Raw genomic sequence first — 48,365 nt, 5'->3', positions numbered from 1 at the left:
TTCCGCTTGTCACGGAGCATCATGACGCGGCGCGACGTCGACAACATCGGTAAGCGGCTGCTCGTGCAGTCGCTGTGGCGCGACGGGTCGAGGCACAGGTCACCGCGCGCGATGCGGATCGGGAGCGGGCGAACGCGGGCCTGACCCAGCGTCCCGCGGCGCCAAACGCACCCCCAGTTCCCAGCCCGACCCCCAGCCCGGTTTGGCCTGACGTCGGGGCAGGGGCAGGGGCACGGGCAGGGGTTATCCCTTACCCGGGCGGAGTCCAGTACCCGTCCGGCAGAAACCTATCGTCGGCTCCCTGAGCGCGTTAACCGTCTAATAACCCTGGCGCTCAGGCGCGGCGCGTTTTTCGCGGTCGCCTGGAGCGGCTGGTTCGCCCACGACGCGCCAATACGGTGCGCATTTCTTCGAAGGAGAGCGTTTTCCCGGCGGCAACCTGACGTCGGGACCGTTCGATGAGGGCGAGAAATCCAGGATGTGTGCTCAGCGCAAGGGTCTCCCGGTCCACATTCCGAAGCGGCACAATCGCGGCGAACGGTCGGTTCCGTTTGGTCAGCAGGACGACTTCGTCGTCCAGTTCGTTTGCGTACTCGGCAAGCGAGCGTGATGCCGTCGAGAGCGCGAGGGTCTTCATATCTTGACTACCTCCCCGGCGATCCGGAGCGCGTTCCGTTCCTTCTTGCCGACTGCCAGAACATACACCACGTTGGCGGCTGCTTCGAGTTCTCGGTTGGATGGTTCTCGTTCTGGCGACCGCACCTCATGGAACGCGCGGAGTGAGCCGGTGCGCAATTCCCACGGAGCCAACGGATTCGGTCGCAACGGCTTGCGCTGACGCGTTTCGACGAGCGGTTCGTGTGTCAGTTGCGCGCGGATCGCATCGAGCAAGACCGAACGCTCCGCCGCTATCAGGAACTTCATGCGATCGCAAACGCCCTGTGCGAATCGGATCTCGTAAGGCACGGCGGCTCAGTAGCACACGACCGCGCCACAAACAGCCGCGCCTGTGGTGCTGGCCGGACACCCATGCCGTGGAGGTCCTTGCATCCTCCGAATAGCGATGTGGGAGTCCGCCATCCGCCTGAGTACGTCTACGGAGTGGAAGCCCAACGCTGCGTATCAGGCGCGGCGCCGTCGAGCCCGGCTCTCCTCCGTACTCGTACTCGTTCACGTACTCGTACACGGCCGCTTCCTCGTAGACGTCCAACCGCTCGCGGTCCAACTTCATCGCTGCGCGCCCTCAGTCCGTGTACGAGTACGTGTACCGCTTCGCTGAGTACGTGTACGGAGGGGAGCATCGTAGTTCGGGGGGGGGGGACGGTGCGCCAGTTCGGACAATTCGGCGAGAAGGAATGGGGGGCCGGCGTGCGATTCCCGCGGCGAAACCTCAAGCCGGTGTGCACACGTCCTCGACGTTGACGGCGAGGTCGGGCAGGACGCTCGATCGCACCGGCCCGGCCTTGAATGTCCGGCCGTCATCGTACGTGCCGGCGGCGAGCGTGCAGACCGTGATGCACCGCCGGTCCGGGTCGACGAGCCAGTACTCGTCGATGCCGTTGCGGGCGTAGATGGCGCGCTTCTCGGTGCGGTCGCGCCTGGCCGTTGCCGGCGAGAGGATCTCGATGACCAGCGTCGGCACGATGCGCAGAAACCGCCCGCGCTGCGGCGGCGGGCCGGCGTCGAAACGCGCTTGCGCGATGTACGAGACGTCAGGTTCGACGGTGTCGCCGGAGGGCAGGTCGTAGCCGGCGCTGGAGCCGAGGACGAGGCCGGACTTCGTCGAGTCGACGTGCGTGCCGATGATGCGAACGAGGGTGGCATCGAGGCGCCCGTGGGGCCATCCTGCCGGCGGGGTCATGACGATACGCCCGTTGAGCAACTCGTAGTGGTTGAGGTCGGACGCCGGCCGCTCGTCCAGCCAGAGGCGGAACGACTCCTGGGTGAAGGTCTCGTCGGAGCGGAAGACGGTCTGTGACACCATGGCGATGATAGCCTCCTCGCTGGCGGTTGAGAACCGCGACCGAGCGAAACGCGAGTCCATGCCTGACGGTTCATCGGGGTCTCGAGCGCACCGGTCAGTGAAACGCGCGGTCGAGGCCGCGGTACTGGATGGCCTCGGCGACCTGGGCGGTGCCGACGGTGTCGATGCCGTCGAGGTCGGCGATGGTGCGCGCCACTTTGAGGATGCGGGTGTAGGCGCGGGCGCTGAGGGCGAGTCTGGTCATGGCGTTTTCGAGCAGGGTCTCGGCGTCGGGTTGCGGGGTGCAGTAGCGGCGCAGGTCGCGCGGGTGCATCTGGGCGTTGCAGAAGATGGTGCGGCCGTGGAAGCGCGCCAGTTGCACGGCGCGGGCGCGGTCGACGCGGGCGCGGATCGCCGCCGACGATTCGCTCGGGTCGCGGGCGGTGAGCTCCCGGTAGCGTACCGCGGGGACTTCGATCTGGATGTCGATGCGGTCGAGCAGCGGCCCCGAGATGCGGGCCCGGTAGCGCTGAATCTGTACGGGGCTGCACGAGCATTCCTTCTGGGCGTCGCCGTGGTAGCCGCACGGGCAGGGGTTCATCGCCGCCACCAGCATGACGTTGGCGGGGAAGGTCATGGAACCGACGGCCCGCGAGATGGTGATGCGCATCTCTTCGAGCGGCTGGCGCAGGACTTCGAGGACGTTCTTTCTAAACTCGGGTAGCTCGTCGAGGAAGAGGACGCCGTGATGGGCGAGGCTGACTTCGCCGGGCTTCGGCAGAGCGCCGCCGCCGATCAGGCCGGCGTCGCTGATTGTATGGTGCGGTGCCCGAAACGGCCGCGCCGTCACCAGGGCGCGGTCGTCCATCAACCCCATGACGCTGTGGATACGTGTGGTCTCGAGGGCTTCGGCGAGGGTGAACGCGGGCAGGATGGTGGGCAGGCGCTTGGCCAGCATGGTCTTCCCCGAGCCCGGCGGTCCGACCATGATGACGTTGTGACCGCCGCCGGCGGCCACCTCGATGGCGCGCTTGACGTGCTCCTGCCCTTTCACGTCGGAGAAATCCAGGTCGTGGTGCCCGTTCGGAGCAAAGACGCTCCCCAGGTCGACGTGAACCGGGGCGATGTCGCGCTCGCCGCGCAGGAAGTCGACGGCGTCGGCGAGTGTGGCGACGGGGCGCACGGCGATGCCCTGGACCACCGCGGCCTCGCGGACGTTTTCCGGCGGCAGCAAGACGCCGGCGAGGCGGCGGTGCTCGGTCATGGCGGCAATGGGAAGCGCGCCGCGGACGGGCTTGACCCGCCCGTCAAGCGAAAGCTCGCCGAGAACGACGTGTTTGTGGAGGGCCGCCTGCGGGACAAGTCCCTCGGCCGCGAGGACGCCGAGCGCGATGGGCAGATCGAAGGCGCAGCCGTCCTTACGGACGTCGGCCGGGGCCAGGTTGACGGTCGCGCGCCGCTCGAGGCTTCCGTAGCCGGCGTTGCGCAGGGCGGAGCGGACGCGGTCTTTGCTCTCCTTGACGGCGGTTTCCGGGAGGCCGACGATGGCCATCCCCGGCAGACCGCCGCCGATGTCTACCTCCACCTCGACGAGCAACGCGTCGATCCCGTGCACCGCACTCGAAAGTGCCGTCGCCAGCACAGCGCTTTCCTCCCACCGGCATCCTAGCAAATGGTGTGTGTTGAATAAACAGAAAAGCCTAATGTATAGTTACTTACTAATGGACATGCGGTATTCGTTAAGGGCGGACGAGGCGGGTTGGTAATGAGTGGTGGCAGGTACGAAGCGAGTGCGGCGCGGCGCGACGAGTGGCGGGATTGGCTGGCATTGCGCATGGTGCGGGGGGTGGGGCCGGTGGTGTACCAGGGATTGCTGCGGGCGTTTCGCGAGCCGGCGGCCGTGTTCGGCGCCAGCGTGCACGCGCTCGAATGCGCCGGGGTGCGGCCCGAGGTGGCGCGGGCGATTCGGGGATTTCGCGACTGGACGGCGGTCGACGAGCAGGTAAGCCGGGTCATCCGTTGTGGGGCGCACGTGCTGACGTGGAACGACGCGGCTTATCCGTCGCTGTTGCGGCGCATCCACGATCCGCCGCCGGTGCTGTTCGTGCGTGGCGCCATCGAGGCGGCCGACGCGCCGGCCGTGGCTATTGTCGGTTCGCGGCGCGCCAGTTCGTATGCCCTGCGCGTGAGCCGCGACCTCAGCGCCGGGTTGGTTCGCTGCGGACTCACGGTGGTGAGCGGTCTGGCGCGGGGCGTCGATGCGGTGGCGCACGCCAGTGCGCTGGAGGCTGGCGGCCGCACGATTGCGGTGCTTGGTTGTGGAGTTGACGTCGTTTACCCGAGCGAACATCATGCGTTATTCCGATCGATCGGACGGCAGGGGGCTATCGTGAGCGAGCTGTGGATGGGAACGCAGCCGGAGGCGGAACATTTCCCGGCGCGCAACCGCATAATAAGCGGTGTGTCGCTCGGCATCGTGGTCGTCGAGGCGGGCGAGCGTAGCGGGTCGCTGATTACGGCCGGATTTGCCGCCGAGCAGGGGCGCGACGTGTTTGCGGTGCCGGGGCTTGTCGGGGCGCACACGCGTGGTACCCATCGTCTGCTGCGCGAGGGAGCGAAGTTGACAGAGCGGGCCGAAGATGTAGTCGAGGAGCTGATGCCCCACCTGGTGACCCCGGACGCCGTGCCGGCCCCGGCTCTGCCGCCGGAGGAAGCGGCGATTCGCGTGGCGCTGGGTGACGAGGTGGTGCAGGTGGATACTCTGATCGGGCGCTGCGGATTGGCTCCGGCCGCGGTGCTGCAGGGTTTGTTGTCGTTGGAACTAAGGGGGATCGTGGAGCAGTTGCCGGGCAAGCGGTTCGTCGTGCGGACGGGGGGAGCGGCACGGCGAACGACACGGGAATGAGGTGTATGGCAAAGAACCTGGTTATCGTCGAATCGCCGGCCAAGGCGAAGACGTTGCAGAAGTATCTGGGCAAGGAATTCGAAGTGAAGGCCTCGGTGGGGCACGTCAAGGACCTGCCGAAGAGCCGGCTGGGCGTCGACATCGACAACGGCTTCGAGCCCGAGTACGAGGTCATGCACGGCAAGAAGAAGGTGATTGCAGAGATCAAATCCGCCGCCAAAGGGAAGGACAACATCTACCTGGCGCCCGACCCGGACCGCGAAGGCGAAGCGATCGCCTGGCACATCGCGGAGGAACTCGGAACGGCGCGCGGCAAGATTCACCGGGTGCTGTTCAACGAGATCACCCGGCGATCGGTTGCCGAGGCGATCGAAAAACCGACCACACTGGACCGCCACCTCTACGATGCGCAGCAAACGCGTCGTATCCTGGACCGACTGGTCGGCTACCAGATCAGTCCGATCCTCTGGGACAAGGTGCGCCGCGGCCTTTCCGCCGGCCGTGTGCAGTCGGTCGCGGTGCGTCTGATTTGCGAGCGCGAGAAGGAGATCCGGGCCTTTACGGCCAAGGAGTACTGGTCGATAGCGGCGAAGGTCGAGGGCGAGACGCCGCCGCCGTTCAGTGCGCGGCTGCTGCGGATCGGAGAAAACAAGCTCGATCCCGAGAAGTTCCGTATCGAGAACCAGGCAGCGGCGGACGCGCTGGTGGCGCGTTTGTGGGGCGTGCCGTTCGTCGTCAGCCGCGTCGAGCGCAAGGAACGCCGGCGCTTTCCGACGCCGCCGTTCATCACGTCGCGTTTGCAGCAGGAGGCGTCGCGGAAGCTCGGGTTTCAGCCCAGTCGCACCATGCGGATCGCGCAGCGCCTTTACGAGGGCGTCGAGCTCGGTGAGCAGGGAGCCGTGGGTCTGATCACCTATATGCGAACCGACTCGACCCGGAGCGCGCCGGAAGCGTTGCAGGAGGCGCGCGGCTTTGTCGCGGCGCGCTTTGGCAAGGAATACCTGCCGGCCGAGCCCATCCAGTACACGGGCAAGAAGGGTGCGCAGGATGCCCACGAGGCGATCCGGCCGACTTCGATGGACAATCCCCCGGAGCGCGTCGTGTCATTCCTCAGCAAGGAGGAGCTCGCGCTGTATACCCTCATCTGGAATCGCTTCATCGCGAGTCAGATGGTTCCGGCGGTGTTCGACCAGACGAGCGTCGACATCGCCGCGGCGGACACGCTGTTCCGGGCCACCGGCCAGATCATGAAGTTCGACGGGTTCATCCGGGTCTACACCGAGGGGCGAGACGACGAGCGTGCGGAGGAGGACGACGACGAGGCGGAGCGCCAGTTGCCGCCGTTGCGGGAGGGCGAGGTGTTGCGCCTGCACGACCTGCTGCCGGAGCAGCACTTCACGCAACCGCCGCCGCGCTACACCCAGGCGACGCTGATCAAGGCGCTGGAGGAGAACGGCATCGGGCGGCCGTCGACGTACGCGTCGATCATGGGCACCATTCTCAACAAGGAGTACGTCGTCGAGGACAAATCGCGGCGGCTGCGGCCTACCGAGCTTGGCCTGCTGGTGACCGATCTGTTGCTCAAGGCGTTTGCGGACATTCTGAACGTAGAATTCACGGCGAAGATGGAAGAGGACCTCGACCGGGTCGAAGAGGGCGCGGAGCCGTGGCGCGAGGCGATGCAGAAGTTCTACGCGCCGTTCAAGCAGGACCTCGACACGGCGAAAGAGAAGATGCCCGACGTCAAGCGGGCGGGCCAGCCGACCGAAATCCCCTGCGAGCAGTGCGGGGCGAAGATGGTCATCAAGTGGGGGCGCAACGGCGAGTTCCTCGCCTGTCCCAACTACCCGAAGTGCAAGAACACGAAGAACTTCTCTCGCGACGACGAGGGCGGGATCAGGATCGACGAGCCTGAGGTGCTCGACGAGAAATGCGATGCGTGTGGCAAGCCTTTGCAGGTGCGCTTCGGGCGGTACGGGAAATTCCTCGGTTGTTCCGGCTATCCGGAGTGCAAGACCGTGCGGTCGCTGGTGCGTCCGAAGCCGACCGGGGTCGCCTGCCCGGACTGCAAGCAGGGCGAGATCATGGAGAAGCAGTCGCGAGGCGGCAAGACGTTCTACGGTTGCGGGCGCTACCCGGAGTGCAAGTTTGCCACCTGGGACCGGCCCGTGCCGGAGCCGTGCCCGCTGTGTGCGGCGCCGTTCGTGGTGGAAAAGACGACGAAGCGTTACGGGACTGTCCGGCGGTGTCTCTCGGAGGGGTGTGCGTATCAGGAGACTGTGGCGGAGCCGCAGGCGGAGGCGGTGTGACGGGCGCCCCGGTTATCGTCGTCGGGGGCGGTCTGGCCGGGAGCGAAGCCGCCTGGCAGGTGGCGCGCCGCGGGATACCGGTGCGGTTGTACGAGATGCGACCGGGGCGCGGTACCGAGGCGCACCGCTCCGATCGTCTTGCCGAGCTGGTGTGTTCCAATTCGTTTCGCAGTGCGTCGCTCGATGCCGCGGTCGGCCTGCTCAAGGCGGAGATGAGGCAACTCGGGTCGCTGATTATGGCGGTGGCGGAACGTACCACGGTGCCGGCGGGAGGAGCACTGGCCGTGGACCGGGAGCGCTTTGCGGCGGCGGTGACCGCGGCCATAGACGAGAATCCTTCCATCGATGTGGTGCGGGAGGAGGTCACGGAGCCGCCGGAGGGTCTCGCCATCGTCGCGACCGGGCCGCTGACGTCACCGCGGTTGTCGCACTGCCTGCAAGAGCTGTGCGGCGAGGAGCATCTGTATTTCTACGACGCGATCGCGCCGATCGTGACAGCCGACTCGATCGATCGCGACCTGGTGTTTCCGGCCTCGCGGTACGGAAAGGGGGGCGACGACTATTTGAACTGTCCGATGACGCGCGACGAGTACTATGCCTTTGTTGACGCAGTGCGCGCGGCGGAGACGGTGGCGGCGCGCGATTTCGAGCGCTGCGTCTACTTCGAGGGCTGCATGCCGATCGAGGAGATGGCTCGCCGCGGAAGGGACACCCTGGCGTTTGGGCCGATGCGGCCGGTCGGGCTGATCGACCCGCGCCGCGGTACGCAACCGTTTGCGGTCGTGCAACTGCGTCCGGACAACCACGAGCGAACGTTGTACAACCTGGTCGGTTTTCAGACCAAGATGACCTATCCGGAGCAACGCCGAGTGCTGCGGACCATACCGGGTCTCGAACGGGCCGAGTTCGTTCGTCTGGGGAGTCTGCACCGTAACACGTTTGTGAATGCGCCGCGGGTGCTGTTGCCGACGTTGCAGCTGCGTTCGCGTCCGTCGGTATTTCTGGCCGGGCAACTGGTGGGTGTCGAGGGGTACGTGGAGTCGGCGGCGGCGGGGTTGCTGGCGGGGATCAACGCGGCCCGGTTGCGTTACGGGCTGGCCCCAACCGTCCCGCCGAGGACAACGGCGATGGGATCGTTGCTCGACTACGTAACCGACAGGCGCCGGCACGATCTGCAGCCCATGAACGCCAATTACGGATTGTTCCCGCCTCTGGACGGGCGCGAGAAGGGGCGGGCCCGGCGGGCTGGCCTGGCGGCGCGTGCGCAGGAGCATTTCGCGGCGTGGTGTGCCGAGTGTGCCGGTGGCGATCCGGCGGTGCTCCGGGGGGCCGGCGGCTCCACGGCGGTGGTGTCGTTGTGAGCCGGGAGCGGGGGCTCGTCGCCGGGGTGCGCCGGAGAGGACTCCGACAGGCGCCTGTGGGCTTGCGCTAGAGTCGGTCCCGATGGAGGCGCATGACGACCTTTTGCGGCGCTTCGGCGTCGACCATGCGCGCCTGAAAAGGGCCTCCGAGGCAATAGCGGTGGTGGCGCCCGAGGTCGCCGGCGGGTTGCCGGCGCTGCTTGCCGGGGCTGCCGATCCCGGTCTGGCCCTGGCGAATTGGGAGCACTTGCTGGACGAGACGGCCGACCCGGCAGCGATTGTGGGGCTGACCCCGGCGGAGAGGGCCGCGCTCTTTGTTCTTTTCGGCGGGAGTCAGACGTTATCGGGGCACCTGCGCGCGGCGGGTAAGCGGTGGGTGGAAGTCTTTCGAGCGGCACTCGCGGCGCAATGCTGCCCGGCGGCCGACCATCATGCGGCCCTAACCGGGGCGGCGGCGCTTCCCTGGGAGGCGTTTTCGGAACAGCTCCGGCGGCACTGCCATGCTGCTTACCTGCGCATCGGGCTGGCGGACTTGCTGGGTCGCTACGCGGTCGAGACGACGATGGGCGAGCTGACCGAGTTGGCGACCGGGCTTTTTGCGGCGGCCTACGACTGGGCCCGGCGGGTGGTCTGCGAGCAGTTCGGGCGCTTGCCCGGTGGCGGGGACGGGGGTGGACAGGAATCCGGCTTTGTGGTGCTGGCACTGGGCAAGCTTGGCGGCGGGGAGCTGAACTACAGCTCCGATGTCGACGTGATGTATCTTTACGAGTCGGACGCGGTCGAGAGTGTGGGCGGGCCTCGCGGTGCGATCGGGGCACGTGAATACTTCACGCGCCTGGCGGAGTTGGTGACTCGCGGGTTGCAAGATGTAACCCCTGCGGGGTTCGCATTTCGGGTCGATTTACGCCTGCGCCCCGACGGTATCAATGGTCCGATCGCCAACACGGTGAGCAACGCGGTACTTTACTACGGGTCGTACGGCCAGACCTGGGAGCGCAGTGCCCTGATTCAGGCGCGACCGATCGCCGGGGCGACGGGTTTGGGCGAGGCGTTCCTGCGGGAGATCAGTCCGTTCGTGTACCGGCGTTATCTCGACTACGCCACCGTCGCGGACATGAAGGAGATGAAGGCGCGGGTGGAGGCGCAGCTCGGCGGTAAGGGTGGTCGAGGCAACGTCAAGCTTGGTCGTGGCGGCATCCGGGAGATCGAGTTCGTCGTCCAGGTGCTGCAACTCATCCACGGCGGACGAGACGACCGTGTGCGTCGGCGGGGATCGCTGCCGACGCTGCGTTGCCTGGTCGAGGGCGGCTATGTGCCGGAGGACGAAGGGGCTGCGCTGGTGGCGGCGTACCGGCACCTGCGCAACGTCGAGCACAAGATCCAGATAGTTCAGCAACGGCAGACGCACACGGTGCCAGCGGGGGAGCGCGACCAGGAGGCGCTGGCAAGGCGTCTGGGGTACTCCGGTAGCGACGCAGTGGAGCGTTTCTGGCGGGATCTCGAGGGCTGCGCCGCGGTTGTCCGCCGCGCCTTCGAGAAGCTCTTTTACGAACCCGAGGCGGAGCGGCGGCGCGCGGCAGACCCGGAGGTGCTGGAGCTGCTCAACGCGAGAGGGAGCCGGTCGGAGGCGGTCGAGGCGTTGCGCCGTTTCGGGTTCAAGGACCCGGAATCGGGTTACGACGACCTGGTCTTGCTGCGCGACGGGCCGCCGGGGGCGCGAGCGCGGGCGCCGCGACGGCGTGTGCTGCTCGAGGTGGCGCCGGCGTTGCTTGCCGCCATCAGGAGGACGGCGGACCCGGATCTGGCGTTGCGTAATCTGGCGACCTTTGTGTCGTCGGTGGGAGCGCGCACCAGTTTTCTTGCGCTGCTGAGAGAGAATCCGGGAACGCTGCGGATGCTCGTCGAGCTCTTCGGTGGCAGTCAGTTTCTGGCGAATGCCTTCATTCGTCACCCGGAGTTGCTCGACACGCTGGTGCGGGCCGACCTTGTGCACGTACACCGCGCGGCGGCAGACCTGGCGGCGGAGATCGCCGAGACTCTGACTGCCGCTGCGGACGAGGAGGAGCGCTTCGATGTCTTGCGCCGGTTCCGTAATCAGGAGTTCCTGCGCATCGGCATCAACAACATGCAGGGGCTGCTGGGTCCCGACGATGTGAGTGCCGAGCTGACCGCGCTGGCCGAGGTGTGTTTGCGGGCCGCCAGCCGGCTGGCGGACATGGATGTATGCGCCCGCTGCGGGCTCGCGCGCCTGTCGGGGGCCGTGACGGTGCTGGCGCTGGGCAAGCTCGGAGGCGGAGAGATCAATTACCATTCCGACCTTGACCTGATTTTCGTGTACGACGGGAAGGAGTCGGACGATCTCGGATTGTCGGCGCACGAGTGTTTCAGTCGTTTTGCGCAGAGGCTGATCACGTTGCTGCAGACGACGACGAAGGAGGGGATAGTCTATCGGATAGATACCCGGTTGCGGCCGTCCGGACGTTCGGGGCCATTGGTGTCGGCGTTGGAAGGTTTCCGCCGTTATCACGAGACCAGTGCGCAGATCTGGGAGCGGCAGGCGCTGATCAAGGCGCGCCCGGTGGCCGGCGACGAGGCCCTGGGGCAGCGGGTGGCTGAGATCGTTTCGGCGTTCGTGTACCGTGCTCCCCTGACTGCCGCCGAGGTGGCTGAGATGCGGCGTCTGCGCGGCCGGATGGAACGTGAGCTGGCCCAGGAGACCGCGGAGCGGTTCAACATCAAGACCGGACGCGGCGGTCTCGTGGATGTGGAGTTTGTGACGCAGATGCTGCAACTGCGTCATGGGGCGACGGAACCGCGGGTGCGGGTACGGGGTACGCTCGTGGCGCTGGACGCTCTGGTTTCCGCTGGCGTGTTGCCGGCGGACGACCACGCACTGCTGTCCGACGGTTACCGGTTCCTGCGGCGGGTCGATAACGCGTTGCGCCTGGCCTACGACCGGCCGGTCGAGGGGCTGGACCGCAAGCGGGGCGAGTTGGCGACTGTCGCCAGGCGGGTTGGTTTCGAAGGAAGCGGAGCGGATGCCGCCGAGGGGTTATGGCAGGAGTACGTCGTGCGCCGCGAGGCCATACGCGGGTGCTACGAGCGGTGGTTCGACGAGGTCGAACGTGGGCTGCGTTGACTGGGAAGCGGCGGTTCGGTAGGGCGCGAGTCCGCCGCGGCGGAAGTGGCGGTCGCGGGTGGGCCGTGTGCGGGCGAGAAAGGAATTGAAGTGCAAAAGACCGATTACATCTGGTTCGACGGCGCGCTGGTTCCGTGGGACGCGGCTCAGGTGCATGTCATGGCGCACACCCTGCACTACGGGTTCGGGGTGTTCGAGGGGATCCGGTGTTACGAGGGGACCGACGGACGGGGCGCGATCTTTCGCCTTGCCGAGCACGTCGACCGTTTGTTGGGGTCGGCGCACATCCTCGGGATCGCCATGCCGTTCGATCGCGACGCGCTGAGGGCTGCTTGCATCGAGACGGTGCGGGCGAATCGGTTGACCTCGTGTTACTTGCGACCGCTGGTGTTTCTAGGCGACGGCGAAATGGGGTTAGCGGCGGTTAACAATCCTGTTCGGGTGGCGATCGCGGTGTGGCCCTGGGGGGCGTACCTGGGTGAAGAGGGTCTGCGGCGCGGGGTGCGTATCAAGACGGCGTCGTTTCAGCGCATGCACGTGAACACGCACATGACCAAGGCCAAGGCGGTCGGCAATTATGTGAATTCGATCCTGGCGGCCGTCGAGGCGCGGCGCGCCGGTTATGACGAGGCGATGATGCTCGACACCGACGGCTTTGTGGCCGAGTGCAGCGGAGAGAATTTGTTCGTCGTGCGCGGGGGGCGAGTGCGGACGACGCCGGCGACGTCGATCTTGCCGGGGATAACCCGCGACGCCGTGCTGACGGCGTTGCGCGATCGCGGGGTGGCGGTGAGCGAGGAGCGCTTCACCCGCGACGATGCTTACCTGGCTGACGAGGTGTTCATGACCGGTACGGCGGCGGAGGTGACGCCGGTTCGAGAGATCGACGACCGCCAGATAGGCGCGGGCCGCCCCGGTCCGGTGACGCAGGATTTGCAGGCGTGGTATGCCGGCGTGACGCGCGGCGAGGTCCCGGCGTACCGGCACTGGCTCACCCCCGTATAGAGGACCGACGGACCCGCGCACGCGGCCGTGTATTTTGGTTGACTCGAATAGCTATGGGGTCTATTTAGCGGCGAGTTTGGTTCTGCGGCGAGAGCCGTGGTTGCGAGTGGTTGGGCTCGGATTGGCGCCGTGCCGGGGTTCGGCGGGACGTAGACAACTGAGGAGTGCGGGTTTGACGAGGAGTGCCATCCGAACGATGCGGGCTGTATTGCTTGTGCCGGCGTTCATCCTGGGTGGGGCGATGGCGGTCTACGGCGACGTCACCACCGAGCGCGCCAGCTCGATAATCATTTTTCCGCGGGTATTGTCCGACGCTGCCGGCCTGCAGACTGGCGCCCCGGTGGACACGGTTATCCAGATTTCAAGCACATCGAACTCGATGGCGTATGCGCACTGTTATTACGTGAATGCGTCGCCAGCCGATCCCCGGCAGCCGCCCGGGGTGCTGAACCCGCCCCAGTGGCAGGAAGTCGATTTCGATATCCGGCTTACCAAGCATCAGCCAACCCACTGGGTGGTGTCGCAGGGGCGGCGGGAAGATCCGTCAGACCGCGCGTGTACGCGGGCCAATCGGGACTGTGACGGGGCGGGATTCGATCCCGGAATGATCCCGCCGGTGCCCGATCCCTTCGTCGGGGAGTTGAAGTGCGTCGAGGTCAACCTGATCGGGGATCCGAGTAATGGCAATCACCTGAAGGGGGAGGCGACGCTGGTTACGCCCGAGGGGGACGCGAGCAAGTACAATGCGGTGGGCATACTCGGGCTGAATACGGGTATCAGTTCGAACGACGAGGACGCTTTCCTCTGCCTTGGCAACGCGCCGCCGGAAGTGTGTCCGAACGGGGCGGAATACAACGCCTGTCCGCAGACCCTGGTGGTCAACACGTTTGCCGAGGGCGCGACGAATCCGGCGGTTGAGGCGTTCGGTAACGGCCCGTCGCGGGTTTTTACCGAACTGTCGCTGGTGCCGTGTTCCCAGGATTTCGAGAACCAGGTGCCGGCTTCGGTGGTGGTCCAGTTCAAGATCATCAATGAGTTCGAGGAGCTGTTTTCGGCGAGTACGACGGTGACTTGCTGGAGCAGTTTCCGGCTGAGCGAAGTCGCTCGCGTATTCGAGGTGGGCTTCGTCGGCAGCCGGTTCGTGCAGATCCAAATGTGGGCGGCAACCCCCGAGTATCCAGGCTTCATCGGGGTTGCCGAGGAGTTTCATGCACAGCCGGGGCTGGCCCCGGGGACGTTGCGCGTGGGGCGGGCGGCTTTGAATCTGCTCGTCGAAGGGGAGCGTCCGAACGGCGACGTCATTCGGCTGATCGAGGTGTTCCAATGAGGCCGCGACGGCGCCTCTGGCCGAGGGGTGCACGGCTATTTGCCGGACTAATGGCAGTTGCGGCCGCGGTCGGGGCCGGTTCGGAACGGATCCAGGCCCAGGTGGCGTCCGACCGACCGGCGGCGCTACTCGTTTTCCCCAAGATCGCCGTGGACACGAGGGGGGTTACGAGTCGGGGGCGGGCGGATACGCTGGTCAGGGTGACCAACATCTCCGATGAGGCGATTACGATAAAGTGTTTTTACGTGAACGCCAATGGCCACTGCTCGAACGCGCCGGCCACGGTTTGCATGCCGGGGGCGCCGCCGGGCCCGGATAATCCTTGCGGTCCGGGGGCGATCTGTATACCGGGATGGCAGGAAGCAGATTTTCAGGTGAACATCACGGCCGGGCAGCCGGTTGCTTGGCTGGCCTCGGAGGGGGCGGTGGCGTGCGAGGAGGTCGTAGGCACGGACTTGCCCTGCTTCCCTCTTGATGCAACAGGCCAGGCGGCGCCGAGTAACAACGGCGGCAGCCGCGTGCCCCCGGTATCGGAGGACCCGTTCGTCGGTGAGTTGAAGTGCATTGCGGTGGACCGGAACGATGCCCCGGTCGAGCGCAACGAACTGAAGGGCGACGTGGAGATCGTTCGTTCGGACGCCGACTTTATCGACGTTCTTGCGTACAACGCGATTGGCATCCCCGCGTTGGCGGACGCCAACGATCGTGACAACGTCCTGGTTCTGGGCGGTGACGGTGCAGAGTACGCGGGCTGTCCGAACGTGCTCATCATGGACCACTTCTTCGACGGTGCGCTTGACCCGGTTTCGGGCCGTACGGTGACCAGCGATCTGACGCTGGTGCCCTGCACGGAGGACTTCCTGACGCAGGCGCCGGTGACGACGACCGTGCAGTATCTGGTCTACAATGAGTTCGAGCAGCGGTTCTCGACGAGTCGTCCGGTAACCTGTTTCCAGGAGATCCGTATATCCGCGATCGACACCGCCAGCCCCGACCGGTCGATCTTCAGTGCGGCGGTGGCGGGTACGTTGACCGGGCAGACTCGCCTGCGCGGCGTCGCTTCCGACAAAGTGGGCATTGGGAATACGCTTCTTGGGGTGGTGGAGGAGTTCCGTGCGGGCGCGGGAGGGGCGGCGTTCAACCTGCACCTTCACGGCACGCGGACGCAAAGTGACTACATCTATCTGCCCTAGAACGTGGAAGGAAGTCGGTGTGGAGCCGGTTCGAAAAAAGGGTCCTTTTGACTTGACAACTTTGGACCCCCTAGATATAAGGCCGCTACTTGGTCGAGGGGTTCGCCCTGGGCGAATTCGGTGCGGCGTGATTGAAAGGAGGAGGGTAATGCGTAGGCAGCGAGGGCTATTTGGGCTCATGGGGCTGGTGGCCCTGGTCGCTTTGGGCGTCACGGCCCAACCAGTGGCCGCCAAGGTTACCACCGAGCAGGGTGCGTCGATCCTGATCTTCCCGAAGGTCATCGCCAACGGGGTTCGGGACACGATCATTCAGATAACCAACACCGGGAACCCGACCGCGCGTGCCCACTGCTTTTACGTGAATGGCGCGCCGACGATTCCCGGCCTACCGGTTGGGCCTAATAACCCGCCGCTTTGGACCGAGATCGATTTCGACATCTGGCTTACCAAGCAGCAGCCGACGCACTGGGTGGTTTCGACGGGGCGTCTCGATGACGGCACGAATGCGAGCTGCCGCGCGGTGCCCTGCGATCCGAATACGTCCGGCACGGAGAATGCGGATTGCTGCGATGCGGGCTTCCCCCCCGGTCGGGTGCCTCCGGTTGTGCCGGACTTCACGGGCGAGCTGAAGTGTATCGAGGTCAACATTGATACTGGCGAGCCGCAGTCGAACAACAAGCTCACCGGTCACGCCACCTTGGTCGATCCGCTCACCGGAGACGTCTCCAAGTACAATGCCATTGGCATCAAGGGCAACGACAACAACAACGGGGACAACGTACTTTGCCTCGGCGGCGGAGTGACCTTGGAGTGCCCGCGTGGCGCTGAGTACGACGCTTGCCCGCACACGTGGCTGCTCGATCATCCGGCGGTGGGCGCGCCGAGCCCGGTGGTCGATCAACAGCCTTACTGCGAGGCGCCACCGTGCAGCGCGGTGGGTGTGAACCTGACCGTCGTGCCGTGCACCGAGAACTTTGAAACCCAGAACCCTCCGCCGGTCACGATGCAGTTCGTAATCATCAACGAATACGAGCAGGCGCTCTCTGCGTCGACGACGTTCCGGTGCTGGGAGTCCTACGAGCTCGAGAAGATCAGCAACGCCTTCTTGGCCAGCACCATCGGCGGCGTTACCTTGCAGACTCGGATGCGGACATTTGCCGCAGCCCCGAATCAGGGCGTAATCGGCGGCGGTGTCGTTGCGGTCCTCGAAGAGACGCACGTGCAGTGCCCGGCTGGTTCGGGCTGCTATACCGGAACGCCGACAATCGTGTCGCGGGCCGCGGCGAACGGACACAGTACGTTCCGCGATCAGACGGTCCACGACCTGATCACTATTCCCGCGGACCAATTGGTACCGTGACCAAGCTGCGCTGGCCAACTGGCGTCCCAGGGACTGTGGAAAGGAGACGACACATGCGACAGGTGCGATGGGCAGGCTGGACGATGGCGGTCGCGGCGGTTCTAATGATCCCCGGCGTGCAATCGGCACGGGCAGATATCGAATCGGACAAGCCGGCAGCCTTGGTTGTGTACCCCGATATCGAGGTGGATACGGGGGTGGGAACGGATACCGTTATCCGGCTCACCAACACTAACGAATCGGCGACAGTTCAAGTCCACTGCTTCTACGTGGATGCGAACTACCACTGCTCGGGCGGGTTCAACGACGGGGCAATCTGTAACGGTAACCCCGCTGTTTGCAGCGCGGGTGGTGGATTGGGTTTCTGCGTTCCCGGATGGTTGGAGGTTGACTTCCGGGCGCGACTGACGGCTCGGCAGCCGATCGAGTGGAAGGCCTCGGATGGTCTGTCCGACTATATGCTGCCCCTGCCCTACGGCGTGTGCGCACTCAGGCCGACGCGAGCTTGCACGAGCGACGACCAGTGCAAGACGTCCGTCGGTGGGCCCGGTGGTCCGTGCACCCAGAGCAATGCCGGCACCCGTATACCTCCGGTACCGGAGGATCCGTTCGTCGGCGAGTTGCGCTGCTACGTGATTGACGCCAACGGCGACCCCGTGAAGAGCACCGAGGCCAACGTGCTCAAGGGCGAGGTGGTGACGGCCGATACCGACGGTGGCGCTTCGTTTACTGTGAAGGAGTACAATGCCATCGGCGTGCAGGCCACTGGAACAGTTTCGGCCCCGAGTAACGAGCTTGTTCTTGGTGGGCCGGAGGCCGAGTACAACGGGTGCGCTAAATACCTGTTACTCAACCACTTTTTCGACGGGGCGGAGAATCCGGTTCCTGGTAGTGATCGGAATATTTACACCGAGCTGACCCTCATACCATGCACGGCTGACTATCTCCGGCAGATCCCCGGGCAGGCCGTGGTGCAATACTTGGTGTTCAACGAATACGAGCAGCGGTTCTCGACGAGCCGAGGCGTGCGGTGCTTCGACGAACGCCTGCTGAGCAACATCGACACGCCTAACAATTCGAGATCGATCTTTTGGGCCGGGGTAGCAGGCACCCTGACGGGGCAGACCCGGATGCAGTCGATCGGTAGTGGGATACTTGCCGTGGCGACAGAACTCCATGACCGGGCGCCGAATGGGCGCCAGGGGGATACTGCAACGGCGGCGTTCAACATACACCAGAACGGGAGCCGCGAGGCCGCAGACGTGATGACGCTCCCCTGAGACAGGCAGGGAGTGGAGGCCTAGCGACGAAGGGGCGCCCAATCGGGCGCCCCTTTTTTTGCCTATTGGCTATGATGGGGCGCGGACTGGATCAGCTAGGAGGCGGTGCCTTGCCCTCCACGAGGTTGAGAATCGATTGCTCCAGACAAACCCCGTCGAGGGCGTTGATTTCCTGAACGCCCGTAGGGCTGGTGACGTTAACCTCGGTCAGATAGTCGCCGATGATGTCTAGGCCGACAAGGACGAGGCCGTCGGCGCACAAACGGGGCCCCACCGCCGCGACAATCTCAAGATCGCGGGCGGTTAGGGCGCTTCTTACGCAGTTGCCGCCGACGTGAATGTTGCCGCGGTGCTCGTCCTCTCGCGGGACACGCAAGACGGCGCCGAGAGGTTGGCCGTCGAGGAGAATGACACGCTTGTCGCCCTGACGGATTTCGGGAAGGTATCGCTGCGCCATGATGAGACGACGGCCGTTCGCGGTCGCGGTCTCGATAATCGAGTTGAGATTGCGGTCGCCGGTGCGGATGAGGAAAATGCCGGCGCCACCGCACGCGTCGAGGGGCTTTAGAATGGCCTCGCCGCCGACCTCGGCGAGAAAAGTGCGCAGGCGCGCCATGTCGGAGGTTACGAGGGTTGGAGGGATCAACGAAGGGAAATTGAGCGTGTAGAGTTTCTCGTTGGCGTCCCGCAAGGCGCGAGGGTTGTTGAGAACGAGGGTGCGAGCAGGGTCGGCGAGGCTGAGGAGATGGGTGGCGAAGAGGTAGTCAAGATCCACGGGTGGGTCCTTGCGCATAAATACTACCTGGAACCAGTCCAGCGGTTCTGTTCGCTCCTCGAAGAGGCGAAAGTGCGGGATACCCCGCATGACATCGGCCCGGCGGAAGCAAGCGAAGGAGGTGGAGTCGCGCGTGAACAGGTCGAATTGGGTGCAGTAGTAGACGCCATGGCCGCGGTGGAGGCTTTCGAGCATCAGGACGAATGTGGTGTCCTTGTCGGGAAGAATGCGGTCGATGGGGTCCATGACGAATAGGAACCGCTTCCGCTGCCGTTCTGTTGTTGAGGATGGGCGCATGGCTGTGGATGCTACGGCGCATGCGGCACGGTCGCAAGGTAGCAGTGACCGTTGCGTTAGGGCGGAGTGCCTCATCCCGGTGATCTGCCGAGATCACCCCAGAGGAACTGGCAGAGGGCAAGCGCGGCTATTGCTGCGGTCTCCGCGCGCAGGATGCGGGTCCCGAGGGTTACCGGTGTGCAACCCGCCAGGATGGCCGTCTGGCGCTCCTCCGGGGTGAATCCGCCCTCAGGGCCAATGATGGTAGTGACCGCGGCAGGGGTGGACAGCTCAGCAAGCTGACTTATTGGCTGTGCCGGTCGTGTGGCGGCAGGCTCGAGAAACAGTAGCCGCAGGGGGGACGTTGCATCCGCGAAGACGGCGGCGCCTGGCAGCGGACCGGTTATGGTGGGCGACGTGGCGCGCCCGCATTGCTTGGCTGCGCTGCGAGCGATCCTTTCCCAACGTTCGCGACGGCTGGTCGAGACGGCGCCAAGGGAACGCTCGCACGTATAGACCACAATTGCGGACACCCCCAACTCGGTTGCCTTCTCGATGAGAAGATCGAGTTTGGGGGCCTTGAGTGCCGCCTGGGCAAGCGTGATGCGGCAAGGAGAGTCAACCCCTTCGGTCGCTGCACCCGCAAAGCGGACGACCGCCTCTGTCGCAGCCACGGCGACCACTACCCCGGGGCGCTGTCTTCCGCGCCCGTCGCCCAACACGACCCGACTTCCGGGCTGCAGGCGACGCACGCGCAGGTGGCGAAACTCGGCTCCCCGGAGAATGGCATCGAGTCCGTCTAACTGATGCGGCTCGACGATGAAGATCGGGACAGCCATGCCTCTTATGGGCGGCGCAGCTCCAGTGTCACCCAGTCCCCCTCCGTGATGGTCTGGGTGGCGTGAAGTCCCTCGCGCGCGAACTGCTGCTCGACGCGATCGGCGTCGGCGCTGACAAATCCGGCGCATACCATAACGCCAGTGCGTGCCAGCAAGGTCCGCAACCGCGGCGCTAATTCCGCGAGCAGGTCGGCGAAAAGATTCGCCAGGATGAGGTCGAACGGTCCGGAGACCGGGTCGAGGGAAGGGACAACTCGCAGCCGACCGCCAATTCCATTGATCTCACCGTTCTCCGTCGCGGCGGCGCGAGCGACCGGGTCCGGGTCGACAGCCCACACCTCCCGGGCTCCGAGGCGCGCGGCGCCGATGGCGAGAATCCCGGAACCGGTGCCGCAGTCGAGCACGCGTCGCAGGGGTGCACGAGCCGCCGCACGCTCGGCGAGCAGCAGGCAAGCCCGCGTTGTCGGGTGGTCCCCGGTGCCAAACGCCATGCCTGGGTCGATGACAATCTCGATGCGGCCAGACGGAGCCCGCTCTACTTCCCATGACGGACACACGTAGAGCCGTTTGCCGATGGTCTGTGGTCGGCAGTGCCGCTTCCAGGTTTCGCCCCAGGCTTCCTCGTCTACCCGACGCGTCGCGATCCCATCTAGCCTTGCTCCGAGGTCGGCGAGCAACCTGCGCAGGGCGGTGATGGGAGGCATTCCGGCGAAGTACCCCACTATCTCCGAGTTTGCCGAACCCTCGCGCACCTCGATTCCCGGGGAGCCCGCCTCGACGAGGAAATTCGAGACGGCCTCGATATGCCGATTACTTACCCTGACGCTGAGTTCGGCCCATGAACGAGCCACGGCGACCCTATCGCACGAGCGCCTTCCAGAGCGCAACCGGCGTCCGGGCACCACGCGGCCTTGATTGGCACCCTCGCCTGGCCTAAGGACACCGGCGATGCACCGGCCGTGGCTGCGGATTGCCCACCGCGGGGCTTCGGGTGAGGCCCCCGAACACACGCGACGGGCGTTTCTGCGAGCCCTCGATCATGGCGTGGACATGATCGAGCTGGACGTGCACCTCAGTCGAGACGGGGAGCTGATCGTAATTCACGACGACGTCCTGGAGCGGACCACCAATGGCCGTGGTCTGGTGCGCGAGCATGAACTTCCGGGCTTGCGGGCGCTCGATGTCGGTGCGTGGTTCGGGCCGGCATTTGCCGGCGAGTCGATTCTCACGCTCGGCGAGGTCGTGGCGCTGGTCGATGGCCGTGCCCGCCTCAACGTGGAACTGAAGTCGCCGCGAGCGGATTGGCGTGGGCAGGCGTTGCAACTTTCGGACGTCCTGCGGCGTGCGGACATCGTCGGATCGACGGTGGTGTCTTGCTTTGACCCGGAAGCGCTGGCGGTGTTGCGCGATGTGGAGCCGGCGGCGCAATTGGGGCTGCTGTGGGCCGATGCCGACGTCGAAGTCGCCTGGGACTGGGCGCGGCGCCTCGCAGCGATTTCATTCCATCCCCACTGGACACTTACCGCCGAGGCGACAGTGAATGCGGCGCACGAGCGTGGGTTGCTGGTCCTGACGTGGACGGTGAACGAAGTCGAGGTGATGGAAGACCTGCTCGCGGCCGGCGTCGACGGAATCATTACCGATTATCCCGACAGGTTCGCGGCGCTCCACCGGCCCGGTACGCCGTCACCTTGAACATCATCCTGCAAAGAACTAGTGTTCGCAGGTTAGGCGCTCTGGGCGTAAGCAGGGCGTCTCAAGAATTCAACCATCCCACGAGCGGGAGGGGGTGAACCTAATATGGCAGGGGTTCGCGTCAAGGAAAACGAACCCATCGAGAGCGCCATCCGGCGCTTCAAGAAGCAGTGCGAAAAGGCCGGCATCCTCGCCGAGCTGCGTAAACGCGAGCACTACGAGAAACCGAGCGTGCGCCGGAAGAAGAAGGCGCTCGCCGCCAAGAAGCGTTTCCTCCGGAGAGTTGCTCGGAGTGGGTACTGATGCTTGATGTTCGATGCGCAGGAGCAGGATCGATGAGGACGCGGTGCAGATGACCGCGCCCGACGTCCTGCTTCTGTGCTTCGTCGCCCTCGCGGCGTTACGCGGCTTCTGGCGTGGGTTCTTTCGCGAGGCGTTCGGGCTCCTGGGGTTGGTCGGCGGCCTTGCCACGGCGGTGTGGCTGACGCCCTGGGTCGAGGCGTCCATCGACCGATCATTTCGCCTTCCGCCGCCGATCCCTGCAGGGGTGGCATTCGTCGGCATCTTTGTGTGTGTGCACACGGCGATGAGCGCGCTCGGAGCCGTCGCGGATTGGCTCCGTGGCGTCGGCGGTCGGAGGTGGCTGCAGGGTCTCGGGGGAGCTTGCCTGGGTGCCGGTAAGGGGGCTGTTCTGGTCGCCTTCGTCGTGCTCTTCCTGCACCTGTTCCCGGTACTTCCCGGCCTCGACACACGCTTGCGGGAGTCGACGGTTGCCCAGCACCTGATGTCGGCCGCGGCGAAAGCCGTTCGCACGGGATGGGCGGTGGGTGTGGCTCCGGAGACCGGCGGGGGGGGCTGAGCGAAGCCCATGGCGGTACGTATCCCCGACTCCACGCTGGAAGCCATCCGGGATCGCGTGAGCATCGTCGAGGTCGTATCGGGGTTCGTTACGCTCAAGAAAGCCGGCCGCAACTACGTCGGCCTGTGCCCGTTTCATGGCGAACGGACTCCGTCGTTCTCGGTCAGCGACGACCGCGGCCTGTTTCACTGTTTCGGTTGTGGGGTCGGTGGGACTATCTTCACTTTTCTCATGCGCATGGAGGGCCTCACGTTTGTGGAAGCGGTAGAGGCCCTAGCGCGTCGGGCCGGAGTGCCATTGCCGACGCTGTCGGACAGTGGGGCCGAGAGTGCACGCCGGCAATACATCGAACTGAACGAATTGGCCCAGCAATACTTCCGCGGCTGCATGGCGGCGGAGGCTGGAAAGGCGGCGCGCGAGTATCTCGCACGGCGCGGCCTGACGGCCGTGACCATCGAACGTTACGGGCTCGGTTTCTGTCCGGCGGCAGGATCCGGACTGGCGCGGCGGTTGCGTGCTCAGGGTAAGTCGACGGCGCGCGCGGCCGAGGTCGGCCTCGTCGGCACACGAAACGATGGGACTGCTTACGACCGTCTGTGGGGACGCGTGACGTTCCCGATTCGTGACGGCAGCGGTCACATCATTGGCTTTGGAGCCCGCACTCTCGGAACCGAACAGCCGAAATACTTGAACTCGCCGGAATCGCCGATCTTCCACAAGGGCCGTGTGCTTTACGGTCTCTACGAGGCGCGGGATGCCGTGCGCACCGCGAACCGGCTGGTCGTCGTCGAGGGATATCTCGACGCGCTCTCCCTGGTTGAGGCGGGCATAGGTCACGTGGCGGCGACTCTGGGAACCGCTTTGACCGCCTCGCAACTGCGACTCGCACGGCGCTTCGCGCCCGAGATCGTGGCTTTCTTTGACGGCGATCGGGCGGGGGCGGAGGCGGCGATGCGGGCTTTCGGCGTCTGTGCGGAGGTCGGGGTGTGGGGACTCGGCGCCTTCCTTCCGGACGGCGAAGACCCGGACACCTACGTCCGCAGGCATGGTGCGGAGCGAACGCGCGGACTTCTCGATCAGGCCATTCCGCTGGCCGATTTCTTCCTGCAACGGGTCGATCCCGGACAGTCGGCTCCGATGCCGGCGCGGGCCGCGGCGATCCAGCGGGTCAGGGATGTGATTAGCCGGGTGGCCGACCCGGTGCAGTTCAGCTTGCTGGCCCAGCGCGCGGCGCAGCGGCTGGGTGTCGACGAGTCGGTGTTCCGACAAGGGCGGGCCGCCGGCGGCGAGCGCGGCGCCGCCTCCACGCCGACGATGCAGGCGTCTGGGGCGCAGTTCAGGCCTGAGGAATCGACCCTGATCGAGGTCATGGCGCTCGATCGCGAGGCCGCCCGGTTCGCCGCCTCCGCGGGGGCGATCGAGGCGTTGTCGAGTGGGGAACTGGCGACGGCGGGGCGCGATATCCTGGGAGCTTGGGAGCGCGGGGACTCCGCCGCGGGCATAATCGACCGGTTACCCGGTGCGCTGGCGGACAAAGTCGCGGCGGCTTTGCTGGGTGAGGGGCCCGCGGCAGCGACGGACCGCTTGCAGGTGGCCCGCGACTGCGTGGCGAGAATCGCCACGCGCGTGCAGCGTGCGACTGCGGCGGCCTTGCGCGCCGACCTCCGCGACGCCGAGTCACGCGGCGATAACGATCACTTGCAGGAGAGACTCCGACGGGCCAATGAACTGTTGCGAGGCAAGAGGTGAGGTTCGGTACCGCCATACGGCTGGGGCGCCGCTTGATTTCCGGTAAAGAGGCTGCCATCTGCATGGAAGATGGTCGTACGGGGTGCGGGACGGCAATGACCGAACGCCCGGAGCGACCGCCGGGCGACGCCGAGGAGGCAGAACGGCTGCCGCGCGGAGATGAGCGTGGGGCCGCCTCCTCGCGCCGGTGTGCAGGTAACGGGCCCATAGCTCAGTCTGGTCAGAGCCGCCGGCTCATAACCGGTAGGTCCCAGGTTCGAATCCTGGTGGGCCCATTGTTTCCGTGAGAGGGGAAGATACGCGCGTGGAGAACGCCGCCCAAACCGCAATTCAACGCTTGACCGCTCTACAGGACCTGGACCGAGTCGTTCGAGAAAAGACCGAACAGGTACAGGCTTTGAAAAAGGAGATGGAGGCAGCCGAAAATCGACTGGCACAGCAGCGACAGCTTGCCGAGACCAAGCGTAACGAACGTGAGGCCCTGGACAAGCAACGTCGCGAAATCGAGAGCGTGATCGAGGCCGACGAAGCCCGCATGAAAGACCGTCGCATGCGGCTCAATCGCGTCCGCAACGAGCGCGAGTTGCAGGCTCTGCGCTACGAGATCGAACAGGGCAAGGAAGTCAACCGGACTCGCGAGGAGGAGTTGCTGGCGCTGCTCGAAGCCGGCGAGGTGGCCGCCGCGACCGCGGACGAAGCCACCCGGGTGCTTGCCGAGATCGAGTCGGGAGCGCAGACTCAGACTGCGGAGTATCGGCAACGCATCCGCGAGCTCGAGGCGGCGATCGCCGGTTCGATGGCGGAGCGCGAGCGCATGGTTGCCGGTTTGGAGACGCGCCTGCTGCGACGCTACGAACAGATCTTCGCGCGCCGCGGCGGTATGGCCGTCGTCGAAGTCCGCAATGGCATTTGTCAGGGCTGCTTCATGAACCTGCCGCCGCAGTTCTTCAACGAACTGCAGCGTGCCAACGATGTGCGCACCTGTCCAAACTGCCACCGCATCCTCTGTTGGCGCCCCGAGTAGATCGGTGACGGCAACTCGGCTAGTGTGGAATAGTCGGAGGGGATCGCACGGTCGCTCGCGCCATCGATCAGCGCGAGAGGAAAGTCCGGACTCCGTAGGGCAATGGTGGCCGTTAACGACGGCCCCGGGTGACCGGGGGAAAGTGCCACAGAAAAGAGACGGCCTCGCGCGCAAGTGCGGGGAGTCGGTGAAACGGTGCCCCGAGCACCAGCAGCGATTCGGTGACGACGTTGCTCGGCAAACCCCACCAGGAGCAAGACTGAAGAGAGGGTTGCGCGGCCCGCGCCCCCTCGGGTAAGTCGCACGAGGCGGACGGCAACGTTCGTCCCAGAGGAATGACCGTGGGTTCCGTGCCCTGCACGGGACGACAGAATCCGGCTTACAGATCCCCTCCGGCACTGCCCTTTCCGCAGTCGCAAGATTTTGTGGAAAATTGTTGTTGACACACCCCGGGGTAGAGGCATATACGTCCTGCCGGTGGGGAAAGGTGGGGTGGAGTGGTGGAGTAGCCCAAGTGGTGGGGTATGTTTCGCGGAACCTTCGAGCACGCGATCGACGACAAGAGTCGCGTAAGTGTGCCCGCAAGGTTCCGCGAAATACTCCAGGCCACCGGCGACGAACGGGTGGTCATTACTAACTTCCTTTCGCAGTCTACCCGCTGCCTCGATGTCTATCCGATTGCTGCGTGGGTACAGCTCGAAGAGCGGCTCCGAGCCCAGCCGCAGTTCAATCCCCGGGTCGTCAACTTTCTGAACTACTACGTTTCCGCCGCACAGGACTGTGTGCTGGACAAGCAGGGGCGCATCCTGTTGCCGGGCAATTTGCGGGAATATGCCGGGCTGAAGCGGGACGTCATGTTCACTTCCGCGCTCGACAAGTTTCGAATCTGGGACAAGGACGCCTGGGGCCGGGTGTTCGGCGAGGCCGAACGGCAACTGATGGACCATCCGGAAGACCTCGGCGCCCTAGGGATATGAGGATGTGGCAATGCTGCCCCTCTCGTTGATTCGTCCGGCTGCAGTAGAGCACCGGCGGTCGGCGGGGGTCCCGCTGGTCCGTCCGCGGTGGCCGCGGCCAGCCAACACGACGGCCCTGAGTGTTGTCGACTCGCGCTCGACCGTGTTCTGGGCGGCCGCCGCGACCATCGTGGGTATCGCGATTGCGCTCGGGCATGTCTGGCTGCGTCTTCAGGTCGTGGAGGTAGGTTATCGCTTGTCGACCACCCGTCAGGTGATCCAGCGTTTGGAAGGGGAAGGGCAGGAGCTATTGCTGGCGGCGTCACGGCTCGACGCCCCGAATCGACTCGACGGGCTGGCACGTACCAGGCTGGGTATGGTCGCGCCCGAAAAAGGTCAGGAGTTGGCCCTCCCATGACCCACGGTCTACGCCTGCGTATTGCGAGCGTGGCGGGAATCTTTTTCGTGCTGTTCGCGGTGGTGCTGGGGCGCGTCTTTATGTTGAGTATGTTCGAAGGCGAATCGCTGCGCGACCGTGCGCATCGCCAGCATCGTCAGCGAGTCAGTGCGCCGGCGGACCGCGGGCCGATCGTCGATCGCCACGGCCTGGTGCTGGCGGTGACGTCAGAGTCCGCGGACGTGTACGTCCGGCCACGACAGCTTGCCGCCGATGCCGCCCTCGTGGGCACGCTGGCACGCACGCTCGACCTTCCCGCCGCCGATGTGGCTCGCAAGCTGCATGCGCCGTCGCCGTTCGTATGGTTGCGCCGGGATGCGACCCTCGACCAGGCCACGGCCGTCGAGGCACTTGGCGTACGCGGCGTCGGGTCGGAGCCCAGTCGGCGCCGCACCTATCCGCGCGGTCCCTTGGCCGCCCAGGTCGTCGGCTTCGCCGGGCGGGGTTCCAAGGGCCTCGAAGGCGTCGAACTCCTTTACGATCAGGTGCTGCGGGGACCGCTCGACGCGGTCGTTGCCCGCCGAGACGGGGGTGGACGGTTGATGCTCGTGGATCCGGCCGCGCCCCAGCCGTCCCGTGGCGGCGCTCGGGTCGAGTTAACGATTGACGCTTCCCTGCAACAGGTGGCCGAGACGGAACTCGAGGCGGCCGTGAAGGCCCGCCGCGCGGCGGCCGGGGTGGCAGTCGTGATGGACCCTGCGACCGGCGAAATTCTCGCCCTCGCCAGTATGCCACGCTTCGACCCAAACCATCTGACGCAGGGCTCGGCCGACCGTTGGCGTAACCGTGTTACTGCCGACGCCTTCGAGCCGGGATCGACGTTCAAGGGGGTGCTGGCGGCAGCAGCGCTCGAAGCCGGTGTGGTGAAGCCGACCGAGAGGGTATTCTGCGAGAACGGTTCGTATGCGGTGGGCAACCGCGTCGTACACGATCACGACCCGTACGGCTGGCTGACATTCTCCGACGTCATCAAGTATTCCAGCAACATCGGCTCGGCCCGGATCGGAGAACGCCTGGGCGCCGACCGCTTCGAAGCGGCGCTGCGCGCTTTCGGATTCGGGCGGCAGACCGGGGTGGATCTGCCGGGCGAGGTCACGGGCATTGTGCGCCCGCGCGACAAGTGGGGGCGAATTAACCTCGTGACCATGAGTTTCGGGCAGGGCATCGCCGTCACGCCCATCCAATTGCTGCGGGCGTATGCCGCTATCGCCAACGGTGGCAAGCTGATGCGTCCGTATGTGGTTCGCCGAGTGGTGGGTGCGGACGGGAGCGTCCTACTCGAAAACGCGCCGGAGATCGTCGGTCGACCCATCTCGCCCAGGACCGCTGCGGCGGTTACGGACATGCTCCGCGGAGTCGTCGATGCCGGCACGGGGACCCAGGCCAAAGTCGAAGGGATCCCGGTGGCCGGAAAAACCGGTACGGCGCAGAAGGTCGACACGGAGACCGGGCGCTATCATCCCCGTGCCCGCATGTCATCGTTCGTTGGTTTCTTGCCGGCGGACAATCCTCGCTTTGCGATTCTCGTCGTCATCGACAGTCCGCAGACTGCGGTATACGGCGGTGTCGTTGCGGCACCCGTGTTCCGCGGGATTGGCGAGTACGCGGTGGACCGGTTGGGATTGCGCATGGTGACGGCGCCGGAGACGGTGCCGGCCGCCGGACCGCGCCCCACCGAGGAAGCCGGGACGCAGTTGGTGAGTTGGGATCCGGGGGCCGAATCGCGTGGGATGCCCAGTTTCCTGGGCTTGAGCATGCGAGACGCCCTGGTGCGGGCGGCGCGGGCGGGCTGGGCTGTGGAGGTGAGTGGCTCGGGGTATGTGGTGGCCCAGGACCCGCCCGCGGGTGCCAGCGCGGGTCCGGGCAAGCGTCTGCACCTGCAGTTTGGCACCGACGCGGGTTAACGCTATGAAAGGAGCGCTGGCGCACTGCGTCGCTCCCTCCCCGATGCCCTGGACAATCGCAGATGTCGTGGCCGCCACGGGGGCGCGAATGGCCACCGCGCTGCCCTGCCCCGAACCGTGCTTTGCTGCGGTGTCGACCGATTCGCGCCACGTGTCGCCTGGGCAGTTGTTCTTTGCGTTGCGCGGTCCTCAGCACGACGGGCACGACTTCGTAAATCAGGCGTTTGTGGCCGGGGCCGCTGCCGCGGTCGTCGAGCGAATGCCCCCTGCCGCCCCGCCGGGTCGGCTGCTGGTCGTTTCCGACTCGTTGCGTGCCCTCGGCGACCTCGCGGCATGGACGCGCCGGCAGTACCCATTGCGTGTCGTCGCGATTACGGGCAGCAACGGCAAGACCACGACCAAGGAGCTGGTGGCCGCGGTGTGCGAAACCGCGGCCGGTGGCGCCGGTGCGGTCCTGAAGACCGAAGGGAATCTCAATAACCTCATAGGCTTGCCGTTGACGTTGTTGCGGCTGCGCGGCTCTGAGACGGTGGCCGTGCTGGAGCTGGGGATGAACCAACCGGGCGAGATCGCACGCCTGACCGAGATCGCCACTCCGACCTGTGCGCTGATCACCAACATCGGACCGGTTCATCTCGAAGGGGTTGGCGGCACCATTGCGGGCGTCGCGGCAGCCAAGGGGGAGTTGTTCGCAGGCCTGGCGCCGGACGCGATCATGGTTGTGAACCGCGACGACGAGCACGTGCGTCGCCTGGCCGTACCGTTTCCGAATCGCAAGGTGACTTACGGCGTGGATGGCGATCTGCGCGCGCACCATGTACGTGACGTGGGGACCGATGGTGTGGCGTTTACTCTCGCACTCGGCAACCGCGAGGCCGAGGTGCGGCTGCGGCTTATGGGAGCCCACAACGTCCAGAATGCCCTTGCCGCAGCCGCGGTGGGTCACGCGTTGGGTATCGACCTCGACGTGATCGCCGCGGGCCTTGCCCGCGCCGAGGGGGTGGGCATGCGGTTGCAGGTCATTCGGCTGCCGAACGGCGTGACGATCCTCAACGATGCGTACAACGCCAACCCGTCCAGCGTGGAGGCCGCCCTGCAGGCGATCCGGCACCTGCCCGGGCGACCCGTGGTGGTGGTGGGAGAGATGCGGGAGCTGGGCGACGAGACCCGGCGCGCTCACCGGCAGGTTGGTGAGCGCGCCGGCGCTCTCGGTGTGTGGCAACTGATCGCCGTCGGGGACTGTGCCGCGGACGTCGTTGCCGGTGCGCGGTCCGCCGGCATGCCCGCGGACCGCGTCCACCGCTGCCCCACGCACGCGGCGGCCGCCGCCGTCGTACGGGCGCATTGGCGGAAAGGCGACAACGTCCTTGTTAAAGGGTCGCGCGGTGCGCGAATGGAGGAGGTCGTGCGGTTGCTGCAAGCCGCCCGGGACGAGCCCTGATGCTGTATCACCTCCTCTATCCCCTTCACGTCAGTCACTCGGCCTTCAATGTCTTTCGCTACATCACTTTCCGAACACTGATCGCAGCGCTTGCCGCGCTCCTGATCTCTTTCCTTCTCGGCCCCTGGGTGATTCGTCACCTCACGGCGCGGCAGATCGGGCAGACCATTCGCCCTGACGGACCGGAGCGGCATCTCTCGAAAGCGGGTACGCCGACGATGGGAGGTACCCTCATCCTGTTTTCGTCGCTCCTGGCGACGCTGTTGTTTGCCGACCTGGCCAACTTCTACGTCTGGCTCATCGTCGGCGTGACGGTCGGTTTTGCCGCCATCGGATTCGTAGACGACTACAGCAAGCTTCGCCGGGGCAACGCCCGTGGTCTCAGCGGACGCGAGAAACTTGCCGCGCAGTTCGCCCTGGCAGGGCTGGCCGCGGGGGTGCTCTTTACGCGCCCGGACTTCACCCCCACGGTCTACGTGCCCCTCTTCAAGGATGTGTCGATCTACCTGGGTTGGGGATACGTGCCCTTCGCGGCCCTTGTCGTGGTCGGGGCGTCCAACGCCGTCAACCTCACCGACGGACTCGACGGACTGGCCATCGGCCCGGTCATGACGACGGCCTTTACCTACGGTGTGTTCTCGTACGTTACCGGCAATGTCAGACTCGCCGACTACCTGCAGCTCCCCTACGTGCCCGGCGTCGGTGAACTCTCCATATTCTGCGGCGCGCTTCTCTGCGCCGGTCTCGGGTTCCTCTGGTTCAACGCTTACCCGGCCGAGATGTTCATGGGCGACGTCGGGTCGCTGCCCCTCGGGGCAGCGCTGGGGCTGGTGGCGCTCGCCACCAAACAGGAGATCGTGCTGGTCGTCGTCGGCGGCGTGTTCGTCGTCGAAGCGCTTTCGGTGATCTTTCAGGTTGTGTCCTTCAAGCTTCGCCGTAAACGCGTCTTCCGTATGGCGCCGATTCATCACCACTTCGAACTCAAAGGGTGGCCCGAACCGCAGATCATCGTCCGCTTCTGGATCGTTTCGATAATCTGCGCCATTGCCGCTCTCAGTACCTTGAAGCTGCGATGACATCGGGGTTCGCGCCGAACCGTTGCCTCGTTCTCGGAGCCGGGAAGACCGGCCGGAGCGTCGCGGCGTTTCTCGCCGGTCGCGGCACGAGGATCCGGCTGGCGGAGCGTGCGGCAGCGGCGCTTGAAGGTTCGCCCGGCATACCCGGCGTCGAAACGCGCGTAGGTGACGACAGGGCCGATCTTCTCGACGGCGTCGACCTTGTCGTGCCCAGTCCCGGTGTGGCCGCGCAACACCCAACGCTGCGGCGCGCCGTGGCGCGCGGTATACCGGTAGTGAGCGAGATAGAGCTTGCGGCACACTTTCTATCCTGCCCCTTGCTTGCCGTTACGGGCACCAACGGCAAGAGCACCACGACCACCCTCCTCGGTGCGATGGTCCGTGAGGCAGGCCGGCGCGTTTTTGTGGGCGGTAACCTCGGCACGCCCCTGATAGATGCGTGTGCGGACGGTGTCGCCTGGGACGCGGTTGTCGTCGAGGTGTCGAGTTTCCAACTCGAATGGGTGCGGAGCTTTCGCCCGACCGTGGCCGTCATGCTCAACCTCACTCCGGATCATCTCGATCGCTATCGCGGCATGACCCCTTACGGCGCGGCCAAGGCGCGCCTGCTCGCGGCGCAGCAGCCCGGCGACGTGGCGGTTCTTAACCGCGACGACCCGTGGGTGTGGGAACAGCGCCGGCGTACACGGGCGGCGGTAGTGTCTTTCGGCCGCGAGCCGGTCGAGTTCGGTACCTTCGTCGCCGGCGATGCCCTGACCTTCTGGGGGCCGGCACCGGGGGCGCATCGCTTCGCCCTCGGGCGGGTGCACCTGAAGGGCGCGCACAACCGCGAAAACATGATGGCGGCGGTAACCGCCGCGGCCATCTGGGGAGTGCCTCCCGATGCGATCCAGCGGGCCCTCGATGCAACCCGCGGACTGCCGCATCGGCTCGAGCTGGTCCGCGAACTAAGAGGGGTGAGGTTCTTCGACGACTCCAAGGGCACCAACGTCGGTGCGATGGAGAAGTCGCTGGAGAGCTTCGATTGCGGCGTCGTGTTGCTCGCCGGCGGGTACGACAAGGGCGGCGACTTCCGGGGCCTGGGCCCATTGCTCGCCGGTCGTGTCAAGCACGTCGTGCTCTTCGGGGCTGCCGGCCCGACCATCGATGACCAGCTTCCCCCGGGCACAGATCGCACCGTGACGCCGAACCTGGCCGCGGCGGTCGAGAAGGCCGCCGCCCTCGCGACCGCCGGCGACACCGTCCTTCTATCTCCCGGCTGTGCGAGTTTCGACGAATTTTCCGACTATACGGCCCGCGGACGGCGCTTCCGCGAGATCGTGGAGGCCCTGTGAAGCCCCGACAGTCCCTGCAGAGCCTGCGCCAGCGTGTGGTCATGCCGCGCCTGCACCGGCCCGACTGGTGGTTGCTGCTGGCGACCGCAACGCTGGCCGGACTTGGCGTGGTGATGGTGTTCAACGCCAGCTACTTCTTCGCGCAGTATCGCTACGAAGATCCGCTGCTGTTCTTCCGGAAACATGTCATGGCGCTGATCTGGGGCACCGTGGCGCTGGTGGGGGTGTCGCGGGTGCGACTGCAATGGTTCGAGCGCCTCGCCTTGCCGTTTGCGGCGGGTGTCGCCGTGGCACTGGTCTTAACCCTGATCCCCGGCCTTGGCGTGGTGCGCGGCGGCGCCCGTCGCTGGCTCGCGCTGGGGCCCCTGGGTTTTCAGCCGTCGGAGCTCGCCAAGATCGCCGTCGTGCTGTTCCTGGCGCGCACCCTGTCGATGCGCCGCGAGTCGCTCCAGGGGCTGGTTGCCGGGTTGCTGCCGCCGCTGCTTTCGGTTGGCGCATGCGTGTTGCTCATCGTGGCCCAGCCGGACTTCGGCACCGCCGCCATCATTATCATGGTTCTCGGGCTGATGCTGTTTGGCGCCGGAGCCCGCGCCACGCATCTGGTCGGCCTGGTCCTGCTGGCGGTGCCGCCGGTGATCTACGCCGTCGTGTACGCTCCCTACCGGCTGCGCCGCGTCCTCGCCTTTCTCGATCCCTGGAAGTACAGCCAGGACATCGCCTTTCAGTTGGTGCAGTCTCTGATCGCCTTCGGTTCCGGCGGGCTCACCGGTGTCGGACTCGGGGAGAGCCAACAGAAGATGTTCTTTCTGCCCGAGGCCCACACCGACTTCATCTTCGCGCTCGTCGGCGAAGAACTCGGTGTCCTCGGAGCGATCGGCGTCCTCGGCCTGTTTGCCCTCCTCGGAGTGCGCGGCTTTCGTATCGCCCTCCGACATCCGGACCCGTTCGGCAGCCTGCTCGCCTTTGGCCTTACGCTGGTGATCTTGCTGGAGGCGATCGTCAACGTCGGGGTGGTGGTCGGCTTGCTGCCCACGAAAGGCCTCGCCCTGCCGTTTCTGAGTTACGGCGGTACGGCCCTGGTTTGCACCATGATCGAGATCGGCATCCTGACCGCGCTTTCGCGCATGACCGGGTAGGAATGCGTATGATCGTCGCTGGCGGGGGGACCGGCGGTCACCTCTTCCCGGGGCTGGCCGTCGCTGAAGAGGTGGCCGCGCGCGGCGCCGAGGTGCTCTTTGTCGGCAGCGCGTTCGGCATCGAGGCGACCGCTGTGCCGCAGACTCGCTTCCGCTTCGAGCCGATCGTAGTGCGCGGTGCACGCGGACGCGGGCTGCGCGGGCTGATCGAGTTTGCCGGTCAGTTTCCCGCTGCCGTGCGCCGCGCCCGCCATCTCGTGCGCGAGACGAGACCAGACGTTGTTCTCGGGCTGGGAGGCTACGGATCGGTGCCCGTTGTGGTCGCGGCCTGGTCTCTCGGCGTACCGAGCGTGTTGATGGAACAGAACGTTCACCCCGGCCTCGCCAATCGCTGCCTCGCTCACGTGGCGCGGCGGGTATGCACGACTTTCCGAGAAAGTGCCGCATTCTTTCCGGCCGGGAAGGCGGTGCAAACCGGCAACCCGGTACGCCGACTCGTGGCCGCCGAGGTTCCCCGCTCCGAGGCGTTCACGATCTTCGTGTTCGGTGGAAGCCAGGGCGCCCACACTATCAATGTGGCGGCAGTTGACGCGGCGGGCATTCTGAGGGAAAAGCTTTGTAAACTCCGAATTGTTCATCAAACCGGGGCAGCGGACGAAAGTTGGGTGCGGCGGCGGTATCAGGAGATGGGAGTGGCTGCGGAGGTGCTCCCGTTTGTGCACGACATGGGTACGGCGTACGGCCAGGCCGATGTGGTCGTTTGTCGTGCCGGTGCGACGACTCTGGCCGAACTCGCCAGCGTCGGCCGCCCTGCCATTCTCGTCCCGTACCCCTATGCGGCCGACGATCATCAGCGCCGCAACGCGGAGGTCCTTGCGCAGGGTGGCGCCGCGGAGGTCGTCCTCGACCGCGATCTGAACGGGGCTTTGTTGGCCGAACGGATACTTGCACTGGCGGCCGATACGCCGCGCCTGCGGTCGATGGCGGTCGCCGCCCGGCGTTTTGCGAGACCGGACGCGGCGGCGCAGGTGGCCGACATCTGCCGGCAGGTTGCCGGGGCGCGGAGGTGACGGCGTGAGCGAATCGTTCCGGAAACCGCGCAAGGTGCATTTCGTCGGCGTTGGGGGTGTCGGCATGAGCGGCATCGCCGAACTCTGCCTGCACATGGGGCACGACGTTAGCGGCTCCGACATGACCGAGAACGAGGCGACGCGGAGGCTGGTGCGCCTCGGCGCAAGAGTGGCGCTCGGTCATAACGCCGACCTGGTCGGGCCGGAAACCGACGTCGTCGTTATCTCCTCCGCCGTCAAGTACTCGAATCCGGAAGTGGTCCGTGCCCGTGAGCTGAAGACGCCGGTTATTCCGCGGGCCGAGATGCTGGCCGAACTCATGCGCACGAAGTGGGGCGTCGCCGTCGCCGGGACGCACGGCAAGACGACCACCACGTCGCTGGTAGCGGCGGTCCTGGCGCGCGCCGGGCTCGATCCGACCGTCGTTATCGGCGGCAAAGTGCACGCCCTCGGCAGCAACGCCCAGTTGGGCAACGGCGATCTCATGGTTGCCGAAGCCGACGAAAGCGACGGCACCTTCCTGCTGCTGTCGCCGACGATCGCGGTCGTCACTAACATCGATCCCGAGCACCTCGACTTCTACGGCGACATGGAGCGGGTCAAGTCGGCTTACCTCGGCTTCGTCAACCGGGTGCCGTTCTTCGGATGCGCGGTTCTTTGTATCGACGACGCCACGGTGCGCGGCCTGCTGCCGCACGTGCGCAAGCGGGTCATCACCTACGGTACGAGCGCCGATGCCGATTATGTCGCACGCGACATCGCCGTCACCGGCATGGAAACCCGCTTTCTGGTTGAACGCGGAGGATCGATCTGGGCCGAGGCGACCGTCCGGATGCCGGGACGGCACCATGCCCTCAATGCACTGGCGGCTCTGGCCGTAGCCGCCGAGCTCGACGTCGACGTCGAGACGGCCTGCCGCGCTCTGGGCGAATTCGGCGGGATCCACCGCCGCTTCGAAATTTGCGGCGAACCCGCCGGCGTCATGGTCGTCAGCGACTACGGCCACCATCCCACCGAGATCCGCGCCACTATCGCCGCCGCGCGGGAGGGCTTCGGCCGACGCATCGTGGTGCTCTTTCAGCCCCACCGCTTCTCGCGCACCCGCGACCTGTTCGCCGAGTTCCTCGAGGCGTTCGACGACGCCGACCAGGTGTTCCTGACCGATATCTATCCTGCCGGCGAAGAACCCATCGAAGGCCTCGGCGGCGAAGTGCTCTACGGCGCCCTGCGGCGGCGCGGACATGTCGACGTGGCCTACGTGTCGGCGTGGCGCGATCTCCCCGAGGTTGTACAGGGCAGCGTCCGCCCCGGTGACCTCGTGCTTGTACTGGGTGCCGGATCGATTCACGAAGTCGGTGACATGCTGGTCAGACGCCTTTCGGGCACGGAGGCGGTTAGCGTCCAATGATCCCAGCGGTTTCGGGCCAACCGGGCGCGTCGCATCTGGAGGGTATGCTCCCCGGACGGGTGCGCTTGCACGAGCCGCTGAGCCGCCACACCTCGTTTCGGATCGGCGGACCGGCTGATATCTGGATCGACGTCGTCGGCGCTGCCGACATCGGTACCGTACAAGCCGTCGCGGGGGCGGAAGGACTCCCTCTCACCGTCGTCGGCGGCGGCACCAACATCCTCGTGAGCGATCTTGGCGTGCGCGGCATCGTGATCCACCCCGGCCGATCCCTGGTGTCGACGGAATGGTCGGAATGCCGCGGCGGTATCCGCGTGCGCGCGGGGGCCGCCCTGGCCCTCAAGCGGCTGGTCACCGAAGCGATCGAACGTGGCCTGGCCGGGCTCGAATTCGCCGAGGGGATCCCCGGCTCGGTTGGCGGGGGTCTGCTCATGAACGCCGGGGCTTTCGGTGGAGAGTTGTCGCAGGCGATTACGGGCGTCGAAGGCGTGGATGGAGACGGCAAGGTCGTTCGCCTGTCGCGTGAGGTGCTGCTATTTCAGTATCGCCGCCTCGACCTGCCCGCCGGGTTCGTGATCACGCACGTCGAGTTCCTCCTCACGCCCGGGGAACGCGAGGCGATCGAGGCGAGGCGCGCCGACGCCAAGCGACGCCGCGAGAAGCATCAGCCGCTCGGCTATCCGAATGCGGGGTCCATCTTCAAGAACCCGCCGGGGCTATTTGCCGGCCTCCTGCTCGAGTCCGTGGGCATGAAGGGCGAACGATGCGGTGGCGCCATGGTGGCCGTGGAGCACGCCAACTTCATCGTCAACGTCGGCCACGCGAGCGCCGCCGACGTTCGTGCGCTCATGGCCGAGGGGGCGCGACGGGTGTGGGAGCGACACGGCGTGCGTCTGGAACCGGAAATCCGGCTCGTGGGTGAGTGGAGGGAGGTCTGATGCGGCGGGGCATTGTCCGCAAACGACCGGTGGTCACCCGCCCCCGCCGGTGGCGGTCGTGGCGAGCCCTGGCGGTCAGTGTGGTCAGCGCCGTCCTGGGTCTGGGTCTCGCAGGGGCCGCCTGGCACGGCGCGCCTCTCCTCCTGCGGGCCGCCAAAGAGCATCAGTATTTCAGGGTGTCTGCCGTCGACCTCAGCGGCAACGTCCGGCTCACCCGTGCCGACATCTTGCAAGCGGCGGGCATCTCCGAGGGAATGAGCATCTGGGACGCCCTGCCTCACGCGACGCGGTTGCGGATCGAGCAGAATGCCTGGATCGAACGCGCCAGCGTACGCCGCAGCTTTCCGAATCGAATCAGCGTTCGCGTTCGGGAACGCCGGCCTTTGGCGATCGCCCGGCTCGACGGATTGTACTACGTGGATCGGCACGGCCGCGTGCTGGGACCGCTGCGCGACGACGACAGCCGCGACTTCGTCATCATCACCGGGCTGGCCGGAGACAACGCCGATGGCTTCACGGCTGTCGGACTGCACCGAGCCGCCAGGTTGCTGCGCATGTGCGAACGGGTGTCGTGCTTCGAGTCCCTGTCGGAGGTCCGCGTCGAGCGGCGGCGTGGCATTACCGTGTATCCCGTTCGGCCCCCGGTCGCGGTCACGCTCGGATGGGGTGGCTGGCGCCACAAACTCGTTCGCTCGGCGCGCGTGTTCGCCCTCTGGGGCGGGCAGGCCGAGCGGCTGGAGAACGTCGACGTGTCGTTTCGAGATCAGGTGGTCGTGCGGCTGCGAGCCGAGGAACGGCCGGCTCCCGCAAGGCCCGCAAGGCGCGGCGTCCGGATATGAACGGTAACGAGAAGCAATGGCCGAGTGCGCGGAGATGATGGCGGTGTTCTCGTGCGGTTCGGGGTGTGAGGCGGGGCGGCGACATGGCTAAGAAGCCTGAGCTACTGGTCGGACTCGATATCGGTACCTCGAAGGTTGCGGCCGTCGTGGCCGAAATCGATCACGAAACGCTCAGCGTTGTCGGGCTGGGCTCGGCGCCCTGTAACGAAGGGCTGCGGCGCGGCGTGGTCGTTAACATCGACGCAACCGTTCAGGCGATCGAACAGGCGGTTAAGGAGGCCGAGGTCACCGCCGGCTGCGAAATCCACAGCGTCTTTGCCGACGTCACCGGCACGCACGTCAAGGGCTTCAATTCCCATGGCGTCGTGGCCGTGAGGAATCGCGAGGTCGATCACGCCGACGTGGACCGCGTCCTCGACGCCGCCACCGCGGTTGCACTGCCGGCCGACCGCGATATCCTCCACGTGCTGCCGCAAGACTTCGTTCTCGACGGACAGGATGGCATCCACTCGCCGCTCGGGATGTCGGGCGTGCGCCTCGAAGCGCGAGTGCATCTGGTGAGCACGGCAACCGCGTCGGCGCAAAACGTCGTCAAATGCTGCGAGCGCACCGGTCTCCACGTCTCCGACCTCGTGCTGGAACCGCTGGCGACCGCGGAGGCGGTGCTGACCCCGGAGGAGAAGGAGCTCGGCGTGGCGCTGGTGGACCTCGGCGCCGGCACGACCGACGTCCTCGTGTTTCACGAGGGCGCGCTGCGACACACCGCGGTGCTGCCGCTCGGTGGTCATCACGTGACCAGCGACATCGCCGCCGGCTTGCGCACCCCGTTCCGCGATGCCGAGGTCCTCAAGCAGCGCAGTGGCTGTGCGCTGGCCCGCCTGGTCGGCCGGGAACAGCACGTAGAGGTGGCCAGCGTCGGCGGTCGCACCCCGCGAATGCTGTCGCGACACATGCTTGGCCAGATCGTCGAAGCGCGTGCCGCCGAGATAATAAATCTCGCCCAGGAGCAGATCGTTCACTGCGGCTATGGCGAATCTCTCGGTTCCGGCGTTGTTCTTGCCGGCGGCGGCGCGCTGCTCGAGGGCATTACCGCCCTTGCCGAAGGGGTATTTCAGACCCAGGTGCGGATCGGCTATCCGCTGGGGATCAACGGCGTCGCGGAGGGCGGACCGGATGTGAACAGCCCCGTGTACGCCGCGGCGGTCGGGCTGGTGCAATATGGCGCTCGGCCCCGCGACTATGTTGCGGTGCGCGCCGACGACACGCACCTCCTCGGTCGGGTCCGGCAGCGGGTGAGGGGATGGGTGGAGGCGTTTTTCTGATGACGCAGCGGCCTTTGCCGGCTAAAGGTGGCGGTGTCGGCGCAGAGGGCTTCGAGGATCACGATTACACTCGCGGGTCGGAAGCGGTCCGCCGGAGGAGGAAGGATGATAGAGCTGGTTGGGAAGAGTGATGTGCTGGGAGCTCGTATCAAGGTCATCGGCGTGGGTGGGGCCGGCGGCAACGCGATCAACACGATGATCACATCGGGGTTGACCGGCGTCGACTTCATGGCCGCGAACACCGACATGCAGGCGTTGTCCGCCAACCTGGCGCCCACCAAACTGCAACTCGGCGGCACGCTGACCAAGGGACTCGGGGCCGGGGCGAATCCCGACGTCGGCCGGCAGGCGGCCCTCGACGACAGCGAGATCCTGCGCGAGCAGCTCGCCGGCGCCGACATGGTGTTCGTCACCGCCGGCATGGGCGGCGGCACCGGGACCGGCGGCGCACCGGTGGTTGCACGCATCGCCAAGGAACTGGGCGCCCTTACCGTGGCGGTGGTCACCAAGCCGTTCCAGTTCGAAGGCAAGAAGCGCATGCGCCAGGCGGAAGAAGGCATGCGCGAGGTCAAAGATGCCGTCGACACCCTGATTGCCATCCCGAATCAGCGCCTGCTTGCCGTTGCCGGCCGCAGCTCCTCGCTGCTCGATACCTTCAAGAAGGCCGACGACATCCTCATGCAGGCCGTGCGCGGTATCTCCGACCTGATTACGGTCCACGGCCTGATCAACCTCGACTTCGCCGACGTGCGCACGATCATGGCCGAGATGGGCATGGCTATGATGGGCACCGGCATCGCCAGCGGCGAAAACCGTGCCGTCGAGGCCGCGCAAAAGGCGATCTCCAGCCCACTGCTGGAGGATGTCTCGATTCACGGCGCCAAGGGCGTGCTCATGAACATCACCGGCAGCCACGACCTGTCGATGCACGAGGTGAGCGAGGCCGCCTCGCTAATTCAGGAAGAGGCGCACGAAGACGCCAACATCATCTTCGGCGCGGTCATCGACGAGCGCATGGGCGACGACGTTCGGATCACGGTTATCGCTACGGGCTTCGGCGAGCCTGTGCGCGAAGCACGACGCCCGAGCCTCGGCATCGCCGTCGGCGACCGCCCCCGCGAACTCAGCCGTCCGAGCATCGGTGTTCCGCGGGAGGTTCCTTCGCCAGCCGCCGGCATCCGCGCACTGTGGGCCAAGAACGCCCCGCGCGAACGCGTCAATGGCAACGGCCGCCCGACCGTCCACATGGGTACGATTGTTGACGACCTGGAAGGACCGACCTGGCAGCGGCCTTCCGCCGAGGCCGCACCCGGCAATGGACACGGCAACGGCAATGGCGCGGCCAGAGATGCTCGGGAAGCGGGATATACGATGTCGTCCGACGATCCCGACGACCTCTACGAGATTCCCGCCTTCCTGCGGACCAAGAGCGCGGGCTGATCGCCGGCCCGCGAACCCCTGGTCGGGTGCCGGGCGGGGCTGCACTCCTCCGCCCACGCGAGTGACCGCCCGGCACCCGCCCTCCGACGCCCCGCGGCGCAGTGCGGCATGCCTGCGCCGTACGGGCAGGTAGCGTGCGCGCCCCTTTTCTGTGGATCGGACAATCTCCATCGATTTCGGGCACAAAGACAGCTCCCTTCTGCCCCATCGACGGAACAAACGCGTTGCTGGGTGATGCTATCGATGCTATCAGAATGCCGTGGCGCAGTTGATCGTCCGGAGCATCGAGGAGAAGGTCGTGATAGAGCTCAAACAACGAGCCGCACGTCGCGGCGTCTCCATGGAGGAGGAGCACCGCAGGATCCTTCGCGAGGCGCTCAGCTACCGGGCCCGAGGGGCGCGACACTCGTTCAAAGAGCATCTGGCCATGATGCCGGACGTGGGTGATGATAAGCTTTTCGAGCGTCAGCCAGCGCGGCTGCGCCGCGTGCGGCTTTAATGGCGTTTCTCCTAGACACAAACATTCTATCCGAGCTGCGCAAGGGTGAACGGGGCAACTCGTTGGTTCGCCAGTGGTTCTCCGCTCTCGACGCGGATGATCTGTACGTGAGCGTGCTCGTTGTCGGTGAGATCCGCCGGGGGATCGAGCTCTTGCGCGCGAGAGATGCGCAAGGGGCGATCGCATTGGACCGCTGGCTTAACGAGCTCGAGCGCCGCTATGCGGATCACATCCTGCCGGTAACGTTGGAAATCTGCCGTATCTGGGGCGGGATGAGCCTTGCGCGCCCACTCGCACCCATCGACGGCCTGATGGCGGCGACGGCCGTATACCACGGGATGATTCTGGTCACTCGCAACGTTAAGGACGTGGGACGGTCTGGCGCTGCAGTGTTCAATCCGTGTACGTCCGCGTGATCTCGCCATTGCGCGCGGGAACGGCGTGCCGTTGCCGCTTACCCCGGGTGGCGCTACAGTCCGAGCCTTCGGAGCACAGCGAGCTTGTCAGCCTGGCAGGTCGAGGAACGCGCCCGCGTGCGGCGGGCCGGCGAACGCGTCCTGTTTCCCAAGAAACAGCACGGCGACCTGCGCGTGTGCCTCGTCTACCCGAATCGCTACCCCGTCGCGATGGGAAATCTCGGCTTCCACGCCGTATACGAAATCTTCGACAGCCATCCCGCCGTCGTCTGCGAACGCGCCTTCCTGCCCGATGACGACGAGGCAGCCGTCATCGGCCGCGGCGAGCTTCGCAGCCTCGAATCCCATACCCGCGTGCAGGACTTCGATATCGTCGCCTTCTCGGTGTCTTTCGAGACCGACTACTGGCACGTCGTGCGGCAATTGGACCTGATCGGGATTCCACTGCGAGCGGCGGAACGCGGCGACCATGCCCCGCTCGTCATTGCCGGCGGTCCGGCAACGTTTCTCAACCCTGAACCCCTGGCCGATTTCGTCGACCTGTTCCTCCTCGGCGAGGCCGAGGAGATGCTTCCGGAGTTCATCGAGGTACTCGTCGAAGTCTGCGGCCCGCGCCCGCCGCGCCGCGCCCCGTGGCGGACCCTCCTCGGAGCTTGCGCCGCGCGCGTTGCCGGGGCCTACGTTCCCGCCCTGTACGAACCGGCGTTCGATGGCCCGGTGCAGTGCGGGCTGCTCTACCGTGGCGCCGGCGCGGCCCGGGTCGAACGACGACTCGTTCGGGATCTGAACCGCTTCCCCACGACAACCCGCGTGCTGAGCGACGAAGCCGTCTTCGGCGACATGATGCTGGTCGAAGCCAGCCGCGGGTGCCAATGGGGTTGCCGCTTCTGCGCCGCCGGATACATGTACCGTCCGATCCGCACCCGCGGCGTCGAACGGTTGGCCGAAACGATCCGCGCCGGTCTCCAGGCCCGCGACACGATCGGCCTGATCGGCGCCGAGATGGCGAGCGTTCCCGGACTCGACTGCCTCGCCGAACTGGCCGCCGATGCGGGTGGCCGGGTGTCGCCGTCGTCGCTCAAGGCCGACTGCGTAACCCCGCGCCTCGCCGCGGCCCTCGGGCGCGGCCGCAACCGCAGCGTTACGGTGGCTCCCGAGGCTGGGTCGGAACGGATGCGCCGCGTCATTAACAAGAACCTCAGCGAGCCCGATATACTGCGCGCCGCCGATTTGCTCGTTGGCGAGGGCGTTCAGGACCTCAAACTGTACTTCATGATCGGCCTGCCCGCGGAGGAGCCCGAGGACGTGACGGCAATCGCCGAGCTCACGGGCAGGATTCGCAGTCGTCTGTGCGACACCGAACGCGCCCGGCGGCGCGTTGCCCGCATCACGGCGTCGGTCAATCCGTTCGTACCCAAACCCTGGACGCCCCTGCAATGGGATGCCATGGAGACGATTCCGCGGTTGAAGCGCAAGTTCGTCGTGCTGCGGGAGAACATGCGGACCATCCCGAATGTGCAACTCGATACCGAGTCGCCGCGCGAAGGGTATTTCCAGGCCATAATGTCTCGCGGCGATCGCCGCATCGGCCGCGTGCTGGAAGCTGTCCACGCCGCCGGCGGCGATTGGTGGCAGGTCATTCGTGCCTGGCAGCGTGACGGTCTCTCCGGCCTGCCGCATCCCGACGAGTACGTGCATCGCCGGTACGATGAGGACGAGCTGCTGCCCTGGGATTTCATCGATCACCGCATCGACCGGAGATACCTGAGGGCTGAACGCCGCAAAGCCATGCTCGCCAAACAGACACCGCCGTGCGACACGTCGACGTGTAAAGCGTGTGCCGCGTGCTGACGGTAAGGTCATGATCGTCGGCATCGGGGTGGACATCGTGGAGGTGCGGCGCATCCGCGCGGCGCTCGACAACCCGCAAACCGGCGAACGATTCCGTGACCGCGTCTTCACGCCCGGCGAGATCGCTTATTGCGCCCGCCGACGTACCGGTGTGGAGAGTTACGCGGCCCGTTTCGCGGCGAAAGAAGCGGTCGTGAAGGTCCTCGGCAAGCTGGTCGACTGGCGGGAGATAGAAGTCGTTCGCGGCGACGGTCCGCCCGCGATCTGCCTGCACGGCGGCGCCGCCAGACGCGCCGCCGAACTCGGCATCCAAGAGTTCCATCTGTCGGTCAGCCACACCGCCGAGCACGCCATCGCCTACGTCGTCGCCACCTGTTAGACCTGACGCTTGGGCAGCAGGATCAGCACGGCGACCGCCCATGCCCCGCAACCGAAGCCGAGTAGCGTCCACAGGCCGCGCGGGTAGCCGTTGTTACTCGCGAACAGACCGCACATGATCGCATCGATAACGTGCACCAGCAGCACCGTCCGCAGCACTGTGCTCGGGTCGATGTCCGCCGGCATGAACAGCCCGACGAGAGACATCCACGCTATCACGGTGTGCCAGGCCAGGGTCGGACCCTCTTGCAGGTTCGGGCGTGCCGTGCCGGGCACGCGGTTGACGTTGCCGGTGCCTTTCTATACTCCGGACGCATGCCGGGCAAAGCCTCACACCCCCAGAAGGATAATATGCTGCAATGGCTGTTCGAACGCGGCGAGGAAGCGGTTGCGCAAGTCGCCGAAGAGCTGCTCGGACGTAAGGATGTGGCGCGCGGAGCGTCGCATGCCGCCGCCGGCGCGGCGAAGGCCAAAGGCCGCCTCGACAAGAACATCGAGACCCTCCTGCACCTGCTGAACGTGCCGTCGCGCACCGATTACGACAAGTTGCTCGTGAAGGTGGAGCACCTGCAGGGCAGCGTGGTCAACCTGAGCCTCAAGCTCGATCGCCTGCTTGCGGCACTCGATGCGGCGAAGAAATCCGCGCCGGCCAGACCGCGCCGCTGACCGCGCTCCCCGGGCACTCGCTCACCAGCCTTCGTCCGGGTTGGGAACGTCGCCGCGCAGGAGTGCGACGTCGGCCTCGTCTCGCAACCGCTTGCTCCGCCGGAGGCCCGGATCCGCGGCGGCACGTTCCTTCATCGCTATCAGATCGTCCTTGCGGACGATCGCGACCGAGACGCCGAGCGTAACAGGATCGAGGGCGAATCCTAATCGCGAAGTTAGGAGAGCCCCGGGTCTCAAGTCGGAGGTCCGAATTCGTTCTTGCCGCAACCTCGCAACCGCTCCGCAAAGCGACGCAAACCCTCCAACGTCGCCGGGGCGTCCGTTAGCGCGGGTATCGCGGCAAGCAAGGGCGCGCCGGTTTCTGTCTGCAGCCGATCGAGCGCGGCCGCGTGCGCCTCGGACAATTTGCGCAGATCGGCGTACGTGCGCAGAAGCTTGCAGCGGAGCGCTTCCGTGCATGACGCGAGACGCGCGTCCGCCGCGCTCAGGGCCGGAAACCCCAGCACGCGGTTAGCGATCACCCCCGCGACCGGGAAACCGGCGTCGACCAGCTCGCGGTGGAATGCGGTCGTGGTTCGGATCGTGTGCGGATCGGGGGTTGTCACCAGTACGAACGCCGTCGCCGGCGCGCGCAACAGCGCATCGACCTCGCGCGCGCGGCGACTGAAACCCTCGACCATCGTCTCGAAACCACCGACGAAGTCCGCCAGATCCCGCAGCAGGTCGAGACCGGTCCAGCGCTGCAGTGCCTTCAGCAGGGCCGACAGAGTCAGTCGACCCGCCGCGGAGTCGGTGATGGCCAGCACGCTCGCCGGCGATTTCAGGAAGCTGACCGCGCGCGAGGCGAGCAGGTTAACCAGTCGATCGGGCGCCGCAAGCAGGTCGCGGGCGTGCGCACTTGGAGGTGTGTCGACGACAATGGTCCGATACCGCCGGCCGTGCGCCAGCTCGTGCAGCTTCTCCATGGCCATGTACTCCGCCGAGCCGGCGAGGCCGTTGGAGAGTTCCTGGTAAAGGCGGTTGCCGAGGATGCGTGCAGCGGTTGCCTGGTCGGGGGCGAACCGCTCTATGAGCGCGTCGAAGGTGCGCTTCGTGTCGAGGGCCAGGGCGTCGAAGTGGGCGTCGCCGGCGTCGACCCGGTGCGGGTCCACCGAGAGCGCATCGAGGCCGAGGGCGTCCTTCAGGCGGCGCGACGGATCGAAGGTGATCACGGCCGTGCGTCTTCCATCGAGCGCCCCGGACAGGGCCAGTGCGGCGGCCGTGGTCGTCTTGCCGACGCCTCCCGGCCCGAGGCAGACGACCAGATGACGTCGCAGCAATTCGCGAATCGTCGGCGCCCTTCCCGTGGCCTGGCGCCGAGCGACGCCGGACCTCGGTGCCCCCGTCGTCATACCAACACCACGCGACCGAGCGTGCGGCCGATCGGGGTCAGGTCGTCGGTAATAACGTTGAGGCTGAAGAGCTCGCGGACGACGATCGGCATCGCCCCCAGCGCGCGTCGCAGCACGCCGATGTGTCGGTCGGCCTCGCGGCGGCGCTCGATGGCAAACTGCGCCGCCTCGGTGACCGGTCGCGCAATCCCGGCCCGTGCGATCCGCGTTGCCTCCGCCGCCGAGAAGCGGCGCGGGAAGACGCGGTTTACCACCGGACGAGCGACTCGCAACCCGAGGTCGGTCGTCAGGGCGGCGTGGGTCTCGATGGTTTCCCGCACCGACATTTCCTCGGGAATGCTCACCAACACCACCTGCGTGCGCATGCGGTCAGCGAGAAGATTGCGAAGCCGCCGCGCGGTGTGTCCAATGGGTCCGCCCCCGACCATGGCGGCGAGGCTGTCCGGCGCGCGCAGCAAGGTCAGCGCGTGCCCGGTCGCCGGCCCGTCGAGCAGGACGAGGTCATAGCGGGGGGCGCGGCGTCCCTCCGGTTCCAGCCACGACAGCACCTGTTCGAGCAACAGATACTCCGTGAGCGCCGGAGCCGCCGTGGTCAGGGCGTTGAAGGTGTGACTGGCAAACAGCCGTTTCGACAGGAACCCGAAGCGCAGCAGACCGGTGAAGTAATCTTCTACCAGACGGCGCTGGTTGACCTCGACCGCATCGATGCCGCCGGCAACGGCGAAGGGGACGGTCTCGAGACGCCGGTGTCCGAAGAGGTGAGCGAGACTGCCGTCGTGGGCGGTTTCCACCACCAGCGTGCGAGCCCCCTTCGCGGCGGCGTGTGTGGCGAGGGCGGCGGCGATCGTGGTCTTGCCCACGCCTCCCTTGCCGGTGACGACGATGAGACGCGCACCGCGCATGGCCGCGGATGTTAGCGCGGATCGGCGTGGAACACAGGCCCGGCGGCGCAGGTTGTCAGGGTGCCGCGCCTGATGCCGTTGGCCCCGGGGATGCGCACCTCGGCCGTTGCATTTCTCGGCCCGGCGCGGCAAGCGTGCGCACGCAAGGAGGGTGCTGCGCATGGCGAAACACGTGCTGGCTATCGACCAGGGGACCACCGGCTCGACGGTTCTGATCTACGACGCCGCGGGCAAATTGCGCGGCCGCGGCTATTCCGAGTTCAAGCAGTACTACCCGCGCCCCGGCTGGGTCGAGCACGATCCCGAAGAGATCTGGACCGTAACCCAGCGTGTCGCCCGCGCGGCGCTGCGCAACGCCCGCCTCAGTCCCCGCGACATCGCGGCTATCGGCATAACCAACCAGCGCGAAACGACCGTGCTGTGGGACCGCATCACCGGGAAGCCCGCCTGTCATGCCGTGGTCTGGCAGGACCGGCGCACGGCCGACACGTGCGCACGCCTCAAGGCCGACGGCGTCGAGCCGCTGGTGCGCGCCAGGACCGGGCTCGTCCTCGATCCGTACTTCTCGGGCACCAAGGTGCAATGGCTGCTCGATCATGTCCGCGGTCTGCGCGCCAGAGCCGGTCGCCTCGCCTTCGGCACGGTCGATAGCTGGTTGGTCTGGAAGCTCACCGGCGGCGCCGTCCACGCCACCGACTTCACCAACGCTTCGCGCACGCTGTTGTTCGACATTCATGCGCGGCGCTGGGACGAGGAGTTGCTGCGGCTGTTTCAGGTGCCCGCCGAGATGCTGCCCATGGTGGTGCCGTCGGCCGGAGTGGTCGGTACCACGACGCGCACGGCCTTCGGTGCCGAGGTGCCGATCGCCGGCATCGCCGGCGATCAGCAGGCCGCACTCTTCGGTCAGGCGTGCTTCCACCCCGGAGCCGTGAAGAACACCTACGGAACCGGTTGCTTCCTGCTCATGTTCACCGGCGACCGCGCGGTAACCTCCGAACGTGGCCTGCTCACGACGCTGGCCTGTGGCGCCGACGGACGTCCGGCCTACGCGGTTGAAGGCGCGGTCTTCGTTGCCGGGGCCGCCGTGAAGTGGCTGCGCGACGGGCTCGGGGTGATCCGCCGTGCCGCCGAATCGGAACGGCTGGCCCGCAGCGTGGATTCGACGCTCGGTGTCTATCTGGTCCCTGCCTTCGTCGGTCTGGGCGCACCTTATTGGGACGCCGCGGCGCGTGGCGCGATTGTCGGCCTGACGCAGGGAGTATCGGCCGCCCACATAACCCGTGCGACGCTCGAGTCGCTGGCCTATCAGACGCGCGACGTCGTCGACACGATGGTCGCCGAGTCGGGCGAGCCGCTCGCCGGGCTGCGAGTCGACGGCGGGGCCGCGGCCAACGACTTCCTCATGCAGTTCCAGGCCGACATCCTCGGGGCGACCGTGGATCGGCCGCAGCAGATCGAGACGACCGCTCTCGGTGCCGCCGCGCTCGCCGGCCTCGGTGTGGGGGTGTGGAAGTCGGCCCGCGATCTCGAGCGGGTGCGCAAGCGCGATCGGTTGTTCAAACCCCGCATGGCCCCCGAACGCCGCGAAGCCCTGCACCAGGGCTGGCGCCGCGCCGTGGCCGCGGTACGATCGCTGGGATCGTAGGGAATCGTCCAAAGTCTCAAGTCGGCTAGACGCGAGAGCCGGGAGGGCGAGGCTCCTGCCGAGCCGCCGTCGGACCGCTGCTTCGGACGGAAAGCCCGGGACTCTGGACTTCCGACTGCGGACTTCTCACCTGGGACGTTCGACTTCTGATTTGGGGCTTCCCTAATCCGGCGGTAAGCCCACCGACGGGCGCCAATAAACCCCGCGGGCAAGCGAATTCACCTGCCAGATTGTCGC

General features: G+C 66.2%; 43 protein-coding genes, 1 tRNA gene and 1 other RNA gene. 35 read left to right on the top strand and 10 right to left on the bottom strand.

What is annotated here, in order from left to right; genetic code table 11:
* Nucleotides 1-334: 334 nt before the first annotated feature.
* From L6Q96_18630 to L6Q96_18615, 4 genes are all read right to left on the bottom strand, one after another.
* Nucleotides 335-637 (bottom strand): hypothetical protein, encoded by a 303-nt coding sequence (locus L6Q96_18630; protein ID MCK6556570.1) that lies wholly within the window; start codon nt 635-637, stop codon nt 335-337.
* The gene (locus L6Q96_18625; GenBank protein ID MCK6556569.1) at nt 634-891 is read right to left on the bottom strand and encodes a hypothetical protein; all 258 of its coding nucleotides are present in this window, start codon (nt 889-891) and stop codon (nt 634-636) included. Before L6Q96_18625 ends, L6Q96_18630 begins: the two co-directional genes overlap by 4 nt.
* 499 nt (nt 892-1,390) lie before the next feature.
* Entirely contained in the window at nt 1,391-1,984 is a 594-nt protein-coding gene (locus L6Q96_18620) for a Uma2 family endonuclease (protein ID MCK6556568.1), read from the bottom strand.
* Nucleotides 1,985-2,078: 94 nt separating this feature from the next.
* The gene (locus L6Q96_18615; GenBank protein ID MCK6556567.1) at nt 2,079-3,605 is read right to left on the bottom strand and encodes a YifB family Mg chelatase-like AAA ATPase; all 1,527 of its coding nucleotides are present in this window, start codon (nt 3,603-3,605) and stop codon (nt 2,079-2,081) included.
* Nucleotides 3,606-3,728: 123 nt separating this feature from the next.
* Here L6Q96_18615 and dprA point away from each other — a divergent pair, with 123 nt between their 5' ends.
* The 9 genes from dprA to L6Q96_18570 all read left to right on the top strand — a co-directional run bounded on the left by dprA (nt 3,729) and on the right by L6Q96_18570 (nt 17,842).
* On the top strand, nt 3,729-4,868 hold the full coding sequence (gene dprA / locus L6Q96_18610) for a DNA-processing protein DprA (protein ID MCK6556566.1): 1,140 nt from the start codon (nt 3,729-3,731) through the stop codon (nt 4,866-4,868).
* A 5-nt stretch (nt 4,869-4,873) separates the two neighbouring features.
* Nucleotides 4,874-7,177, top strand: a complete 2,304-nt coding sequence (gene topA, locus L6Q96_18605; GenBank protein ID MCK6556565.1) for a type I DNA topoisomerase — start codon at nt 4,874-4,876, stop codon at nt 7,175-7,177.
* Nucleotides 7,174-8,538 carry a methylenetetrahydrofolate--tRNA-(uracil(54)-C(5))-methyltransferase (FADH(2)-oxidizing) TrmFO gene (gene trmFO / locus L6Q96_18600; protein MCK6556564.1) on the top strand — a complete coding sequence of 455 codons (1,365 nt, stop codon included), beginning with the start codon at nt 7,174-7,176 and terminating at the stop codon, nt 8,536-8,538. The genes topA and trmFO overlap by 4 nt, the downstream gene beginning before the upstream one ends.
* An 82-nt stretch (nt 8,539-8,620) precedes the next feature.
* A complete protein-coding gene (gene glnE / locus L6Q96_18595) occupies nt 8,621-11,677 on the top strand; it encodes a bifunctional [glutamate--ammonia ligase]-adenylyl-L-tyrosine phosphorylase/[glutamate--ammonia-ligase] adenylyltransferase (protein MCK6556563.1) in 3,057 nt (1,018 codons plus the stop codon).
* Nucleotides 11,678-11,767: 90 nt separating this feature from the next.
* The gene (locus L6Q96_18590) at nt 11,768-12,682 is read left to right on the top strand and encodes a branched-chain amino acid transaminase (protein ID MCK6556562.1); all 915 of its coding nucleotides are present in this window, start codon (nt 11,768-11,770) and stop codon (nt 12,680-12,682) included.
* Nucleotides 12,683-12,878: 196 nt separating this feature from the next.
* On the top strand, nt 12,879-14,009 hold the full coding sequence (locus L6Q96_18585) for a hypothetical protein (protein ID MCK6556561.1): 1,131 nt from the start codon (nt 12,879-12,881) through the stop codon (nt 14,007-14,009).
* Entirely contained in the window at nt 14,006-15,202 is a 1,197-nt protein-coding gene (locus L6Q96_18580) for a hypothetical protein (protein ID MCK6556560.1), read from the top strand. The genes L6Q96_18585 and L6Q96_18580 overlap by 4 nt, the downstream gene beginning before the upstream one ends.
* 148 nt (nt 15,203-15,350) lie before the next feature.
* On the top strand, nt 15,351-16,562 hold the full coding sequence (locus tag L6Q96_18575) for a hypothetical protein (GenBank protein MCK6556559.1): 1,212 nt from the start codon (nt 15,351-15,353) through the stop codon (nt 16,560-16,562).
* A 53-nt stretch (nt 16,563-16,615) separates the two neighbouring features.
* Nucleotides 16,616-17,842: a hypothetical protein gene (locus tag L6Q96_18570; GenBank protein ID MCK6556558.1), complete on the top strand. Its 1,227-nt coding sequence runs from the start codon at nt 16,616-16,618 to the stop codon at nt 17,840-17,842.
* A gap of 91 nt (nt 17,843-17,933) precedes the next feature.
* Here the strand turns inward: L6Q96_18570 and gshB are convergent, their stop codons facing one another.
* The 3 genes from gshB to L6Q96_18555 all read right to left on the bottom strand — a co-directional run bounded on the left by gshB (nt 17,934) and on the right by L6Q96_18555 (nt 20,583).
* Nucleotides 17,934-18,863: a glutathione synthase gene (gene gshB / locus L6Q96_18565; protein MCK6556557.1), complete on the bottom strand. Its 930-nt coding sequence runs from the start codon at nt 18,861-18,863 to the stop codon at nt 17,934-17,936.
* A 122-nt stretch (nt 18,864-18,985) separates the two neighbouring features.
* Nucleotides 18,986-19,732 (bottom strand): 16S rRNA (uracil(1498)-N(3))-methyltransferase, encoded by a 747-nt coding sequence (locus L6Q96_18560; GenBank protein ID MCK6556556.1) that lies wholly within the window; start codon nt 19,730-19,732, stop codon nt 18,986-18,988.
* A 5-nt stretch (nt 19,733-19,737) separates the two neighbouring features.
* Nucleotides 19,738-20,583 carry a 50S ribosomal protein L11 methyltransferase gene (locus tag L6Q96_18555; protein ID MCK6556555.1) on the bottom strand — a complete coding sequence of 282 codons (846 nt, stop codon included), beginning with the start codon at nt 20,581-20,583 and terminating at the stop codon, nt 19,738-19,740.
* 97 nt (nt 20,584-20,680) lie between these two features.
* Between L6Q96_18555 and L6Q96_18550 the strand changes: the two genes are divergently transcribed.
* From L6Q96_18550 to acpS, 24 genes are all read left to right on the top strand, one after another.
* The gene (locus tag L6Q96_18550) at nt 20,681-21,427 is read left to right on the top strand and encodes a glycerophosphodiester phosphodiesterase (GenBank protein MCK6556554.1); all 747 of its coding nucleotides are present in this window, start codon (nt 20,681-20,683) and stop codon (nt 21,425-21,427) included.
* A 105-nt stretch (nt 21,428-21,532) separates the two neighbouring features.
* A complete protein-coding gene (gene rpsU / locus L6Q96_18545; GenBank protein MCK6556553.1) occupies nt 21,533-21,730 on the top strand; it encodes a 30S ribosomal protein S21 in 198 nt (65 codons plus the stop codon).
* Between the two features lie 49 nt (nt 21,731-21,779).
* Nucleotides 21,780-22,286: a CvpA family protein gene (locus L6Q96_18540; protein MCK6556552.1), complete on the top strand. Its 507-nt coding sequence runs from the start codon at nt 21,780-21,782 to the stop codon at nt 22,284-22,286.
* 9 nt (nt 22,287-22,295) lie between these two features.
* On the top strand, nt 22,296-24,035 hold the full coding sequence (dnaG, locus tag L6Q96_18535; protein ID MCK6556551.1) for a DNA primase: 1,740 nt from the start codon (nt 22,296-22,298) through the stop codon (nt 24,033-24,035).
* A 200-nt stretch (nt 24,036-24,235) separates the two neighbouring features.
* Nucleotides 24,236-24,310 (top strand) — tRNA-Ile (locus tag L6Q96_18530).
* Between the two features lie 134 nt (nt 24,311-24,444).
* Nucleotides 24,445-25,059, top strand: a complete 615-nt coding sequence (locus L6Q96_18525; protein MCK6556550.1) for a C4-type zinc ribbon domain-containing protein — start codon at nt 24,445-24,447, stop codon at nt 25,057-25,059.
* 35 nt (nt 25,060-25,094) lie between these two features.
* Nucleotides 25,095-25,457, top strand: an RNA gene (rnpB, locus tag L6Q96_18520) — RNase P RNA component class A.
* A 126-nt stretch (nt 25,458-25,583) separates the two neighbouring features.
* Complete coding sequence (mraZ, locus tag L6Q96_18515) at nt 25,584-26,036, top strand: division/cell wall cluster transcriptional repressor MraZ (GenBank protein ID MCK6556549.1); 453 nt, start codon at nt 25,584-25,586, stop codon at nt 26,034-26,036.
* Between the two features lie 10 nt (nt 26,037-26,046).
* Nucleotides 26,047-26,433: a cell division protein FtsL gene (locus L6Q96_18510; protein MCK6556548.1), complete on the top strand. Its 387-nt coding sequence runs from the start codon at nt 26,047-26,049 to the stop codon at nt 26,431-26,433.
* Nucleotides 26,430-28,376 carry a transpeptidase family protein gene (locus L6Q96_18505; GenBank protein MCK6556547.1) on the top strand — a complete coding sequence of 649 codons (1,947 nt, stop codon included), beginning with the start codon at nt 26,430-26,432 and terminating at the stop codon, nt 28,374-28,376. Before L6Q96_18510 ends, L6Q96_18505 begins: the two co-directional genes overlap by 4 nt.
* Nucleotides 28,377-28,464: 88 nt before the next feature.
* Nucleotides 28,465-29,817, top strand: coding sequence for a UDP-N-acetylmuramoyl-tripeptide--D-alanyl-D-alanine ligase (gene murF, locus L6Q96_18500; protein MCK6556546.1), 1,353 nt, complete (start codon nt 28,465-28,467; stop codon nt 29,815-29,817).
* A complete protein-coding gene (gene mraY / locus L6Q96_18495) occupies nt 29,817-30,893 on the top strand; it encodes a phospho-N-acetylmuramoyl-pentapeptide-transferase (GenBank protein ID MCK6556545.1) in 1,077 nt (358 codons plus the stop codon). Before murF ends, mraY begins: the two co-directional genes overlap by 1 nt.
* Entirely contained in the window at nt 30,890-32,227 is a 1,338-nt protein-coding gene (gene murD / locus L6Q96_18490) for a UDP-N-acetylmuramoyl-L-alanine--D-glutamate ligase (protein MCK6556544.1), read from the top strand. Before mraY ends, murD begins: the two co-directional genes overlap by 4 nt.
* On the top strand, nt 32,224-33,363 hold the full coding sequence (gene ftsW / locus L6Q96_18485) for a putative lipid II flippase FtsW (GenBank protein MCK6556543.1): 1,140 nt from the start codon (nt 32,224-32,226) through the stop codon (nt 33,361-33,363). The genes murD and ftsW overlap by 4 nt, the downstream gene beginning before the upstream one ends.
* Nucleotides 33,364-33,371: 8 nt before the next feature.
* Nucleotides 33,372-34,433 carry an undecaprenyldiphospho-muramoylpentapeptide beta-N-acetylglucosaminyltransferase gene (gene murG, locus L6Q96_18480; protein ID MCK6556542.1) on the top strand — a complete coding sequence of 354 codons (1,062 nt, stop codon included), beginning with the start codon at nt 33,372-33,374 and terminating at the stop codon, nt 34,431-34,433.
* 64 nt (nt 34,434-34,497) lie between these two features.
* Nucleotides 34,498-35,841, top strand: a complete 1,344-nt coding sequence (murC, locus tag L6Q96_18475) for a UDP-N-acetylmuramate--L-alanine ligase (protein ID MCK6556541.1) — start codon at nt 34,498-34,500, stop codon at nt 35,839-35,841.
* Nucleotides 35,838-36,779, top strand: a complete 942-nt coding sequence (gene murB / locus L6Q96_18470; GenBank protein MCK6556540.1) for a UDP-N-acetylmuramate dehydrogenase — start codon at nt 35,838-35,840, stop codon at nt 36,777-36,779. The genes murC and murB overlap by 4 nt, the downstream gene beginning before the upstream one ends.
* A complete protein-coding gene (locus tag L6Q96_18465; protein MCK6556539.1) occupies nt 36,779-37,618 on the top strand; it encodes an FtsQ-type POTRA domain-containing protein in 840 nt (279 codons plus the stop codon). The genes murB and L6Q96_18465 overlap by 1 nt, the downstream gene beginning before the upstream one ends.
* 83 nt (nt 37,619-37,701) lie before the next feature.
* Complete coding sequence (gene ftsA, locus L6Q96_18460) at nt 37,702-38,940, top strand: cell division protein FtsA (GenBank protein MCK6556538.1); 1,239 nt, start codon at nt 37,702-37,704, stop codon at nt 38,938-38,940.
* 105 nt (nt 38,941-39,045) lie between these two features.
* A complete protein-coding gene (ftsZ, locus tag L6Q96_18455) occupies nt 39,046-40,380 on the top strand; it encodes a cell division protein FtsZ (GenBank protein MCK6556537.1) in 1,335 nt (444 codons plus the stop codon).
* 259 nt (nt 40,381-40,639) lie between these two features.
* A complete protein-coding gene (locus L6Q96_18450; GenBank protein MCK6556536.1) occupies nt 40,640-40,879 on the top strand; it encodes a DNA-binding protein in 240 nt (79 codons plus the stop codon).
* Entirely contained in the window at nt 40,879-41,295 is a 417-nt protein-coding gene (locus L6Q96_18445; protein MCK6556535.1) for a type II toxin-antitoxin system VapC family toxin, read from the top strand. Before L6Q96_18450 ends, L6Q96_18445 begins: the two co-directional genes overlap by 1 nt.
* 84 nt (nt 41,296-41,379) lie before the next feature.
* Nucleotides 41,380-43,146 (top strand): radical SAM protein, encoded by a 1,767-nt coding sequence (locus L6Q96_18440; protein MCK6556534.1) that lies wholly within the window; start codon nt 41,380-41,382, stop codon nt 43,144-43,146.
* Complete coding sequence (acpS, locus tag L6Q96_18435; protein ID MCK6556533.1) at nt 43,133-43,525, top strand: holo-ACP synthase; 393 nt, start codon at nt 43,133-43,135, stop codon at nt 43,523-43,525. Before L6Q96_18440 ends, acpS begins: the two co-directional genes overlap by 14 nt.
* Here the strand turns inward: acpS and L6Q96_18430 are convergent.
* Nucleotides 43,522-43,800 carry a hypothetical protein gene (locus tag L6Q96_18430; protein MCK6556532.1) on the bottom strand — a complete coding sequence of 93 codons (279 nt, stop codon included), beginning with the start codon at nt 43,798-43,800 and terminating at the stop codon, nt 43,522-43,524. The two genes, acpS and L6Q96_18430, sit on opposite strands and share 4 nt — an antisense overlap.
* 75 nt (nt 43,801-43,875) lie before the next feature.
* Between L6Q96_18430 and L6Q96_18425 the strand changes: the two genes are divergently transcribed.
* The gene (locus L6Q96_18425) at nt 43,876-44,190 is read left to right on the top strand and encodes a hypothetical protein (protein MCK6556531.1); all 315 of its coding nucleotides are present in this window, start codon (nt 43,876-43,878) and stop codon (nt 44,188-44,190) included.
* Nucleotides 44,191-44,423: 233 nt separating this feature from the next.
* Here the strand turns inward: L6Q96_18425 and L6Q96_18420 are convergent, their stop codons facing one another.
* Nucleotides 44,424-45,581, bottom strand: coding sequence for an ArsA family ATPase (locus L6Q96_18420; protein ID MCK6556530.1), 1,158 nt, complete (start codon nt 45,579-45,581; stop codon nt 44,424-44,426).
* Nucleotides 45,578-46,483, bottom strand: coding sequence for an ArsA family ATPase (locus L6Q96_18415; protein ID MCK6556529.1), 906 nt, complete (start codon nt 46,481-46,483; stop codon nt 45,578-45,580). Before L6Q96_18415 ends, L6Q96_18420 begins: the two co-directional genes overlap by 4 nt.
* 160 nt (nt 46,484-46,643) lie before the next feature.
* Between L6Q96_18415 and glpK the strand changes: the two genes are divergently transcribed.
* The gene (glpK, locus tag L6Q96_18410) at nt 46,644-48,128 is read left to right on the top strand and encodes a glycerol kinase GlpK (GenBank protein ID MCK6556528.1); all 1,485 of its coding nucleotides are present in this window, start codon (nt 46,644-46,646) and stop codon (nt 48,126-48,128) included.
* The last annotated feature ends 237 nt before the right edge of the window (nt 48,129-48,365 follow it).

The sequence above is a fragment of the Candidatus Binatia bacterium genome, assembly GCA_023150935.1.
In the GTDB taxonomy this organism is placed as follows: domain Bacteria; phylum Desulfobacterota; class Binatia; order HRBIN30; family HRBIN30; genus JAKLJW01.
The sequence above is the reverse complement of the archived record's forward strand: the minus strand, read 5'-3'. Positions and strand labels throughout refer to the sequence as shown.

Coding starts and splice junctions, on each gene's coding strand:
- L6Q96_18630 (MCK6556570.1), bottom strand. CDS start 637: ATGAAGACCCTCGCGCTCTCGACGGCATCACGCTCGCTTGCCGAGTAC.
- L6Q96_18620 (MCK6556568.1), bottom strand. CDS start 1,984: ATGGTGTCACAGACCGTCTTCCGCTCCGACGAGACCTTCACCCAGGAG.
- dprA (MCK6556566.1), top strand. CDS start 3,729: ATGAGTGGTGGCAGGTACGAAGCGAGTGCGGCGCGGCGCGACGAGTGG.
- topA (MCK6556565.1), top strand. CDS start 4,874: ATGGCAAAGAACCTGGTTATCGTCGAATCGCCGGCCAAGGCGAAGACG.
- glnE (MCK6556563.1), top strand. CDS start 8,621: ATGGAGGCGCATGACGACCTTTTGCGGCGCTTCGGCGTCGACCATGCG.
- L6Q96_18585 (MCK6556561.1), top strand. CDS start 12,879: ATGCGGGCTGTATTGCTTGTGCCGGCGTTCATCCTGGGTGGGGCGATG.
- L6Q96_18580 (MCK6556560.1), top strand. CDS start 14,006: ATGAGGCCGCGACGGCGCCTCTGGCCGAGGGGTGCACGGCTATTTGCC.
- L6Q96_18575 (MCK6556559.1), top strand. CDS start 15,351: ATGCGTAGGCAGCGAGGGCTATTTGGGCTCATGGGGCTGGTGGCCCTG.
- L6Q96_18570 (MCK6556558.1), top strand. CDS start 16,616: ATGCGACAGGTGCGATGGGCAGGCTGGACGATGGCGGTCGCGGCGGTT.
- gshB (MCK6556557.1), bottom strand. CDS start 18,863: ATGGACCCCATCGACCGCATTCTTCCCGACAAGGACACCACATTCGTC.
- L6Q96_18560 (MCK6556556.1), bottom strand. CDS start 19,732: ATGGCTGTCCCGATCTTCATCGTCGAGCCGCATCAGTTAGACGGACTC.
- L6Q96_18550 (MCK6556554.1), top strand. CDS start 20,681: ATGCACCGGCCGTGGCTGCGGATTGCCCACCGCGGGGCTTCGGGTGAG.
- rpsU (MCK6556553.1), top strand. CDS start 21,533: ATGGCAGGGGTTCGCGTCAAGGAAAACGAACCCATCGAGAGCGCCATC.
- L6Q96_18540 (MCK6556552.1), top strand. CDS start 21,780: ATGACCGCGCCCGACGTCCTGCTTCTGTGCTTCGTCGCCCTCGCGGCG.
- dnaG (MCK6556551.1), top strand. CDS start 22,296: ATGGCGGTACGTATCCCCGACTCCACGCTGGAAGCCATCCGGGATCGC.
- L6Q96_18525 (MCK6556550.1), top strand. CDS start 24,445: ATGGAGGCAGCCGAAAATCGACTGGCACAGCAGCGACAGCTTGCCGAG.
- mraZ (MCK6556549.1), top strand. CDS start 25,584: ATGTTTCGCGGAACCTTCGAGCACGCGATCGACGACAAGAGTCGCGTA.
- L6Q96_18510 (MCK6556548.1), top strand. CDS start 26,047: ATGCTGCCCCTCTCGTTGATTCGTCCGGCTGCAGTAGAGCACCGGCGG.
- L6Q96_18505 (MCK6556547.1), top strand. CDS start 26,430: ATGACCCACGGTCTACGCCTGCGTATTGCGAGCGTGGCGGGAATCTTT.
- murF (MCK6556546.1), top strand. CDS start 28,465: ATGGCCACCGCGCTGCCCTGCCCCGAACCGTGCTTTGCTGCGGTGTCG.
- mraY (MCK6556545.1), top strand. CDS start 29,817: ATGCTGTATCACCTCCTCTATCCCCTTCACGTCAGTCACTCGGCCTTC.
- murD (MCK6556544.1), top strand. CDS start 30,890: ATGACATCGGGGTTCGCGCCGAACCGTTGCCTCGTTCTCGGAGCCGGG.
- murG (MCK6556542.1), top strand. CDS start 33,372: ATGATCGTCGCTGGCGGGGGGACCGGCGGTCACCTCTTCCCGGGGCTG.
- murC (MCK6556541.1), top strand. CDS start 34,498: ATGAGCGGCATCGCCGAACTCTGCCTGCACATGGGGCACGACGTTAGC.
- murB (MCK6556540.1), top strand. CDS start 35,838: ATGATCCCAGCGGTTTCGGGCCAACCGGGCGCGTCGCATCTGGAGGGT.
- L6Q96_18465 (MCK6556539.1), top strand. CDS start 36,779: ATGCGGCGGGGCATTGTCCGCAAACGACCGGTGGTCACCCGCCCCCGC.
- ftsA (MCK6556538.1), top strand. CDS start 37,702: ATGGCTAAGAAGCCTGAGCTACTGGTCGGACTCGATATCGGTACCTCG.
- ftsZ (MCK6556537.1), top strand. CDS start 39,046: ATGATAGAGCTGGTTGGGAAGAGTGATGTGCTGGGAGCTCGTATCAAG.
- L6Q96_18445 (MCK6556535.1), top strand. CDS start 40,879: ATGGCGTTTCTCCTAGACACAAACATTCTATCCGAGCTGCGCAAGGGT.
- L6Q96_18425 (MCK6556531.1), top strand. CDS start 43,876: ATGCTGCAATGGCTGTTCGAACGCGGCGAGGAAGCGGTTGCGCAAGTC.
- L6Q96_18420 (MCK6556530.1), bottom strand. CDS start 45,581: ATGACGACGGGGGCACCGAGGTCCGGCGTCGCTCGGCGCCAGGCCACG.
- L6Q96_18415 (MCK6556529.1), bottom strand. CDS start 46,483: ATGCGCGGTGCGCGTCTCATCGTCGTCACCGGCAAGGGAGGCGTGGGC.
- glpK (MCK6556528.1), top strand. CDS start 46,644: ATGGCGAAACACGTGCTGGCTATCGACCAGGGGACCACCGGCTCGACG.